The sequence below is a fragment of the Enterobacter sp. CGMCC 5087 genome (genome assembly GCF_003144775.1).
Lineage (GTDB): Bacteria > Pseudomonadota > Gammaproteobacteria > Enterobacterales > Enterobacteriaceae > Enterobacter > Enterobacter cloacae_M.
The window spans coordinates 1-57,133 of record NZ_QFXN01000091.1; the positions used below are offsets into that span (position 1 = coordinate 1).

Here is a 57,133-nt window from a genome sequence, read left to right on the forward strand (position 1 = left end):
GAGGAAACAGGCTATGCCGTCTCAACTGATCCAGTTTCTCCAGAAGCCCCGTGGACCGGCTTTCAATATCCACGACCAGGCGGGCTGAAGGCCACTGCGTTTGAGCGATAAGGGCGTCGTCCAGCGTGGCGTAGTCGCAGCAGCTGCTCAGGGGAAACTGCGCGTTGAGAAAACCGGTGCGCAGGTAGTGATCCTCCGTCACCAGAAGGATAAACGGGGCGTCGCTTTTGCGGGGCTGGCCGATAGACTGGCTCAAAAATTCGAGCCGGTCGAAAAAGGGGGGAGCAAAAGGTGAGCGCGTAAATCCCAGTGCATCACTTCCTGTACGCCGCCGCCGGTAACGGCGCACTGTCATTCGCATGGTCTCCCTCCTGGAAATGGCTTTTTAATCCTCCGGCCATGTCCAGGACGGCCAGTAATATCCCTGGCCGAGGTCTGCGCCTGCCTGCAGTGCCCAGGTACGATCGCGTTCAGTCTCAATACCTTCAATAAGCACTTTCCCGGCAAGCTGAAAGCAAAGGGAAACCAGTTGCCTCAGCGCAGGGGTGTCGCGTAAACGCCAGAATGCTTCCTTATCTATTTTGATGCCGCTTAACGGGAGTCGGCAGGATAAAAACGACTGCACGGTGACGTCATCCACGTCATCAAGCCAGATTGCGTGTCCCTGTCTGCTAAGTTGCCGCAAATTTTGAACGACATGCTGCTTCTCGACGAGGGTCAGCGCTAAAAAGGACGCGAGATCGACAATCTCAATATTGAGCGACACGTCTGTTAACCGGATAAGTCGCTGAAAAGAGGCTGTCTCTGTCAGGACGGTTATCGGCAGATTAATAAAAAGATTATGACCGTGCGGCGCATTTTTTAACGCGGCAAGCTGCGCTTCAAGCAGCGTTATCGACCACTCTGCGGACCGTTCGCAAAAAAAGTCCTCGCTGTGCCGCGTGTCGGACAGAACGCTTAGCACCTCCACGCCAACCTGGCGCAAGGAGGAAAGGGCGACGATGGGCTCAAGCTTAATGCCGACGATGTCCTGAGAAATGTACTGTAACCGGGGGGGCGTATCGATCAGGTTTTGCGCTGCCACTCCATTGTCCTGTTGTCTGCCAGCCTCCAGGCGGCCGGGATACCTGACTCTAGTGTGACGAGCTGACGTTCGGGAAAACAGCAGGCGTTACTTAAATGCAACTAAGCCTTTTCGCAGCGCCAAATTTTACGGTGAAACAGGGCGAAATGTTGAGAAAATAGCCGTATTTACAATCGGCTAGTGGTAATTGCCGTGTAAAGCGGAAAAGGCATTGACTCACTTGCCATTGACCGTATAATTCTTCGCGTTTCACCACCGCGAAGTACACGCATATCAGTGCGCCCTTAGCTCAGTTGGATAGAGCAACGGCCTTCTAAGCCGTAGGTCGTAGGTTCGAATCCTACAGGGCGTGCCATTTCATAGAGTCACGCCTCCTTCACATCCTCCTGATTTCCGTTGTGGGACATATTTGGGACATCGCCCCTAAATTTACCGGTCAAGAAGGACATTTATGTGGTATCTACTCGCAACTTCGCTTGCCGCACTCTCCCTTAATAAAAGCCTGGCTTATCTAATGCTGGGATTAACGGCATTTCTCGGCTGGAAACAGGGTATTCTTGACGCCCCGGCGCTGCTGGTTATTGCGTCAATCGTTGTTGGCTGGTCTGCTGTTGAATGGCTACGTAATAAAAATAATAAATATACATATCTGGTCGAAGGCCTGTGCGTGGTCATCGCCGTTGCCCTGGTTTTGCATGTGATCCCGGGCTTCCATAACCCCAAAGTGCTGGATGCTGTCGTCGTTGGTCCGCAAAGCATACCGTTCAGTATGTACTTTAATATGGACAAGGCAGTGGTGCCGTTCTTTTTAATTACGTGCATGCCAACGTTATTCGTAGCAAAACCCCTCTATAAAGCTGGCAAGGTCGGCTGGGGAATATTGGTTCTTGCGATACCCGCGCTGTTACTTCTGGCTGTTGCGTTGGGCGGACTTAGAATTGAGCCGCATGCACCAGAATGGTTCGCTCAATTTGCCCTTGCGAATATTTTCTTCGTCTCTTTGGCCGAGGAAGCCTTGTTCAGAGGCTACCTGCAGCAACGCTTGTCCCGGATTATTCATCCTGTTGTCGCGATGTTGATTGCCTCAGTCATCTTTGGACTGATGCATTATAGCGGCGGTTTACTGCTTATTATTTTTGCCAGCCTCTCCGGCATTATTTACGGCCTGGCGTGGATGTGGAGCGGTAAGCTCTGGGTTGCAACGTTATTCCATTTTGGCCTGAACTGCGTGCATTTATTGTTCTTCACCTATCCGATGTATGCCCCTCATGCGGCGATGTGATGCTTTTTAAATGAGTAGTCTTATAAACTTAGCTACCTCCAGATAAGCATAAAAAGCCCCGCAATATCGGGGCTTTTATATCTGGCGGGCGCATGAATAACAGATTTACCTTTGCGTCATAATGAATAGAAGGCTAATGAATTTCATTGTAGGCAGGCTTAAGGTTTTCTTAATCTAAAAATTATCTCTCATTAAAATTTGGATTTTTATCATTCTAAAATCTGCTAAAAAGAAATTTTACACTTTTACGCCTAAACTGGATTGATACTAATTATCATTAGCGTTGTTGTATGCTTTAATCCTGTCCCACAAAGCTATGAGTCGTTAATCCCGTTGGTCTATTAAGGATATGTTCATGAATTCTCGCCTGCTGTCCTGCTTCTCGCTTGCCTTGTTGTCTTCATCACTTTTCCTTTCTACACAATCGGTTGCGGCCGATAACAGCGAAGGTATCGTTGTTTATAACGCGCAGCACGAAAACCTGGTGAAGTCGTGGGTGGACGGTTTTACTAAAGAAACCGGCATCAAAGTCACTCTGCGTAATGGCGATGACAGCGAGCTGGGTAACCAACTGGTTCAGGAAGGCAGCGCGTCACCTGCAGACGTGTTCCTGACGGAGAACTCGCCTTCAATGGTGCTGGTGGATAACGCCAACCTGTTTGCGCCGCTGGATGCAGACACCCTGAAGCAGGTACCGGCGGAATATCGTCCTGCGCACGGCCGCTGGATCGGCATTGCCGCCCGCAGCACGGTATTTGTGTATAACCCGGCAAAACTCAGCGAACAGCAGCTGCCTAAGTCGCTGATGGATCTGGCGAAACCCGAGTGGAAAGGCCGCTGGGCGGCATCACCGTCAGGCGCGGATTTCCAGGCCATCGTGAGCGCGATGCTGGCGCTGAAAGGCGAGAAGGCCACCCTGGAATGGCTTAAAGCGATGAAAGCCAATTTCGTTGCCTATAAAGGCAACAGCACCGTGATGAAAGCGGTCAATGCCGGTCAGATTGATGGCGGCGTGATTTATCACTACTACCGTTTTGTCGATCAGTCCAAAACCGGTGAAAACAGCAAAAACACCCAGCTCTACTACTTCAAACACCAGGATCCGGGCGCGTTTGTGAGCCTCTCCGGCGGCGGCGTGCTGGCATCCAGCAAGCATAAAGCGCAGGCGCAGGCCTTCATCAAATACATTACCGGTAAAGAAGGTCAGGAAAGCCTGCGTACCAACAACGCCTTTGAGTATGCGGTGGGCGTGAACGCGGCCTCAAACCCGAAACTGGTCCCGCTAAAAGATCTTGATGCACCGAAAGTTGAACCTTCGACGCTTAACAGTAAAAAAGTTATCGAGCTGATGACGCAAGCCGGCCTGCTGTGATCCTGAGAGTAAAGTGAACGTCTTATGTCTGGTCTGAGTCTCGACATCGGAAAAAACAGAGTGCAGGAGCCTGCCCGCAGGCGTCCTGCACTGCCGATGGTTGCGTTAGCTGTTTTGTTTTCATTAATGGCGCTTCTGCCTTTGGGTTTTATCATTGCCATTGGCATTGAGACCGGCTGGGAAACCATTAAGGCGCTGGTGTTTCGCCCGCGTGTTGCTGAGCTGCTCAGCAACACGCTGTGGCTGACGGCTTTAGCGGTTCCGCTGTGTATCGTGACGGGCGTGGCAATCGCCTGGCTCACGGAGCGCACGCAGCTTGCCGGGCGAGGGATCTGGTCCGCACTGGCGGTCGCCCCGCTGGCGATCCCCGCGTTTGTGCAAAGCTATGCCTGGGTGAGCGCTGTCCCGTCCATGCACGGGCTCTCCGCGGGCGTGTTCCTCTCGGTTCTTGCCTACTATCCGTTTATCTATATGCCGGTTGCGGCGGTGCTGCGTCGCCTTGACCCGACGCTTGAAGATGTCGCCGCTTCGCTGGGTACGCCGCCGTGGAGGGTCTTTTTCCGCGTGGTGCTGCCCCAGCTCAAGCTGGCTATCTGCGGCGGCGCGCTGCTGGTGGCGCTGCACCTGCTGGCGGAATATGGCCTGTACGTGATGATCCGCTTTGATACCTTCACCACGGCAATTTATGACCAGTTCCAGTCTACCTTCAGCGGCCCGGCGGCGAACATGCTGGCGGGCGTGCTGGCCTTGTGCTGTCTGGCTATATTAATGCTGGAGGGCGTGACGCGCGGAAAAGCACGCTACGCGCGCATTGGCGCCGGGGCCGCGCGCGAGCAGAAACGCTGGCCGCTGAAGCCTGCGGCCGCAGCGCTGGGCCAGCTGTTTTTCATCGTGCTGATCGTTCTGGCGCTGGGCGTGCCGCTAGTTGTCCTGTGTCGCTGGATTTGGCTCGGCGGCGTGCAAAACTGGATGAGTGCCGATCTCTGGCATTCGCTGCGCCAGACGCTGATGCTCGGCGTGGGCGGTGCGCTTCTGACGACCGCGTGCGTGATCCCCATCGCGTGGCTGGGTATCCGCTATCCGCACCGCATCTTCCGGATGCTGGAAGGGTGCATCTATATCACCAGCTCGCTGCCGGGCATCGTCACGGCGCTGGCGCTGGTCACCGTCACCATTCATTACGCTCGTCCCATTTACCAGACGGAAATTACCCTGTTCCTTGCCTACCTGCTGATGTTTATGCCCCGCGCGCTCATCAACCTGCGGGCGGGGATTGCGCAGGCGCCGGTTGAGCTGGAAAACGTGGCGCGCAGCCTGGGCAGCACGCCCGCGAAGGCGCTCTGGAGCGTCACGATGCGGCTGGCCGCGCCGGGTGCGGCGGCAGGGGCCGCGCTGGTTTTCCTCGGCGTCAGCAACGAGTTGACCGCCACGCTGCTGCTCTCTCCGCTGGGCACGCGCACGCTCTCCACCGGATTCTGGGCGCTGACCAGTGAAATTGACTATGTTGCCGCCGCGCCTTACGCGATGCTGATGATCCTGATTTCACTCCCGCTGACCGCCATTCTCTATATGCAGTCGAAAAAAATTGCAGGGCTATGACATGCTTGAATTAACCGCCATTTCTAAATCGTTTTCTGATGTGCAGGTGCTCGACAGCTTAAACCTGAGCGTGGCGCCGGGGAGCAGGACGGCGATTGTCGGGCCGTCCGGGTCGGGGAAAACCACGCTGCTGCGTATTCTTGCCGGGTTCGAAACGCCTGACACCGGGCGCATTGTCATGCAGGGGAGAACGCTGTTTGATGAAAACAGTTTTGTTCCCGCCCACCTGCGCCGGATCGGTTTTGTGCCTCAGGAGGGTGCGCTGTTCCCGCACCTCAACGTGGCAGACAACATTGCCTGGGGGCTGGACGGCACCCGCCACGAGAAACGCCAGCGCGTTCAGGCGCTGATGGAGATGGTTTCTCTGGACAGGCAGCTCGCAACGCACTGGCCCCACGAGATTTCCGGCGGACAGCAGCAGCGCGTGGCCCTTGCCCGTGCGCTGGCCCAGCGTCCTTCACTGATGCTGCTGGATGAACCGTTCTCGGCTCTGGATACCGGCCTGCGCGCCACGACGCGTAAGGCAACGGCCGATCTGCTGGCCGAAGCGGGCGTGGCCTCGATTCTGGTCACCCACGATCAGAACGAAGCGTTGTCCTTTGCCACGCAGGTTGCCGTCATGCGCTCCGGGCGCTTCACGCAGGTCGGTACGCCTTATGACGTTTACACCCGTCCCGTTGACGAAGAGACGGCGCTGTTTCTTGGCGATGCCGTGATCCTGCCTGCTCAGCTTGCCGCCGGGTATGCCGTGTGCGCGCTGGGTGAAGTGCCGACGGACAACGCGCATGCGACAGGACAGGGCAGGGTAATGATGCGCCCTGAACAATTACGCGTGACGGCATGTGCAGCGGATGAAAGTCCGATCTCGATTCTCGACGTGGACTTCACCGGCCAGCTGTCGACGCTCACCCTGGGATTGGCCGGACAGCAGCAGCCGGTGATTCTGAAGACCGTAAGCCAGCCAGGATGGAACCCGGGCACGGCGGTACGCGTTGATATTGCTGGCACCGCGCGGGTATTCGAATATTCTTAATATTCGTTAGTAATTTCATGCAACGGGTTGTTATAAAAGATTTTTCCCGAACGAATGGCAATTCCTGAGATTCTCTACCATGCTCATATAACCTCACCACACTGCGTGAGGTTTTTCGTAGTTGCTGATTAATCTCAAGGAAAAAGGTTATGAAAAAGACGACTGCTATTTTGTTGGGAACGGCATTACTGTTTACGACCAATGCTTTTGCTGCACAGCTACTTACTAAAAGCGAGTTCAAAAAAGTTGCATCTCAATATAAAAAAATCGGTACGGTAAACACCTCGAATGAAGTATCGGTGGATGATGCGAAAAAAGAACTGATTGAGAAAGCCGATAAGCAAGGCGCGGATGTCCTGGTGCTCACTTCAGGGAACACCAACAATAAAATTCACGGTACGGCCAATATCTACAAGAAAAAATAACGTTATTGCAGCCACTCCCCAAACGGGGTGGCTGTTCCCCCTCTTTTCGCGCCAAATCTCCTCATGAACGCGGTTACACTTGCCAACGCATGGATAATGCGTATAGTTCTCATTTGCATTGCATTCAATACATTCTAAGGCCCGACAACGGGTCATTTTTTGCGCGCACTTTAAAATGAGTTAACGATGAACAACACCATCATGCACAAAACGCTGCTGGCGCTCGCCGTTGGCGCGGCGACACATTCCGCCTTAGCGGCGGACAATCAAAAAGAGGACACCCTCGTTGTCCAGGCTAAACCTGCCAGCGATTTCAAACCCGGCGGCGACCAGCCGGTACCGGCCTTCCTTGACGGACAGGTGGCGAACGGCGGGCGCATGGGGATGCTGGGCCAGCAGAACGCCATGGACGTGCCGTTCAACATCATCAGCTACACCTCGAAGCTGGTAGAAGATCAGCAGGCGAAAACCATTGCCGATGTCGTCGCGAACGACGCGGGCGTGCAGTTCGTTCAGGGGTATGGCAACAGCGCGGAGACCTACCGCATCCGTGGCCTGAAGTTCGACGGTGACGACATGACCTTTGGCGGCCTGTCCGGCGTGCTGCCGCGCCAGGTTGTGGATACCCAGATGATCGACCGCATCGAGATCTTCAAAGGGGCCAACTCGCTGATGAACGGCGCGGCAAGTTCCGGCGTGGGCGGGATGATCAACCTTGAGCCAAAACACGCGGGCGAGCTCCCGCAGGCGAAGGTCGGCGTGGACTACACCTCGGATTCCCAGATTGGCACCACGCTCGACGCGGGCCGTCGCTACGGTGACAGCGACCAGTTCGGCGCGCGGGTGAACCTGGTCCATCGCGAAGGGGAAACCGGCATACCGAATGACCGCCGCCGCACCACGCTGCTCTCTACCGGCCTGGATTACGCCGGCGACCGCTTCCGCACCTCGCTGGATCTGGGCTATCAGAAGAAAACCTTCCACGGCAGCCCGACCAGCGTCAATATTTCCGCGGTGGATTTCGTTCCCGAGCCGCCGAAAAACGATCGTAACTTCTCGCAGAAGTGGGCCTACAGCAATATCGAAAACGAATTTGGGATGTGGCGCAGCGAGTATGACATCACCGACGGCTGGACGGCCTATACCGGTCTTGGCGCGCAGCACGCGCACGAGGAAGGCATCTACAGCGCGCCGAAGCTGGTGGATAAAAGCGGCAAGGCAACGGTCAGCCGTCTCGACACCAACCGCATCAGCGATTCCGTCAGCGGCATGGCGGGCATTCGCGGTAATTTCAATACAGGCTTCGTCTCGCACAAGGTCAACGTTGGCTATTCGGCGATGACCAAAAACGAAAAAATCGCGTGGAAAATGTCGGCGGCGAAAGATAACCCGACCACCAACATCTACCACAACACCGGCGTCGATATGCCGGACAGCACCAATTTCAACGGTTCCGGCGGAAAGTACAGCGATCCGCTGACCAGCGGGCGCACCCGTACCCAGGGCTGGCTGCTGAGCGATACGCTGGGCGTGCTGGATGACAAGCTGCTGTTCACCGCAGGCGCCCGCCATCAGAAAGTGGTCGTTCGCGGATATAACAAAGTCACCGGTGCGGAAAACGCGGCGGACGGTTTCGACGGCAGCCGCTGGATGCCCACCTACGGCGTGGTCTACAAGCCGTGGGAGGAGATTTCCCTCTATGCAAACCACACCGAAGCGCTGCAGCCGGGCAAAACTGCACCTAACACCGCCACCAACTACGGCCAGAGCACCGGTATCGTTCACTCTAAGCAGAACGAAGTGGGCGTGAAGGCGGACTTCGGCCGCGTGGGCGGATCGCTTGCGCTGTTTGAGATCAAAATGCCGTCGGCGATCCTCGACGACAGCGGCCATTACGGCCTGGATGCCGAGCAGCGAAACCGTGGCGTGGAGCTGAACGTCTTCGGCGAGCCCGCGCTGGGGATGCGCCTGAACGCCAGCGCCACCTGGCTGCAGGCCGAGCTGACCAAAACCAAAAATGGCGTGAATCAGGGTAACGATGCGATCGGGATTCCGAACTTTTACGCCGTGCTGGGTGCAGAGTACGATATCAAGCCGGTTGATGGCCTGACCGCCACCGCCCGCGTGAACCATTCCGGCGCGCAGTACGCTGACCTGGCAAACACCAAAAAGCTGGACAGCTACACCACGCTGGATCTGGGAGTGCGCTATCGCTTCGCGGTGAACCGCAATGAAAACCAGATGACGGTTCGCGCGGGCATCGACAACGTCACCAATGAAAACTACTGGGCCAGCGTGGACGACTCCGGTACCTATATTACGCAGGGCGAACCGCGCACCTTTAAGGTCTCGGTTGGCTACGCGTTTTAAGCGTTCCATCTCGTTATCCGGGGCAGGGATGCCCCAATCCCTTGCTACCTCCAGCATGAAGTGTTAAAACGTGCCCCTTCTAAAAAAGAGACAGGGGTAGGACGTGAAAGACGCGTCATCCGCTTCAGGCCATGGTAGCGCTGAAGCCTCGTCGGATCAGAATCCGACGCTGCAACGTGGTTTGCAAAATCGACATATTCAGCTCATTGCCCTTGGCGGCGCGATCGGTACCGGGCTATTTCTCGGCATCGGCCCCGCTATTCAGATGGCTGGCCCGGCGGTGCTGCTGGGTTACGGTATTGCCGGGATTATCGCCTTCCTGATCATGCGCCAGCTTGGCGAGATGGTCGTAGAAGAGCCGGTTTCAGGCTCCTTCGCGCACTTTGCTTATAAATACTGGGGCCCGTTTGCAGGCTTCCTCTCCGGCTGGAACTACTGGGTGATGTTCGTGCTGGTGGGGATGGCGGAGCTGACCGCCGCAGGCATTTACATGCAGTACTGGCTGCCGGACGTCCCGACGTGGATCTGGGCTGCGGCCTTCTTCATCATTATTAACGCAGTTAACCTCGTCAACGTGCGCCTGTATGGCGAAACCGAGTTCTGGTTTGCGCTGATCAAGGTGCTGGCGATTATAGGGATGATCGGCTTTGGTCTGTGGCTGCTGTTCTCCGGCCACGGCGGCGAGCGCGCCACGATCGATAACCTGTGGCAGCACGGCGGCTTCCTCGCCACCGGCTGGAAAGGGCTGATTCTCTCCCTGGCGGTGATCATGTTCTCCTTCGGAGGATTAGAGCTGATTGGCATTACCGCCGCGGAAGCACGCGACCCGCATAAAAGCATTCCAAAAGCGGTCAACCAGGTGGTGTACCGGATTCTGCTGTTCTACATCGGCTCGCTGGTGGTGCTGCTGGCGCTCTATCCGTGGGTGGAAGTGAAGTCCGACAGCAGCCCGTTCGTGATGATTTTCCACGATCTGAACAGCAACGTGGTGGCCTCGGCGCTGAACTTCGTCATTCTGGTGGCGTCTCTGTCGGTCTATAACAGCGGCGTTTACTCCAACAGCCGCATGCTGTTCGGCCTCTCCGTGCAGGGCAACGCGCCGAAGTTCCTCACCCGCGTCAGCCGTCGCGGCGTGCCGGTGAATTCCTTGTTCCTTTCTGGTGCTATCACCTCGCTGGTGGTGCTGATTAACTATCTGCTGCCGAAAGAGGCCTTTGGCCTGCTGATGGCGCTGGTTGTCGCCACTCTGCTGCTGAACTGGATCATGATTTGCCTGGCGCACCTGCGCTTTCGCGCCGCGATGCGCCGCAAGGGACGCGATACGCAGTTCAAAGCGCTGCTCTATCCGGCGGGGAACTATATCTGTATCGCTTTCCTTGGGCTGATTCTGGTGCTGATGTGCACCATGGATGAGATGCGCCTTTCGGCGATGCTGCTGCCGGTGTGGGTTATCTTCCTGTTTGTGGCGTTTAAGCTTTCCCGCAAAAAGTAGCGCGGTTTTCTCCCTCTTCCTGTGGGAGAGGGCCGGGGTGAGGGCACCAGACTGCACCTGCCTTCACGCCCGGCAACCCACCTTACCGATGCTGTAGGGTCAACGAGCGAATATCGTTCCCGGTCGGGGACTGGTGAATACGCAGCCCAAATTCATCCACCACCGCGAAAATATGGTCAAAGATGTCGGCCTGAATCTCCTCATATTCTGCCCAGACCACCGTGTTGGTGAAGGCGTATATTTCAATCGGCAAACCATTCGCATCAGGCGCTAGCTGGCGCACCATCAGCGTCATATCTTTGCGAATACGCGGATGGTTGCGCAGATATTCATTCAGGTAGGCGCGGAAGGTACCAATATTGGTCATCTTACGCAGATTTAATACCGACTCCCCTTCACCGTTCTTCTGATTCCACAGACTAATTTCCTCATGTCGCGCGGCCAGATAGGGCTTCAGCAGCTTCGCCTGAATGAGTTTCTGCTGCTCCTGCTCGTCCAGGAAATGAATGCTGGTGGTATCAATATTCAGGCTGCGCTTAATGCGTCGCCCGCCGGAGGCCGCCATGCCGCTCCAGTTGATAAAGGCGTCGGAGACCAGCGCCCACGTCGGAATGGTGGTGATGGTGTTATCAAAATTGCGCACTTTAACGGTGGTCAGACCGATGTCCGTTACCGTGCCGTTGGCACCGTATTTGGGCATCTCCAGCCAGTCGCCGAGCTTGAGCATGTCGTTGGCGGAAAGCTGAATCCCCGCCACAAGTCCGAGTATCGGGTCTTTAAACACCAGCATCAGCACGGCGGCCATGGCGCCGAGACCGCTTATCAGAATCGCCGGGGACTGGCCGATCAGCAGGGAGATAATCAAAATCCCCACCAGGATGGCGCTTACCAGCTTGATGCCCTGGAAAATCCCCTTCAGCGGCAGCTGTGATGCGGTGGCCATTTTCTGCGACAGATTAAAAATCACGTCCAGCAGCGAGAAGAAGGAGAGCAGGGCATACACCATGACCCACAGCTTTGCGCATGTCGTGAGAATTTCCGCCGCTTCGCTGCCTTTTTGCAGCCACAGTACCGCCTGGACGTTGACGATTATCCCCTGAAGGGTGAAGGCCAGACGGTGAAATAATTTATTCTGGGTAATGATCTGCAGCCACAAATGGCTGCTGGCCTGCGCGCGTTTTTCGAAAGCGCGAAGCACCACTTTGTGCAGAATAAAATGAACGATGATGGCGGTAAGAAAAATAATACCAAAGATAATCACTAAAGAGGTGGTGTGATTAATTTCAATGCCTAACTCTTCAACCTGAGCAATTAATTCCTGCATAACGTCTCCTGTATTGATGCAGCCCCATAATGGCGGCTGCGGATCTATTATGCAAATTCACGGGCTTATTTGGTGGCCTGGCAGACCTTTACCATTGGCAGGCACAGGCGATGGCGGATGCGCAGCGTCGCCAGGGCAAGCACCACCATCATCGCCGTTTCCACCATCAGGAAGACGTTCACCGCCTGGGTGTAATCCCCGTGATGGTTCTGCAGCGCGTGGAGCAAAATCGCGCCGAAAATGGCCGGGCCAAGCCCCAGAGCGGCCTGCTGCAGCGTGCTGAGAATGGCGCTCGCGGCTCCCGCGTCGTCAGGCTGAATATCGCGCATCCCGATGCGGTAGAAGCTGTTCACGATCAGCGCCTGCCCGTAGCCGACCAGCCCGGTCGCGGGCGCCAGCGTCAGGGCGGTATTCTCCATTCCCCAGACGCGGAACGTGGCGATCAGCGCCAGCAGGCCGGCAATCTGGATCGCCAGACCGGTCAGCAGAATGGTACTGGTGCTGTAGCGAGCAATCAGTCGCGGCGCGAACCACGCCGAAATAAAGTAGGTAACGCCCAGCGCGATAAAACTGTTTCCGGACTGCCACGGTGCCATCCCCAGACCGGTTTGCATGGTCAGCGCCATACAGAACATAAACCCGGACCAGACGCTGAAAAAGAGCATCGCAATCAGAATGCCAAAGCGAACGCTGCGAAGCTGCAGCAGGCGCGGCGGGATCAGCGGATGGGCATTCTCACGCTCCTTTTTGCGCGCATTCAGCGCCGTCAGCCAGCCCAGCGGAATAATGGCGAGAAGCATAACCTTCAGCGGCCACGACCAGTGCCACTGTGGGCCGAGCGCCATCGGGAACAGCAGGCAGCAAAGAATGATCGCCAGCAGCACGGTTCCGGTCCAGTCGATGCGTGACGGCGTCTCGCGACGGGTTTCGGGTACGAAATGGCGACTTAGCGCCAGCACCACCAGACAGATCGGCACGTTGATAAAGAAGGCGTTACGCCAGCCCAGCCCGGCGATATCCGCCGACACCAGCCAGCCGCCGCCCATCTGGCCGACGATAAACGCAATCCCACCGATGCCGCCAAACAGGCTGATGGCCTTAGCGTGCGCCGTACCTTTCAGCGTCACGTGCAGCGTGGCAAGAATTTGCGGCACGATCAGTGCGGCTCCCGCCCCCTGAACGATGCGCGCGGCCAGCAGCTGTTCAATGTTCCCCGCCATCCCGCAGAGCAGCGAGGCCAGGCCAAAGCTCGCGACGCCCCACATGAACAGACGCCGACGGCCAAAGTTATCCCCCAGCTTGCTGCCGAGCGCAAGGCAGACGGCGAAGGCCACGCCGTAGAGGGCGACAATCAGCTCCAGCTCGGTGGCGGTGGCGTTCAGCGAATGGGTGATGGCGTCCAGCGCGACGTTGGTGATTGAGGTATCAATCATCGGCAGCATCTGGCCGGTTAGCAGCAATATCAGGCCAGCGCGGCCCGGTGAAACAACTGACGTATTCATGGTAACTCCATTGCGTCATTCAACAGATGGTCGTAGCATCAACCATCTGATAAACGGGTACCAGTTCTTGCTTATACTGGTACTGGCACTACCATGCAGGGGGATTTATGGCCTTGATGTCTGAACCCGTCGTCTCACTTCAGGATGACACCCGAAAACAGCTGGGGGCATTTTTACGCGCGCGACGTGAAAGCCTCGATCCGCAGCGTCTCGGCCTGCCGCGTAGCGGTCGCCGCCGCACGCCGGGTCTGCGCCGTGAAGAGGTGGCGATGCTCGCTGACGTGGGCGTGACCTGGTACACCTGGCTGGAGCAGGGCAGGGACGTCAATCCGTCCAGCGCGGTGATGGCCGCTGTTGCAAAAGCGCTGCAATGCACTCCGACCGAGGCCCGGCACCTGTTTGTGTTAGCGGGTTTGCCGCCGGGTGAAGCGCCACAGGCGGTCTGCTGCGAGGGTATCAGCGAGGGCACGCGGCGCCTGCTGGATACGCTTATGCCTAAACCCGCCAGCATTCAGAAGCCCAACTTCGATATCGTGGCGTGGAACGACAGCTTTGGGCACCTGATGGGCGTCGACTTCAATGAAATTCCCCCTGAAGACCGCAACTGTATTTACCTGTTCCTCACCCATCCGGCGTGGCGAGCGCGTCTCGGCAGACGCGACGATGTGCTGCCGATATTCGTCTCCTATTTCCGCGCGGCGATGGCCGAACACCGGGGCGACCCGCTGTGGGAGGCCAAACTGGCGCGCTTCTTCGCGGTGTCCGAAGAGTTCAAAACCCTGTGGCACCAGCGCAACGACGTGCGCGGCGTGGAGAATCAGCTCAAGCTGTTTACCCATCCCGAGCTGGGGAATTTTACGTTGCAGCAGATGTACTGGTATTCCGCGCCGCGAAACGGATCGCGGCTGCTGGTGTATCTGCCGGTGGATGAGGCGGGAGAGCGGGCGATGGAGTGGCTGGCGGCGCAGGGAAAGTAAGTTTTTTGCGAGACGGTTTCAGGGAATAAGCGCCGAATCTGCTAAGTGGAGGAGACCGGTGTAATGTTGGGTTTAACGTAAACCCATCGACTGAATCGACATCATTTCGACGAGGTGTTAAGTCGTCTATACTCTCGCCATGAGCAACCACCATGTCGCCACTGATGATTGATTCCGCAGATTTCAGCCAAAAATTAGGCCTTATCTCCCGAAACGTCGAACATACTGAAGCGTTTCTTGCGCGAGGCACGGTGGATTTTCACCTGCCCGGATTTATGCTGCCTGTGGGATATCGCCTGTTAAAATCGCGTTATGGCGATGAATATCGTCTCGTGACTACCGACGACGGAAAACCTTATACGGCGTATGCCGTTAAGTTGACGTTTCATAAAGAAATTACTTTTCCCCACGGGGCTGCGACACAGGTTATGGTCTGGCGTACGCCACGCGCGGTTCATCAGCGTGTCATCAGTGGTTTACCACAATCCTTCTTCCAGTGGGTGCTAAGCGAATACGACATTGTGGTTTCTGACAGCGAGCAAACCGGAGACGGGCAGCGGTTTTGGTTACGTATGATCGACTGGGCGTTCAGTATGAATTATCAGATAAGCGTGGCGGACGGTACGGTAGGCGAAGAGTGGCACTTAACACCGGTGAGTTCATACGCCGAGCTGGAAGAGCGCTGGATTGCGTTTGCCTGGGGATACGATCGCGATGTCCATCCACATCGCAGGTTAGTCATCAGTAAAGCGTAACGGGCCGCATTGCGCGGCCCGTTTTGTTCAGCACTCGGTCACAATCGTGCTCAGCGGCAGGCGAGATTTCGGCAGCGTGGCGTTGAAATCTTCCACGCTGTGGTGCCCAACCGGTACCACCACCAGGCTGGTAAAGCCTTTCTCTTTCAGGCCAAATTCTTCGTCGAGGATCGCGGCGTCGAAACCTTCAATCGGTACCGCGTCCAGGCCCATCGCGCCCACGCCCAGCAGGAAGTTTCCGACGTTAAGGTAAACCTGCTTCGCCATCCACTGATCGTCATCTTTCAGATCCACGCGGTGCATGTCGGCGAAATAGGTGCGGCCCTTGTGGTTTGCGGCTTTGGCTTCCGGCGTGTTGAAACGGCCATCGGCCTCTTCCTGATCCACGACTCGCTCCAGCCAGGCGTCATCCATCGCGGTTTTCGCGCAGAACACCACCACGTGGGAAGCATCCAGCATTTTGCGTTCGTTGAACACATAGGTGCCCGCGGCGGATTTTGCCACGCGCGCTTTTCCTTCCTCGGTGCTGGCTACAATGAAGTGCCACGGCTGGGAGTTGGTGCTGGACGGGCTGTACTGCAGCAGGGTTTTGATTTTTTCCGCTTCTTCCGCGGTCAGTTTTTTGCTTGCGTCGAACGCCTTGGTAGAGTGGCGTTTCAGGGCGACAGAAATGATATCCATAACAACTCCTGGTGATGAAATTCGCCCGCTCGCGGGCGCGAAAGGAAAGCAGATTACAGCGGGACGCGGAAAAAGATAAGTGCAATTCGAGCGCTTAATCTGTTCGTCTCAGACGAACAATCAGACCGGCCGGATCCACTTCTGGTCTTTTTTCGGCAGCTTATCCACCACCAGATTCCAGGAATCCGCTATCAGGTCGGCGACCAGTTCAGGTGTGATGTCGTCAGTGCCGTAAAGCGAAATCCAGTGTTTTTTATTGAGGTGATAGCCCGGTTCAACGCCGCGATAAATTTGCTGATTTAACAAGGATTTTTCTGGGTCTGACTTGAGGCTGACGTGCGGTCGTCCGCGTACGGTGGCCATCAGCATAAAAATTTTCCCGCCCACCTTAAACACGTCGTACTCGGGGCCGAACGGCCAGCAGTGTTCGGTGAACGGCAGCTCCAGCGCCACGCGTTTTGCGTGCTCCTGCAAGGATTTACTGTCCATCGCTCTCTTCCTGGGCAAGCCCGCGCCACATCACCTCAAAGCCGAGCGCTTTAAAATCAACGGCACGGGAAGGGTCGCGAGTGGCAAATTCCATCGTAGATTCGGCCAGCGATAAGAAAAGCGCATCGCCAAACGTTTTAAATTCATCTGACATAAACACCTGACGCACCGAGCGGCGGCACAGTTCATGGAGTTCCGGGAACATCTCTTTCACCGCCTGTTCCGTTTCGGCGCTCAGCTTTTCACTGACGCCGATCTGGCGGATAGCCGCATGAGAAACGGGGTTACGAATACCCCAGTCCACGTAGCTGTTCCAGATATTGCGGGTATGTTCTTTGGGCAGCGTGATGGTGCGATCGAGGTTTGCCAGCATGGCCTGGCAGAGATCCTGCTTCAGGTGCAGATAGAGGGCATTCAGCAGATCGTCTTTAGTGGGAAAGTAGCGAAACAGGGTCCCTTCGGCGACGCCCGCGTTACGGGCGATTAACGACGTTGAGGCGGCAATACCTGACTGTGCGAACGCCACCGTTGCGGCTTCCAGTAAGGCCTGTTTTTTATCTTCACTCTTCGGACGTGCCACTAAATTTTTCCCCCTGTCAATTATAAAAACCCTGATTGAAACACGTGCTTTGACACGCTGCAACGCGGAATGTCAAAGATCGAAAACGTCTTGACGACTTTATCATCACATCTATAATGAGTGCTTACTCACTCATAATCAAGTTTACCCCGCGCAAACTATCGGATGGGGCGCGTTTTCGGGTCTGGATATGAACAAACCTCTCTTCATCTGCGTGGTGTTAATCATGATTATTGCTTCAGCTGCGAGTTTACCGTTTGTACTGAATGCCGGATTCGGCCAGCCGCCGCAGGGTGAGCAGCTCACTGAAGTGGAGGCCTCTCCCCAGTATCGCGACGGGAAATTCCACAATACGCTGCCAACGCCGGGCTATAACGGCGACAAAAACATGCTGGTCGCGACGTGGGATTTTCTGACCAAAAAAACCGAAAACGCGCGCCCGGCCCAGCCGCTGCCGCTGGTGAAAACCGATCTTGCGAGCCTGCCGCTGGAGCAGGACACCCTGGTGTGGCTCGGCCACTCCTCGTGGTACCTGCAGCTCGCGGGCAAACGCATCCTGATTGACCCGGTGCTCAGCAACTATGCCGCGCCGTTCTCGTTTCTGAATAAAGCCTTTGCCGGGGAGTATCCGTGGCGCGCTGAAAGCATGCCGGAAATCGACCTGCTGATTATCTCGCACGATCACTACGATCATCTGGATTACGCTACCATCCGGGCGCTACTGCCGAAGGTGAAGCGCGTGGTGACGCCGCTGGGCGTGGGATCTCATCTGCGCTACTGGGGGATGAAGCCTGAGATTATTGACGAGCGCGACTGGAACCAGTCGGTACGCATCAGCGATGAACTGACGGTGCACGTTCTGCCGGCGCGCCACTTCTCCGGGCGCGGCATCAAGCGCGATCGAACCCTGTGGGGCAGCTTTATGTTCGTCACGCCAGAGCAGAAGGTTTATTACAGCGGGGACTCCGGCTACGGTCCGCACTTTAAGGCCATCGGCGAGCAGTTTGATGGCGTTGATGTCGCCATCATGGAAAACGGCCAGTACGACCAGGACTGGAAGTATATCCACATGCTCCCGGAGGAAACGGCGCAGGCCTCGGTGGATCTGAACGCGAAAGCCGTGGTGCCCGGGCATAACGGACGCTTCGTGCTGGCGAAACATACGTGGAACGATCCGCTGATCCAGCTGGCTAAAGCCAGCAAGGATAAAAATTATCGGCTACTGACGCCGGCGCTGGGCGAGCCCGTCCGGGTGAATGACGCCGCGCAAACCTTTCGCGCGTGGTGGGAATAATGTTTAAGCGAGAAGCAGAGGGGGACAGCAGCATGACCATTTCCGCTCAAGTCATCGACACTATCGTCGAATGGATCGACGACAATCTGCACCAGCCGTTACGTATAGAAGAGATTGCCCGCCACGCGGGCTACTCGAAGTGGCACCTGCAGCGGTTGTTTATGCAGTACAAAGGCGAGAGCCTGGGGCGTTATATCCGTGAGCGCAAGCTGCTGCTGGCGGCGCGCGATCTGCGTGAATCCGACGCTCGGGTCTACGACATCTGCCTGCGTTACGGGTTTGACTCGCAGCAGACGTTTACCCGTATCTTCACCCGGACGTTCAACCAGCCGCCTGGTGCGTACCGCAAGGAGAACCACAGTCAGACGCACTGAGCTGTTTTCCGCCCCGGCGGGTCTGGAAAATTGCCATCACCGGCCGGGTAAGGCGAAGTCGCCACCCGGCTTTTTTATTGGCTTACGACGCCAGTGAAAACCAGCGGCGCCAGACGAAACGCAGGACGAAGAATTCGATGGCACCCAGCAGTAAAAACCACACGCAGAACAGAATGGTGTAAAGCTGGTTCAGATCGACCATGTGAAAGGTCTGAACCAGCTTCTGCGCCAGCACCAGACCCAGCGACGGCGCGGGTAACAGCAGGCAGGAGAGCAGGGCCAGCAATAAAATGCCGCCTGCCGTAAGCAGCGATTCTAACGGGTGTTTCATCGTAATGTTAATCGTCAGTTAAAAATGTCATTGTCCGGCATCCCGGAACGTAAAGCAATATAAACCCGTCCATCCGATTTCAGGAAAATAAACGCCGTTATCTGCGCGTTAATCGCAGAAATAAAATAATATTCTGCAGGCAATTAAATTAATATCGCGTTGTGTCAATAAATGTCTGCGTTACGAAAATAATTTTACAAATGTATAAGTGCTATAACCAATTAACGTGGCAATAACAATGGCTGCGACAATGTATAACGCCAGGCGTCGTCCGCGATAAATACCAAACATGGTTCCCCCTCGTTTAATGTTGGTTTAGAAATATTTTGTAAAAATTAGGTCATCGAAATAGTTTTAAGCAGTTTTGAATAACCGATAAGTCATTATATTGCGGTAGATCAATTTTACCCGCAAGACTTTAAAATGAATTTATTTATGCCCGAAAGGAATTCAGGCTTCTTTTCACCGGATATTGAAGGAAAAATACGATGACCGAGAAAAAATTATCCCCAAACGTGCCGCCTTCCGGCGGGCTGGCATATCAGCAGACCACAGAGCAGGTGCTTGCTCACATGAAGAGCCAGGCCAGCGGTCTGGATCGTGCAGAGGCGCAGGCGCGTCTGCAAAAACATGGCCCCAATGCGCTGCCGGAGAAAAAAGGCAAACCTGCCTGGCTGCGTTTTTTGGCCCATTTTAATGATGTGCTGATTTATGTCCTGCTGGCCGCCGCCGTATTAACGGCAATCATGGGCCACTGGGTGGATACGCTGGTTATTCTGGGCGTGGCGGTAATCAATGCCTTAATTGGCCATATTCAGGAAAGCAACGCGGAAAAATCCCTGAAGAGTATTCGCAATATGCTCTCCAGCGAGGCGCGCGTTATTCGTAACGGCACTCACGAAACTATACCTACAACTGAAATAGTTCCGGGCGATATTATTGTCTTACGCGCCGGAGATCGTATTCCGGCGGATATGCGTTTAATCGAAGCGCATAATTTACGCGTGGAAGAGGCGATTCTGACCGGTGAATCCACCGTGGTGGATAAACACGTTAATCCGCTGAGCGGTGAACTGCCGCTGGGCGACCGCACCAATATGGTCTTCTCCGGGACGACCGTAAGCGCGGGCGGCGGCGTAGGCGTGGTCACCGCGACCGGTAAGGATACGGAGCTTGGCCACATCAACCAGATGATGGCGGGCATCGAAAAGCACCGCACGCCGCTGCTGGTGCAGATGGACAAGCTGGGTAAAGCGATCTTCGCCATTATCCTGGCGATGATGGCCGCGCTGTTTGTCTTCAGCCTGGCGTTCCGCGAGATCCCGATGGGCGAGCTGCTGCTCTCCCTGATTAGCCTGGCGGTGGCCTCCGTGCCGGAAGGCCTGCCGGCGATTATCTCCATCATCCTCTCCCTGGGCGTGCAGGCGATGGCGCGCAAGCGGGCAATTATCCGCAAGCTGCCGACGGTTGAAACCCTGGGCGCGATGACCGTGGTCTGCTCGGATAAAACCGGCACCCTGACCATGAACGAGATGACGGTCAAAGCCATTATCACCGCTGACGCCTGCTACCGCGTGGACGGCAACAGCTACGAGCCGGTAGGCAATATCTACCTGGAAGGCAGCGATGAGCCGGTCCACATCCAGCCGGGCACTGTGCTGGAACAGTACCTGCGCACCATCGACCTGTGTAACGACAGCCAGCTGATCCAGGACGAGCGCGGCCTGTGGGGCATCACCGGTGGGCCGACCGAGGGCGCGCTGAAGGTGCTGGCGGCGAAGGCCAGCCTTGAGCCGGTCATGACCACGCTGGTTAACAAGATCCCGTTCGACTCGCAGTACAAGTACATGAGCACCCACTATCAGATTGGCGGTGAGGAGCAGATCCTGATCACCGGCGCGCCGGACGTCATTTTCGCCCTGTGTGCCGAGCAGCAGACCCGCAACGGTGCGGAAGCCTTCAACCGCGCGTACTGGGAAAGCGAGATGGATCGCTATGCGCGTCAGGGGCTGCGCATGGTCGCCGCGGCGTTCAAGCCGGCTAACGGCGAGCAGACGCTGACGCACGACGACCTGAGCCACGGCCTGATCTTCCTGGGCATCGCCGGGATGATGGATCCGCCGCGTCCGGAAGCCATTGATGCGATTAACGCCTGCCAGCAGGCGGGGATCCGCGTGAAGATGATCACCGGGGATCACCCGCAGACGGCGATGAGCATCGGCCAGATGCTGGGGATCACCAACAGCGAGCAGGCGGTCACCGGCTACGAGCTGGAGAAAATGGACGACGCCGCGCTGGCGGAAGCGGCGGTGAAGTATGACATCTTTGCCCGTACCAGCCCGGAGCATAAGCTGCGCCTGGTGAAAGCGCTGCAGGACAAAGGCGAAATCGTCGGCATGACCGGTGACGGCGTGAACGATGCCCCGGCGCTGCGTCAGGCTGACGTCGGCATCGCGATGGGCATCAAGGGCACGGAAGTGACCAAAGAGGCGGCGGACATGGTCCTGACGGACGATAACTTCGCCACCATCGCCAGCGCGGTGAAAGAGGGGCGTCGCGTTTACGACAACCTGAAGAAGACCATCCTGTTCATCATGCCGACCAACCTCGCGCAGGGTCTGCTGATTGTGATTGCGCTGCTGGCGGGGAACATCATTCCGCTGACGCCGGTGCTGATCCTGTGGATGAACATGGCCACCTCCGCCACGCTCTCCTTCGGCCTGGCCTTCGAAGCCGCCGAGCGCAATATCATGCGTCGTCCGCCGCGTCAGACCGGGCAGCACGTGATGGACGCCTACGCCGTATGGCGCGTGGCCTTCGTCGGCACCATGATTGCCATCGCCGCCTTTGCGCTGGAAGCCTGGCTGGCCCCGCGCGGCCACAGCGCGGAGTTCATCCGCACCGTGCTGCTGCAGATGCTGGTCTGCGCCCAGTGGGTGTACATGATTAACTGCCGCAACACCGAAGGGTTCTCCCTGAACCGCGGCCTGCTGGCGAACAAAGGGATCTGGCTGGTGACGGGCGTGCTGTTCCTGCTCCAGGCGGCGATTATCTACCTGCCGTTTATGCAGATGTTGTTCGGCACCGAAGCCCTGCCGCTGCGCTACTGGTTTGTGACTCTGGCGGTGGCGGGCGTGATGTTCTTCGTCGTCGAAATCGAGAAGCGACTGACCCGCAGGTTCCGTCAGGCTGCATAACCTTTTGCCCTCACCCTAACCCTCTCCCACAGGGAGAGGGGACTCTGACCTCCCTCTCCCTGTGGGAGAGGGCCGGGGTGAGGGGAGAAACAACGCTGAGGTACTCCCATGAAACTCCCACTCCTGTTCGCACTTCTCGCCTGCACCCTGCAACCCGTATTCGCCGCCGCCATCCCCGTTCGCGTCGCCACCGTGGAGCAGACCGCCCACGCCGCCGAGCGCCAGATCCCGGGCCACATCGAAGCTATTCACACCGTTGAGCTGCGCGCGCGTACCGAAGGCGCGATCGCCAAAATCCACTTCCGCGACGGGCAGTACGTGAAAAAAGGCGACCTGCTGTTTGAGCTGGACGACGCCGAGCCGCGCGCCGCCCTGCGCCTGGCGCAGGCCGAGGTAAGAAGCGCCGAAGCCACGCTGCGCCAGGCGCAGCAGCAGCTTTCCCGCTTTGAAAGCCTGGGCAGCAGCAACGCCATCAGCCGTCACGACGTGGACAACGCCCGCATGCAGCGGGACGTGGCGAGCGCCGCGCTGGAGCAGGCAAAAGCCCGGCTCGAAACCCGTAATGTCACCCTGAACTACACCCGCATCACCTCACCGATTGACGGTCGCGTAGGGCACAGCCGGTTCCACGTCGGCAGCCTGGTCAACCCTGCCAGCGGCGTGCTGGTGGAGGTGGTGCAGCTCGATCCCATCCGCATCGCCTTTGCTCTGGAAGAGGGCGCATTTGCCACCAAAGCCGGACAGCATGCGGATATCAGCGCCATGAAGCAGGCCTGGCAGGCGTTCATTGACAGCAACGGCCAGCGCGTCAGCGGCGAGCTCACCTCAGTGGACAACCGCATCGATCCGCGCACCGCCAGCGTGATGCTGCGCGCCGAGTTTGCCAACCCGCGCCACCAGCTGTTGCCCGGCGGCAGCGTGAACGTGACGCTGCGCCCGGCCAGCGAGCTGCCGGTTCTGACCCTACCCGCTGCGGCGGTCCAGCAGAACGGCGACGGGTTCTTTGCCTGGGTGGTTAACGCCGACGGCAAAGCCGAAATGCGGCCGCTGAAGGTCGCCGGACAGATCGGCCAGCAGTTCCGGATTACCTCCGGCGTGAAGTCCGGTGAGCGAGCGATTACTGACGGTGCGCAGCGCGTGCAGCCCGGCGCTGCTGTCCAGATACTGAATTAAGGAGCCATCATGCTGACGTTTTTCATCAAACGCCCGCGCTTCGCGATGGTGATTGCGCTGGTCATCACCCTGCTGGGGGCCATTGCGCTGAGGATTATCCCGGTGGAGCAGTACCCGCAGATCGCGCCGCCGGTAGTGAATGTGTCTGCCAGCTGGCCGGGCGCCAGCTCGGCTGACGTGGCGGAGGCCATCGCCACGCCGCTGGAGACCCAGCTGAACGGCGTGGATCACATGCTCTACATGGAGTCCACCAGCTCGGACGAAGGCACTTACAGCCTGAACATCACCTTCGCGGCGGGTACCGATCCGGACCTCGCCGCCATCGACGTGCAGAACCGCGTGGCGCAGGCCGTGGCGCAGCTCCCGACCGAAGCGCAGCAAAACGGCGTGCAGGTGCGCAAGCGCGCCACCAACCTGATGATGGGGGTGAGTCTTTACTCACCGAACAACACCCATACGCCGCTGTTCGTCAGCAACTACGCCAGCACCCAGGTGCGCGAGGCGCTGTCTCGCCTGCCGGGCGTCGGGCAGGTGCAGATGTTTGGCGCGCGCGACTACAGCATGCGCATCTGGCTGCGCCCGGACCGCATGAACGCCCTGAACGTCACCACCGACGACGTGGCGCAGGCGCTGCGCGAGCAGAACGTGCAGGGGGCGGCAGGCCAGGTCGGTACGCCGCCGGTGTTTAACGGCCAGCAGCAGACCCTGACCATCAACGGCCTGGGACGCTTAAGCCAGGCCGAAGACTTTGCCGACATCATCATCCGCGCGGGCGAGATGGGCCAGCTGGTGCGCCTGAAGGACGTCGCCACCATCGAGCTCGGCTCGCGCAGCTACAGCTCCGGCGCGCAGCTGAACGGACACGACTCCGCCTACCTCGGCATCTACCCGACGCCGTCCGCCAACGCCCTGCGCGTGGCCGGCGCGGTGCGCGCGGAGCTGGATCGCCTCTCGACGCGCTTCCCGGACGACCTGGTCTACGAGGTGAAATTCGACACCACCTCATTTGTTGCGGCCACGATTAAAGAGATCGGCGTCTCGCTGGCGCTCACCCTGCTGGCGGTGGTGGTCGTGGTGTCCCTGTTCCTGCAAAGCTGGCGCGCGACGCTGATTGTCGCGCTCGCCATTCCGGTATCGCTGGTGGGCACCTTCGCTGTGCTCTACACGCTCGGCTACTCCGCCAACACGCTCAGCCTGTTTGCCATTATTCTGGCGCTGACCATGGTGGTGGATGACGCCATCGTGGTGGTGGAGAGCGTCGAAACGCTGATGGCGGAAGGGCAGAGCCGCACGGCGGCGACCGCGCTGGCGCTGCGCCAGATCGCCGGGCCGGTCATCGCCACGACGCTGGTGCTGCTGGCGGTGTTTGTGCCGGTAGCGCTCCTGCCGGGGATCGTCGGCGAGCTGTACCGCCAGTTTGCGGTGACGCTTTCCACTGCGGTGACGCTCTCAAGCCTGGTGGCGCTGACCCTCACCCCTGCGCTCTGTGCCCTGCTGCTGCGCCCGCGCCCGGCGCAGCCCGCGGCAATTTTCCGTGGGTTCAACCGGGGGCTGGAGGCCACGCGTGGCGTCTACACCCGCATCGTGACTATCTTCAACCTTCGCCCGTGGCTGGCGCTGCTGGCCACCGCAGGCGCGGCGGCCGTGGTGGCGTTCAGCTTTACGTCGATGCCTAAAAGCTTCCTGCCGCAGGAGGATCAGGGCTACTTCTTTGCCAGCGTTCAGCTGCCGGAGGCGGCCTCGCTGGAGCGCACCGAAGCGGTGATGAACACGGCACGCGAACTCATCGCTAAAAATCCGGCGGTTGAAGACGTGATTCAGGTCTCCGGATTTAACATTCTCAACGGCACCAGCGCCTCCAACGGCGGGTTTATCTCCATCATGCTCAAAGACTGGAGCGAGCGTCCGCCGCTGGATGAGGTGATGGGTACCCTGCAGCGCCAGCTGCTGGCCCTGCCGGAAGCGACCATCATGACCTTCGCGCCGCCGACGCTGCCGGGGCTGGGCAACGCCTCCGGCTTCGACCTGCGCATACAGGCGCAGGCGGGGCAGAGCCCGGCAGAGCTGGAGCGCGTGACGCGTGAAGTGCTGGCGAAAGCCAGCCAGCATCCGCAGCTGAGCCGCGTGTTCACCACCTGGAGCAGCAACGTGCCGCAGCTGACGCTGACCGTTGACCGCGAGCGCGCCGCGCGCCTCGACGTGCCGGTGTCGCGCATCTTCAGCAGCCTGCAAACTGCCTTTGGCGGCACGCGCGCCGGGGATTTCAGCGTCAACAACCGCGTCTACCACGTAGTGATGCAGAACGAGATGCAGTGGCGCGAGCGCGCCGAGCAGATCGGCGAGCTGTTCGTGCGCAGCAACAGCGGCGAGCGGGTGCGCCTGAGCAATCTCGTCACCATTACGCCGACCGTCGGCGCGCCGTTCCTGCAGCAGTACAACCAGTTCCCGTCCGTGTCGGTGAGCGGCTCGGCGGCGGAAGGAGTGAGCAGCAGCACCGCGATGGCGGCGATGGGCGAGATTCTGACGGAAAACTTGCCAGCCGGGTACGACTATGCCTGGAGCGGCATGTCGTATCAGGAGCAGCAGACCGGCAATCAGGCGATATGGATTGTGCTGGCGGCGGTGGTGATGGCGTGGCTGTTCCTCGTTGCCCAGTACGAGAGCTGGACGCTCCCGGCGAGCGTGATGCTCTCGGTGCTGTTCGCCATCGGCGGGGCGCTGGTCTGGCTGTGGTTGGCGGGCTACGCCAACGACGTGTACGTGCAGATTGGTCTGGTGCTATTGATAGCCCTTGCCGCCAAGAACGCGATCCTGATCGTGGAGTTCGCCCGCGCGCGGCGCATGGACGGAATGGCGATTGTCGATGCCGCGCGGGAAGGGGCATCGCGCCGCTTCCGCGCGGTGATGATGACCGCCGTGTCGTTCATTATCGGCGTATTGCCCATGATGCTGGCGACCGGGGCGGGTGCCCAGAGCCGCCGCATCATCGGCACCACGGTGTTCAGCGGCATGCTGGTGGCGACCGTGGTGGGGATTGTGTTTATCCCCGCGCTGTTCGTGCTGTTCCAGCGCCTGCGCGAGTGGGGCCACGGACTTACGGACTCGTCGCCCACAGCTCGCAGTGCTTCTGAACCAGAGAAATCAGCGAGCCACCGTCGGCGATAAACTCCCGCATGCGCTGCGCCTCGCTCTTGCCCTGCTTTAACAGCAGGGCAATTTCATTGACTGCGCTCGTTGCGCCGAGCTTCTCGGCCGACGGCGCAACCTGCTCCAGCAGCCACGAAATGTCTTCCGCCACGGTTTTGTGCTCGCCGGTGTGCACGTCCGTCAGGATCCCTTCCAACCCGTAGCGACAGGCCTGAAAACGGTTAAAGCGGTACAGCAGAAAATCTTTTTCCTGGTGCTTATACGGCCGCGCGGTCAGCAGCCAGTGGGACGTCGCCTGGATCAGCCCGGCGATGTTAATCGCGTGGCCGAGCGTCAGCGGCGTATCCATCACCCGCACCTCGACGGTGCCGAAGTGCGGGCTGGGGCGGATGTCCCAGTGCAGATCCTTAATGCTGTCGATCATGCTGGTGGAACTCAGGCGGCGGAACAGCCCCTCGAACTCTTGCCAGCTGTTGACCCACGGCATCTGGCCATTATCCGGAAATCCCGAGAAGATGTTGAGCCGCGACGAGGAGAACTTCGTGTCCGTGCCCTGCATATACGGCGAGGCGGCCGCCAGGGCGATAAAGTGCGGCACGAATCGCGACAGGCCGTGCAGCAGGTAAATCGCGTCGTCCCCGGCCCGGCAGCCGACGTGCACGTGCTGGCCGAACACCGTCGCCTGCAAAATCAGGTAGCCAAAGCGCTCCAGCGTGACGTTATAGCGCTCGTCGTCGCACACCTCCTGTCGCTGCCACTTCTGGAACGGGTGCGTCCCGCCGCCGCAGATCTGGATATGCTGCTCCGCCGCCGCGCGCAGGATGCTCTGCTGCATCACCGAGAACTGCGCCGCCGCCTGGTCGATGTTCTGGCATACGCCGGTGGCGATTTCGAGCATGCTTTCGGTGATATCGTGTTTGACCTCGCCGCCTTTGATGTCGTCTTTGACGGCGGCGATGAGCGCGGAGGAGTCCTGGCTCAGATCGTAACCCGGCGGGTTAACCACCTGTAGTTCGAGTTCGATGCCGAGGGTGAAAGGTTCAGAGGACTTAAAATCGGGTAAAGGCATGGCGCACTCCGTTGTCTGTTGTGTGTTGAGTATAGACAACGACGTGGCGCTCACTTTTCAGGATGGTATAACTGTTAGCAGGCTTAGCGAAAAGGGGAGTTAACCATGTCTGAAAATCCAGTGATTGCGCTGATAGGTCCCGGTGCGATTGGGACCACCATTGCCGCAGTGCTGCATGACGCCGGGCGCACGCCGCTGCTGTGCGGGCGCACCGCGCATCCGGAATTACGCCTGCGCCATGACGAGGGGGAAACGGTGGTGCCCGGTCCGGTATTAACCGATCCGGCCGTCATCACGCGCCCCGTCGATCTCGTTTTTGTGGCGGTAAAAACGACGCAAAATGCCGACAGCGCCGGGTGGCTGCGGGCCCTGTGCGATGAACACACCGTGGTCTGCGCGCTGCAAAACGGCGTGGAGCAAAAAGCCCAGCTTGAGCCGTGGGTAAACGGCGCGACGGTGCTGCCGTCGGTGGTGTGGTTCCCGGCCCAGCGCGAGCCGGATGCCTCCGTCTGGCTGCGGGCGAAGCCGCGCCTGACGCTGCCGGACGTGCCGCAGGCGCAGCGGGTGGTGGAGGCGCTTCGCGGTACGCGCTGCGCGGTTGAGCTCTCGGCAGATTTCGCCACCGTCGCCTGGCGCAAGCTTCTGCAAAACGCGGTCGCCGGGCTGATGGTGCTTTCCAACCGCCGCGCCGGGATGTTCAGGCGCGAGGATATCAGCGAGCTTGCGCTGGCCTACCTGCGCGAGGGGCTTGCCGTTGCCCGCGCCGAAGGGGCGAAGCTGGACGATGCAGTGGCGCAGGAGATCCTGGCGAACTTCCAGCGTGCGCCTGAGGACCTGGGCACCTCGATCCAGGCCGACCGTCAGGCCGATCGCCCGATGGAGTGGGATATCCGCAACGGCGTGATCCAGCGCTACGGCCTCAAACACGGTATTGCGGTGCCCATCAGCGACGTGGTGGTGCCGCTGCTGGCGGCGGGGAGCGAGGGGCCGGGCTAACGGCCGCTGTTTTTCCGTTCGGCAAAGTAGTGGGCGGGCGTGCTGCCCATCGCTTTTCGGAACATGGTGATAAACGCATTCACGGATTCGTACCCGAGCGTTGTCGCCACGTTCTGGACGGGCACGCCGCTTGCCAGCTCCCGCAGGGCAATAATCAAATGCAGCTGCTGGCGCCATCGCCCGAAGCTCAGCCCGGTTTCGCGCTGCATCAGGCGGGCAAACGAGCGCTCGCTGAGGGCGAGCCGTTTCGCCCACTCCTTCAGGGTGCTTCTGTCCTCAGGGCGGCTGACCAGCGCGTCCGCCATGGCGCGAATTTTCGGATCGGTTGAGACCGGCAGGCTTAGCTTCTGCTGCGGCATGCTGGCGAGCTCGTCAAGCGTGACCCGGGTCAGCCTGGCGACGTGGCCGTCGGCGGGATAATCCACGCTTTCGCGCGTCAGACGATCGACCAGCTCCTTAATCAGCGGCGAGATCGCCAGCGTGCAGCATTTTTCCGGCAGCGCCGCCGCGCCGGGCTCAATAAACAGATAGTTGAGATGCGCGTTCCAGGTTGCTTTGGCGCTGTGCGGGATCCCGCCTGGGATCCAGACGGCGCAGTCCGGCGGCACAATCCAGATATCATTCTCCGCGTAACAGCTGACCGCACCGTATCGGGCAATAATCAGCTGCCCCTTGCGGTGGGTATGCACCGGCACTTCCGCGGCGTAATCCACGAAGTCCAGATGACGCGCCACCGCCGGGCTGGTGGTAGAGTCGGGGTCATACAGCGTAGTAGCAGGTTGAGGCTTCACGATTATGGCAACATTTAGGTATTTTTTGACAGAATAGAGTATTTAAGCGGGTCTGCAAGCCGGTAATAATCCCGGCATGAAAAACATCCTATCTCATCCCGTTCGTCTCCCCGCCGCGCTGCGAAACGATGCGGGCGCGCTGATCTATTCCGCGAAGAGTTTTGCCGCGGCGATGCTGGCTTATTACCTCGCGCTGTCGATCGGTCTTGAGCGTCCCTCGTGGGCCATTATTACGGTTTACATCGTGTCGCAGACGTCGGTCGGGGCATCGCTGAGCAGAAGCCTCTACCGGCTGGCCGGTACCGTGGCGGGTGCCAGCGCGACCGTTGTGATTGTGCCTGCCTTCGCGAATACGCCAGTCCTGTGCAGCGTGGTGCTGACGGGCTGGATCGTATTCTGCCTGTGGCTATCCCTGCTGGAACGCACGCCCCGGGCGTACGCCTTTGTGCTGGCGGGCTACACCGCGAGCCTGATTGGTTTTCCGGCGGTGTCCGATCCCGGCAGCATTTTTAACGTCGCCATCGTCCGCGTGCAGGAGATCGCGATTGGGATTTTCTGCGCCGCGCTGATTCACCGCTACGTGCTGCCCGCGCGGGTATCGGGCCAGTTCAACGCTAAATTATCCCAGACGCTACAGGCCGCGCGCGCGCGGGTGGCGGATACCTTAGCAGGCAAACCCGACGCGGCTTCCGGCCCACTGCATCTGGCCCTGGCGCTGCAGTTCCTGCAGGGCATAAGCCACCATATTCCCTATGATTTTGCCCTCTCAGCCCCGGTGCGGCAGGCCAGAAAAGCGATCCACGACCGGCTGGCGCGGCTGGTTATCGTCAACTGTGAACTGCGCGATCGCCTGCCAGCGAGCGGAACCCTGCCCGCCGACGTGCAGGCATTGCTGGGCGACGTTCAGGCCTGGCTGGCCGCTGAAGGCGCTGATGCCAGCAGTACGGCAGAGTCGCTGCGGCTCCGCTGTGCGCTTCTCATCGATCGGTATGCCGCGCAGGCGCAGACGTTTGACGACGCGCTGCAGGTCAGCTTTATCCGCTACCTCTCGGAGGCGGTCGCGCTTCTGCAGCAGTGCGAACGTCTTTCCGGGGCCATCCACCATGCAAAACCCGTATTTGGGGAGATGCAAACCCGCGCGGCGAAAGGCTACGTTTTCCATCGCGATCCTCTTACCGCCGCCCGCACGGCGATGGGGGCTTTCGCCATCATCCTGAGCGGCTGTCTGGTCTGGATCTTCTCAGCGTGGCCGGATGGCGGTACGGCGGTGTCTATTCTGGGCGTCTGCTGCACGCTGTTTGGCAGCTTCGATACCCCGGCGCCGCACATCGTGAAATACATCATTGGCTCGTTCTGGGGCGTGGTCATTAGCCTGTTCTACAGCTTTGCGCTGCTGCCGCTGGTGAGTGATTTCCCGGTGCTGGTGGCGGTGCTTGCCCCGGCGTATCTGCTGGCCGGGTCGCTTCAGGCGCGCCCGCCCACCACGTTTATGGCGATGGGGATCACCCTGACGCTGCCCATTTTGTGCGAGCTGGGGGCTCACTACACCGGAGACTTCGCCGTTGCGGCTAACACCGCTATCGCGCTCTTTGCCGCGACCGGTTTTGCCGTCATCAGCATGAGCCTGCTGCAAACCGTGCAGGCGGATGGCGCCATCACGCGTCTGCTGAACCTCTGCCAGCGCGACATTCGGCGCAGCGTGAAGGGCACGCTGCGGGTTGATGAAACGCACTGGATCAACCTGATGATGGACCGAACCGCCCTGTTGCTGCCGCGCCTGCAGCGCAGCGCGCGCGCGCCGGAGCAGGCGCTCAATCGGCTATTACACGCGCTGCGTCTGGGGCTGTCGGTCATGCATTTACGCCGCAGTGACGCGCCGCCCGGCAGGGAGGTTGACGCGCTTTTTCATCGGATAAACGCCGCGGACCGCCACGCCTTGCGCGAACGCATCGCTGCCCTTATCGAACGCAATCTGCCTGCGGCAGATGAGCATACGCGCCAGTTGGTCTTCAGGCTGGTGGATCTGCACTGTGCATTACGGGGGCCAGACCATGGTTAACGATCTCAATATCGGCGGGGTTTTTATTCCGGGGCTGCTGATGGTCGCCCTCGCGGCGCTGGTCTGCACGCTTAGCCTCGTCGCGCTTTTCTCGCTCAGCAGGCTCTACCGGCGCTTGCCGTTTCGCCCGCTGATGGATGTTTCAACCTGGATTGTCACCTTTTTCCTGCTGATGCAGGGTCTGACCGCGTTGGGGTTATTGTCATGAAATCACTGCTCTCTGTACTGGCTCGCTATGCGCTGACCTTAAGCGCGACTGTGGCGGCTACGCTTCTGGCCTTTATGATGTGGAAACACTACGCGCAAACGCCGTGGACCCGCGACGGCCGCATGCGGGCGGACGTGGTGCAGATTGCGCCGGACGTCTCCGGGCCGGTCATCAGCGTAGCCGTGCGGGACAACCAGTGGGTGAACCGGGGCGATGTGCTTTACACCATCGATCCGCGCTGGCTTAAGCTGGCGGTGGTCAGCGCGCAGGCTGATGTGGAATCGAAACGCCATGAGATGCTGATGCGCCAGGACGCGGCCCATCGCCGCACGCTGATTAAAAACGCCATCTCGAGCGAGGATTTGCAGCAAACCGGCAGCGCGGCGAACGTCGCGGCGGCCAATTATCACGGCGCGCTGGCCGCGCTGGATCTGGCAGAGCTGAATCTGGCGCACGCCACCGTGCGCGCGCCGGTTTCGGGGTACGTCACGCACCTGCGGCTTCGCCCCGGAGACTACGCGACGGCGGGGGAGACGAAGGTCGCCATCGTCGATGCGCACAGCTTCTGGGTGGTGGGGTACTTTGAGGAGACCAAGCTGCGCCATATTCGCGTCGGGGATGCCGCGCAGGTTGTGCTGATGGGATACGAGCCGGTCATCGCGGGGCACGTGGAAAGCATTGGGCATGGGATCGGGGACAGCAACGACGAGACGGGCGGGCTGGGTCTGCCCGACGTCGAGCCCACCTTCAGCTGGGTGCGGCTGGCGCAGCGCGTACCGGTGCGCATTCATATCGACAGGTTGCCGGAGGGCGTTGAGCTGGTGGCAGGGCTGTCGGCGAGCGTGGCGGTGGGGCGGTAGATAAGGATTGAAGCGACTATTCCTCGCCTACAAAATTATCGGCTTCAGGAGAGTAATGCTGATAAACGCATGCGAGCTTATGCCCGTCAGGATCGCGCAGATAGGCAACATAAAAGTCGGGGCCGTACGCTCTTCGCTTACCAGGCTCGCCTTCTTCCGTTCCTCCCGCAAGGAGGCCAGCTGCATGGAACCGTCTGACAAGATCCGCGTTATCTGCCCTGAATGCGAACATTGTCCCGTTTCCCGCCGTCGCGGGCTGCTGGTCAAAAGGAGGACAAATACAGAAGCTGAACCCCTCGCCGGGATTATTTTCATCTCCCCACATTGCCCAGCTTTCAGTCCAGGCCTGCAGACGCGAGTAGCCGAGAACGTTAAAAACTGCGTCATAAAAATTCACGGAGCGCTGAAAGTCGTTTGTACCTACTGTGATATAAGCCAGCATCTTATGACTCCCGTCCTTCAATATTCGATTTAACAGCTTTCAGCGTCCTTTTACGGATCCAGCCGCTACCCGCTCGTATTATCAGCCAGTAAGCCGACATTTTTAGCCGAGTGCGTCTGTCAGGACAAAAGATGAATGTTTCCGTAGAGAGCTCATACTTGCCTGGCGCCAGCTCCATTATCTTGTAGCGCAGCAACAGTTTCACGCTGCCCGGCGCGGCTGGGGTCTGAAAAGCACTGGCATCCGGCACGTTTTCCAGACCGAAATCCGAACGCCAGAATTGTCCTCTTAAGCCGTAACAGATTTCTGATGCTGAATTTTTCAAAAGGGTAAAACTGTGCAAACCAAAGTTGCCGATCGACTGTGGCTTCTGGTTGCGCAGTAATTTTTGCGGTATTTGACGCAATGACATTAACCGCCGAATCACGGCATCTTGCCGGACGTCAAAGCTGGCAATCATTGGCAGAATATTTTCAGGGCGGCTAGTGTGAATGACCGTTAGGTGTTTCTCATGAAACTGGAACTGGGGGAGAAAAGCGGGAACTTCCTGCCACTGAGCAAGCGCTTTACGGGTAACGAATCCAGGGTTTAGCATCTCTCTTCCTTGTCATCCCTTGCGTCCTGCCAGAGTAACAGATGGTGTGTCGCAGGCAATTACCAGGAAAAGAGAGGGCAACAGGGAAGTAAGTGTAACGAGCCGGTTGGGTTAATAACGTTCGCTTATTCACGAATGGAGAAGCTCAGCGATTTCTTTGCGCTTTCTTGTTGCCCATTCAGGTTTGATAGAGAGCATTAAACTATATTGCCTTCTAAAATAAACCTCTCTAAATTCTCGTTCAGATGAATGGCTGGCTGCATAGGTTGAGGCCAGCCCCGCCACGGCACTCTCCACAAACCAATACAGAATTTCATCGTCACTGAGCGTTACTTTTCTCTGTATTTCAAGGCCTCTTTCACTGACGATAAAATGAAATTCTTTGCCATGAATTTCAAGATAGGGAGTTGCAGCCCCATCGGGTTGGTCAGGGATAAAGAAGTAATGGTTTGGCCTTGTCCCTCCGCCTAACTGCTCACCTATTTTTAGAAACTCGTTTCGTAGTTCTTCAATGGTTTTCATAAACAGCTCTTTGTTTTTGTATGTAAACGACTCATTACCGCGGATTGGTTACAAAGCGCCTGCTCTCGATCACTTCCCCACAAACGCACTCACCGGCAAACCAAAACGTTTCGCCAACGCACGCATATGAAGCTCCGGAGATTCGTTCACGCGAATGCTTGATTAGGAAATTCTCTGGTTGCCACATTGAAAGACGCTCTTAAGACTATGTGCATCCTTGCCCCTTGTTTCCGGGCTGGAAACATTATAGGTGTGATTGGTGGGTAGACAATGTGGCAACATTTGCGAAGTGCAGTTTTCATATGCTCGTGATGCCGGCACTCATTTAATGAGTGCGAACACTGTATGAGGTGACTGTGAATGATATGTCCGATTTGTGCCAGAAGCGGACGTTGAGGAGAGTGTTATTTTTATGCGAAATATCTGCGTAATATTTTTTCTAATAGAGAGAAAACGACCGCCACCCTTTTGGGCGTAATCAGTTGGTAAGGCCGGTATAAATAAAACTGCCACTTCTCCTGCCGCAGTTCTGGCAGTGGGGGAACAAGTTGACCGCTTGCTAAGTATTCCCTACAAATAAAATCGCTGGATTGTACAACCGTTTTCCCGGCCAAAGCGGCCTGAATTTCGGCGTAGGGGTCTGTAGTATAAAACTCGATATGACGAGGGACAAAAGTATTCGCTGCGTCACTCATAAACTCAAATGATTTCCCCGTCTCAGGATTAATTAAGCCGCTAAATGGATAACGCTGTCGAAGATCTTCTAAATCAGTTGGTGCACCCAGGCGTGCAATGAGTTCAGGGGATGCGACAAAAACATGTTCAACTAGCCCGATATTTTTAATGATAAAATTTGGATTAGGTTCTCTCCCTACGCGTATGCCTATATCGATACGATGCTCGATAGTATCAAGTTTCATCATATCTAAACGCCAGTCGATAAATAATTCAGGATATGGACGTAGTGCAGTCAATAGTTCATACAAGATTTGTTCATGATTTGGGAATCGAAGTAATGTGATACGTACAATACCTCTCATTTCATTATCATCTTTCGCTGTCTGAAATAATTTTTCAGAATCTTCAAGCAGTCGCTTCGCTTGGGGTAAAAATAGCTCGCCGAAAGTGGTAAGAAAGATCGAGCGAGTATTGCGTTTGAAAAGAGGTTCACCAAGCTGTTTCTCCAACTCAGCGACTGTTCGGGTTACTACTGATGGTGAAACCGACAGCTTTATGGCTGCTTCGCGGAAGTTCAGGGTTTCAGAGGCAATGATAAAAAACTTTAGAGCATCAAGTTTGTTCATGATTGTTGTGAAAATTGCAATAATGTATTTTGATAATAGCAATTAATTTGCAACTATTCCAGTCATATAATCGAACAATCAAATAAGCAACCTCTCTTACTTTTCAGAATTCAAAAGAGTAAATTATGTCAATTCAACCAGTAGAATTAAACAAAGCCTATCGTTTATTGCAGGTCGGGCCAACGACGATGATATCGGCTAAAAATGATGGCATTGCAAATGTCATGGCAGCGGCCTGGGTAGGATTAGTAGGCAATAACAAAGTGATGGCTTTTATTGGCCCACAGGCATTTACTCGCGGGCTTGTAGAAAAAAGCGGATATTATGTTGTCCAGATCCCAGTGGTAAATCAGATGGAAATGGTTTTATATGCTGGAGGCCACAGTTATTCTGATACCCCCAATAAAAACAGTAAAATTCCACAGTTTTATCAGAAAGAGTTTGATCTGCCTTTAGTTGAAGGTTGCGCTGGCTGGCTAGTCTGTAAGGTCATACCCAATGAAGAAAATGAAAAGCAGCACAACTTGTTCATGGGGGAAATTGTCGGAGCATGGAGTGATGACCGCGTTTTCAGGAATGGGCACTGGATTTTTGATGATGCGCCTGATGAATTACGTACTGTCCATTACGTAGCGGGCGGACAGTTTTACGCCATTGGTAAAGGTACAAAATTCAATTATGGTCCGGGAAAAGATTAATCCTTATTTCTGTATAAATGTGCCATATAACATAGCTACATAGAGGAAGTAGCATAAAAAATAATCTACTTAAGATGTCCGCTGTTCGCTCACAGCGGATCTTCAGCTCAGTCAGATCGTTCGCTTCGTGCCAGAAGCGGATATTACCTAATACATTGGTAACCTTCTCAGATTAACACGTTCTACATAGTTAGCGTCGCATCTGATGAGTTATAATGTTTTAAAATATCCAACTGATAAATCCACCCGAATACTTCTCACTAATTTGGATTGCAAAAAGATCATGAAGACTTAGAAATAAATCATTATCTTCTTTAAAAATTAACTCCTCATACTCTGCCATTATCAAACTATGCTGCGTTGTTAGTTTAGATATGTTATCCATTTCACTGGCAAGCATGGATTTTTTTGCATTGGTGGATAGATCCATAGCAATAAATTTCCGCATCAATGGCATTAGTTGATTAGGGTCTATGTTTTTTGTATTTTCCTTGGCTTTTTTTTGTCTTTCTGAATAGATAGTGTTAATCGCAATTGTATAATTTTTCGCTAAGCTCCTAAACTCTGGATATGAACCAGTAACTAATGCAAGTTCTTCGTACTTGAGGAATAAATCGGCCTTGCATTTTTTTACTGTCATTTCAAGCTCTTCAACTCCTTTTTTTAACTCTGCATTTGCTTTAATAATAGACATTGGGAGAGCTTCATAATGTTGGCCTAATTTTGAATCAGGAGTCTTTGTCATATGTACTATTTCATTAGACATGAGCTGATAAGAACCAGATAACTCTCCATACTTTAGGAATAGTTCATTATGTGAAGATGAGCAAGAACTTTGTAATTCCATCATTGGCCTGAAGTAATCCTTTATAAGCTCCTCCTGAAGACCTTGATCTTTTTTGTAACTCTCTAGAATCCCAGCAAAAAGAAACGACCCTAAAGATATAGAGATTATGGCAATTAGTAATTGACTAAGAAATGATTGTGCTCCATTACCCATGAATTATCCTTAAAACATAATACTGAAAAAAGTGGTGCCTGATAAGGGAAAACGACGGATCGGAAACAAACTTAACTGATGGGTTAGCCATAGTCCAGAACCTTATTTAAACACTTAGTATGACTGTATGCATCTTAGAAATTCGTGCCAGTAACATTTGAAGCCTCATAATTCATTTAAATCGAGGTCAGTTACTCGCTCTTAACGGACATTCATCAAGCAACGTTGTTCTTTGCATAAGACCGAAATCTTACTTCTTACTCAGCAGCATTCCGGCCTCCTGCTACTTAACTCAGTGCGCCGTGATATACGGCTCCTTCACAAACTCCGCCAGCAACCAGACCATATCATGCAGCAGCCCGGTGAGTTCTTTTTCCACGCTCGCAGGCAGCGTCCCGCCCATCACCGACAGCGTTAACGCCACGGCATAGTCCACCTGTAGCGTCGTCTCCTGCCAGCAATCCGGCACACATGAATTTATCTTTTCACCCGCAATCAGCTGTTCAACCAGATACGCTGGAAGTTCAGCATCACAGCATTCCCGCAGCCGCTTAAGCGCAGCCAGCAATCGCTTGCAGAGTGTGGCAAACGTCACCGTATCGTCAGTGTCCACCAGCACGCTAACATACGCAGTGCATGCGTCAGCCAACTCAAAGAGATCAGCAGAATCGGGAAGTTGCAGGTGAAGAAGGTGATGAACAGCACTTTCCTCAGAAAGCGCGTAAGACAGGGAAGGGATAGTTGTCATGTGATTTTCCTTTTTAAACATTCTCCAGACCACCACATAAGTTCCTACGCTCATGGGTGGTAGCGCTGACGGAGGTAGGAATACCGCACATGACATAACGGCCAACCTTTCGGTTGCTCCGCCAGCGCGACCGTATTTTAACGGGATGAGCGCCGTCTCGACAAAAATAATTGCCGTGTCATGTTGTGCGGGTTCCTACGCCCGGTTACGGATGTGCCGCAACGCAGGCACTTTACGACCGTGAGGAAGGGATGAAAAGGGATGCCCCTGAATTACATAAGTTTGCTTGCAGGTTTGCGAGGCGGCTTCCAGAAGGGCATTGCCGGGTGGCGGCTACGCCTTACCCGGCCTACAAACCAGCAGCGCTGCGCCGTCACCCCTAGCTCATCATCGTCAAAAACCGCTTCACCGTTCGCGAACGTTCAAAACGTCGCCAGCAGAGCGCGATATCGGTATAGAGCTCCGGCGAACTCAGCGCGTGATAGGTGACATTCGGCGGTGAAATGGCCGCCATGGATTTCGGTACCAGCGCGAAGCCGCCGCCCGCGGAAACCATGCTCAGGGAGGAGGACAGCTGCGACGACTGCAGCGCGTGCTGCACGTCAATCCCGGCCCGCTCGCAGCAGCCGTTAACCCGTTCGTACAGCCCCGGCGCGACCTCCTGCGGGAACAGCACCACCGGTGTATCCCGAAGCTGCTCTAACGCCAGCGAATCACCCGCCGCCAGCGGATGCTCGCGATGCAGCGCCACCACCATCGGCTCCCGGTCGAGGATTTTTAACTCGAACGCCTTGCTGCTCTCGCACGGCAGGCGCACGAAGGCGATATCCAGTTCACCCTCCGCCAGCATCGTCGTCAGCGACGACATATTGGCTTCCACCTGATGAACCTGCACCGCCATGTTCTGCACCTGAAACTGGCGGATCAGCGCGAAAATTTTGGGATGAAATGCGTCGGAGCTGGTAATGCCAATCGACAGGTTGCCGTTCAGCCCGCGCGCGATGCCGCGGGCTTTTTCCAGCGCGGCATCGCTCAGCGCCAGAATTTTGCAGGCGTCCTCGTAGAAGGCTTCTCCCGCCTCGGTCAGCTCCACGCCCCGCGTCAGGCGTCTGAACAGCGGCGTGCCAACTTCCTCTTCGAGCCGTTTGATCTGCTGACTCAGAGGAGGCTGTGAAATACCCAGCGCTTCGGCCGCCCTGGTGAAGTGTCGCTCGCGTGCAACCGCGACAAAATACCGCAGATAACGAAGTTCCATATCTAAAACGTCTCAAACCAGCATGGTTTCTATATTGGAACTCTCTGCTGAATCGGGTCAACATTTATTTAACCTTTCTAAATAAAGTTGAAGAGGACGAGCACGATGATGCATTCATCTGCCTGCGACTGTGAGGCAAGCCTGTGCGAGACCCTGCGCGGGTTCTCCGCCCAGCATCCTGACAGCGTGATCTACCAGACATCGCTAATGAGCGCCCTGCTAAGCGGCGTGTACGAAGGAGAGACCACCATCGCCGATCTGCTGGCACACGGTGATTTTGGTCTGGGCACCTTCAACGAGCTGGACGGTGAAATGATTGCCTTCAGCAGCCAGGTGTACCAGCTGCGCGCCGACGGCAGCGCCCGGGCCGCGAAGCCGGAGCAGAAAACGCCGTTCGCGGTGATGACCTGGTTCCAGCCGCAGTACCGTAAAACCTTCGATGCGCCGGTCAGCCGTCAGCAGATCCACGACGTCATCGACCAGCAGATCCCCTCCGATAACCTGTTCTGCGCGCTGCGCATCGACGGCAACTTCCGCCACGCCCACACCCGCACCGTACCGCGCCAGAAGCCGCCGTACCGCGCGATGACCGACGTGCTGGACGACCAGCCGGTGTTCCGCTTTAACCAGCGCGAAGGGGTGCTGGTCGGGTTCCGCACGCCGCAGCACATGCAGGGCATTAACGTGGCCGGCTATCACGAGCATTTCATCACCGACGACCGTCAGGGCGGGGGTCATCTGCTCGACTACCAGCTGGAGAGCGGCGTACTCACCTTCGGCGAAATTCACAAGCTGATGATTGACCTGCCCGCCGACAGCGCGTTCTTACAGGCCAACCTTCACCCCAGCAATCTTGATGCAGCGATCCGTTCCGTCGAAAACTAACAGGAGAACTACCGTGAACAGTGAGAAACAGTCACGTCAGTGGGCGCACGGCGCCGATATGGTTGTCGGCCAGCTGGAAGCGCAGGGCGTGAAGCAGGTGTTTGGGATCCCGGGTGCGAAAATCGACAAGGTCTTTGACTCCCTGCTGGACTCCTCCATCGAGATTATTCCGGTGCGCCACGAAGCGAACGCGGCGTTTATGGCGGCGGCGGTAGGGCGTCTGACCGGCAAGGCCGGGGTAGCGCTGGTCACCTCCGGGCCGGGCTGTTCTAACCTGATCACCGGCATCGCCACCGCCAACAGCGAAGGCGACCCGGTGGTGGCGCTGGGCGGGGCGGTGAAGCGGGCGGATAAAGCCAAGCTGGTACACCAGAGCATGGACACCGTCGCCATGTTCAGCCCGGTCACCAAATACGCCGTGGAGGTCAGTTCACCGGACGCGATTGCCGAGGTGGTTTCCAACGCGTTTCGCGCCGCCGAGCACGGCAGGCCGGGGGGCGCGTTCGTCAGCCTGCCGCAGGATATCGTCGACCAGCCCGCGACGGGGGCCATTTTACCCGCCAGCGGCCCGGCGCTGATGGGCCCGGCACCGGAGTCAGCGATTAACGACGTGGCGAAGCTTATCGAAAACGCCAAAAATCCGGTCATCTTGCTCGGCCTGATGGCCAGCCAGCCCGCGAACAGCGCCGCGCTGCGCAAGCTGCTGGAGAAAAGCCGCATTCCGGTGACCAGCACCTATCAGGCCGCCGGGGCGGTAAACCAGGAACACTTCACCCGCTTCGCCGGCCGCGTCGGCCTGTTCAATAACCAGGCGGGCGATCGGCTGCTGCATCTGGCGGACCTGATTATCTGCATCGGCTACAGCCCGGTGGAGTACGAGCCGTCCATGTGGAACAGCGGCGACGCTACGCTGGTGCACATCGATGTGCTGCCTGCCTATGAAGAGCGTAACTACGTGCCGGATCTGGAGCTGGTGGGGGACATCGCCGAAACGCTGAACCTGCTCGCTAACCGCATCGATCGTAAGCTCGAGCTGAGCCAGCGGGCCTCCGAAATTCTGGTCGATCGCCAGCATCAGCGCGATCTGCTCGACCGCCGCGGCGCCTCGCTTAACCAGTTTGCCCTGCACCCGCTGCGCATCGTGCGCGCCATGCAGGACATCGTGAATAACGACGTGACGCTCACCGTGGATATGGGCAGCTTCCACATCTGGATCGCCCGCTACCTCTATAGCTTCCGGGCGCGTCAGGTGATGATCTCCAACGGTCAGCAGACCATGGGCGTTGCTCTGCCGTGGGCGATTGGCGCGTGGCTGGTGAACCCGGGCCGCAAGGTGGTTTCAGTCTCCGGCGACGGCGGCTTCCTGCAGTCAAGCATGGAGCTGGAAACCGCGGTGCGCCTCAACGCTAACGTGCTGCACATCATCTGGGTGGATAACGGCTACAACATGGTTGCCATTCAGGAAGAGAAAAAATACCAGCGTCTTTCCGGCGTCGAGTTCGGCCCGGTCGATTTCAAAGTCTATGCCGACGCCTTCGGTGCGAAAGGCTTTGCCGTGGAGAGCGCCGAGGCGCTTGAGCCGACGCTGCGTGCGGCGATGGATGTGGATGGCCCGGCCGTGGTGGCCATTCCCGTCGACTACAGCGATAACCCGCTGCTGATGGGCCAGCTCCATCTCAGCCAGATTTTGTGACTCACGATAAGGACAGAGAAATGCAAAAAGTTGCTCTCGTAACCGGCTCAGGCCAGGGGATTGGTAAAGCGATCGCGCTTCGCCTGGTGAAAGACGGTTTTGCCGTCGCCATCGCCGACTATAACCTTGAGACGGCAAGAGCCGTCGCCGATGAAATCATCCGTAACGGCGGCAACGCCGTCGCCGTGAAGGTCGATGTCTCTGACCGCGAACAGGTATTTGCGGCGGTGGAGAAAGCGCGCACCGCGCTGGGCGGCTTTAACGTTATCGTTAATAACGCCGGGATTGCGCCGTCTACCCCCATCGAATCCATCACGCCGGACATTGTCGACAAGGTCTACAACATCAACGTGAAAGGGGTGATCTGGGGGATCCAGGCCGCGATTGACGCCTTCCGCAAAGAGGGGCACGGCGGCAAGATCATCAACGCCTGCTCCCAGGCGGGCCACACCGGCAACCCGGAACTGGCGGTCTACAGTTCCAGCAAGTTCGCGGTGCGCGGCTTAACCCAGACCGCGGCACGGGATCTCGCGCCGCTGGGGATCACCGTTAACGCCTACTGCCCGGGCATCGTCAAAACGCCGATGTGGGCGGAAATCGACCGTCAGGTCTCCGAGGCGGCGGGTAAACCGCTCGGCTACGGGACCGAAACCTTTGCCAAACGCATTACGCTTGGCCGCCTGTCCGAGCCGGAAGATGTTGCCGCCTGCGTTTCATACCTGGCAGGACCGGACTCCGACTACATGACCGGCCAGTCTCTGCTCATCGATGGTGGGATGGTGTTCAACTAAATTCTAATAAGCTCTGACATGAGTTTTCCCCTGCACCCGTGCAGGGGCTTTTTTTTGTCTCCTCCGTCATTGTGCATTACACTGCGCGCTGCAAAACTTTAGTCATTACGATCTGACAGGCGGTAACAGCGATGAACGGTACAATCACAACGTGGTTTAAAGATAAAGGCTTTGGATTTATCAAAGATGAAAACGGCGACAACCGCTATTTTCATGTGATTAAGGTCGCGAACCCCGATCTGATTAAGAAAGATGCCGCGGTGACCTTCGAGCCGACCACCAACAACAAAGGCCTTTCCGCCTATGCGGTGAAGGTGATCCCCGAAAGCAAACATCTCTTTATTGCTGGCGAGCGCGTGAAGCTCACCTCGATCAAATCCTTCGTGGTGTTTAACGAAGAAGAGCCGGCTGATACCAAAATCGACAAAGAGAACGCGGTACTGTCGGTTGGGCTGCTGATGAACAGCATCAAGCCGAAATCAGAGAAAAAGCCGGGCGAAATGCGCACGGTGAAGAAGCTGGCGATCACCACCTTCCAGAACACGACGCTGATCTTCACCGAAGATGAGATCGACATCGATGCCACGGTGAAGCTGCTGAAGTGATTTTTTGCCGGGTAGCGGCGACGCTTACCCGGCCTGTAAAACCCGCGCGGCACTGGCCGCCACGCGGTTTACCCCATCCGGTGCTCGCCCCGCAACATCGCCTCGCGGTCAAATACCCTCTGGATCTCCCCGTGCGCCATAAACGCCGCCCGGTCGGACATGTGGGCAATCACGTCCGCATCGTGGCTCACCAGCAGGTAGGTCATGCCGTGCTCGGCCTTCAGGCGGTTGAGCAGGTTCAGAATCTCCGCCTGCACCGACATATCCAGCGCCGAAGTCGGCTCGTCCAGCAGCAGAAGCTGCGGGCGCAGCAGCAGCGCGCGGGCTATGGCAACGCGCTGACGCTGCCCGCCGGAAAGCTGATGCGGGTAACGCCTGCCCGCATCGGCGGAAAGCCCGACCTGCTGCAGCGCATCCGCCACCTTTTCCGCAACCTGCGTTTCGCCGTGGATGTTTAACGGCTCTGACAGGGTGCGCGCAACGGTGTGGTTTGGGTGCAGCGACGCCCACGGATCCTGAAACACCATCTGCACGTTGCGGCGAAGCTCGCCTTCAAAACGCCGCCCAGGCCGTAGCGCGTCTCCCAGGATCGAAATGCGGCCGTTCCACTCGCGCTGCAGCCCCGCCAGCACGCGCAGAAGAGTCGATTTCCCGCAGCCGGATTCACCGATCAGGCTGAAGGTCTCGCCTTTCTCAATAGCAAAGCTGGCGGCGGAGACCGCCGTTTTCTCCCCGAAGCTCACCTGGAGCTGGTTTACGTCAACGAGAGCCATTGTTCACCTCCTTCCACGGCTGCGAGCGGTCCAGCGTCGGCAGTATCTGTCCATAGGTACTGGCGTTCGGACGGCAGGTCCACAGGGTGCGCGTGTACGGATGCGTCGCCTGCGGGAGCTGGCGTGCCGCCATCTCATCGACCTTGTCGCCCTGATACATCACCAGCACGCGGTCGCAGTGCTCCGCCACCAGCGGCAGATCGTGGCTGATGAGCAGCATCGCCATCTGGCGTTCTTCGCACTGCTGCACCAGCAGCTCGAGGATCTGATTGCGCAGGCGGGCGTCCAGCGCGGAGGTGGGTTCATCGGCAATCAGCACCTGGGGGTTGTTGATCAGCGCCATCGCAATCATCACGCGCTGGCCCATGCCCCCGGAGAGTTCGCCGGGGTAGCGCTGGAGAATATGTTCGTTGAGTCCGACGGCGCGGATGATGTCGTGAATGCGCGCCAGGCGTTCAGCGCGGGGCAGGCGCTGATGCAGGGTCAGCGCCTCATCAAGCTGGGCGGCGACGTTTTTCGCCGGATTCAGCGCGTAGCGCGGGTCCTGCAGGACCATCGCAATCCCGTTGCCGCGCAGCGCCTGCCAGCGGCGGGTGCTCAGGGTCAGCAGGTCGTTGCCGAGCACGTTAAGCCGGTTCGCGCTCACGATGCCGGGCTTACGCACCAGCCCCATCAGGGCGCGGGCGGACATTGATTTGCCCGAGCCGGATTCCCCCACCAGCGCCAGCCGCTCGTTGCCCAGCGTGAAGCTGAGGTTGTTGACCACGCGCGCGGCGGGGTAGTCGATATTCAGCGCATCGACGATGACGCGGTGTTCAGTCATGCTGCGGCTCCAGTACGTCGCGCAGGCCGTCGCCCAGCAGGTTAAAGGCCAGGCTGGCAAACAGAATCGCCCCGCCCGGAATGGCGGCTATCCACCACTGGTCGAAAATGACCTGCATGCCGTCGGCAATCATCGCGCCCCATTCAGCCATCGGCGGACGCGCGCCAAGACCGAGGAAGCCCAGCCCGGCGGCCGCCAGAATAATCCCCGCAAGATCCAGCGCCAGCCGCACAATCGCGGACGGCAGGCACAGGGGCAGAATATGGCCGACCAGCAGGCGCGGGCCGCGAATGCCCATCATCTCGGCGGCGGCGAGGTAGTCGCTGTGGCGCAGACGTTGGATCTCGCTCCGCGCCTGCCGCGCGTAGGCGGGCCAGGTGGTTAAGGCCAGCGCCAGCGCGCCGTTGACCAGCCCCGGGCCAAGCATCGCCACAAACGCGAAGGCGAGGATCAGGCGCGGCATCGACATTACCACGTCGGTAAAACGCATCAGGATGCGCTCCAGCCAGCCGCCGTAGTAGCCGGACAAAATCCCCACCAGCAGCCCGGCGGGCAGGGTGATTACGGTGACTAACGCCACCAGCCCGAGCGCCGGGCGGGTACCGTAAATCAGGCGCGAAAGCAGGTCGCGCCCGTAGCTGTCGGTGCCCAGCCAGTGCTGGTGATTCGGTGCCTGCAGGCGCGCGGCGGCGTCCTGCCAGTTCGGGTCAAGCGGCGCGAGCCACGGCGCGAACAGGGCGATAATCACCAGCAGCGTGATGGCAGCCAGCCCGCAAAACGCAGCAGGGGAGCGGCGCAGGCGGCGTAAGAAAAGATAAAACGGCATCAGCGCACCCTGGGATCGGTCGCCCGCACGAGCAGGTCGGTAAGGTTATTAATGAGTACAAAGCAGACGCCAATCAGCAGCGTGCCGCCCATGACGGCGGTGGTGTCTCCGGCGAACAGGGCGGTGGTGAGGTAGCGCCCGATCCCCGGCCAGGAGAAGACGGTTTCGGTTAATACCGCGCCTTCCAGCATGCTGGTGTAGGCGAGGGCGATTACCGTCAGCAGGGTACCGCGAATGTTCGGCAGCACGTGGCGCAGCAGAATGGTCATCTCCCCGGCGCCCTTGGCGCGGGCAAGCAGGATGTACTCTTTGTTCATTTCGCTCAGGCAGGCGGAACGCGTCAGGCGCGTGATGCTCGCCAGCGAGTAATAGGCCAGCAGCAGCACCGGCAGCACCAGGTGGCTGAGGGCGTTGCGGAACGCCTCGCGATCGCCGGAAAGCCAGGTATCCACCAGCGCAAAGCCGGTGCGCGGCTCGACGGTGAACTGCCAGATATCGTCCAGCCTGCCGGGACCCGCGCTCCACTGCAGCTTCGCGTAGAACAGGGCCAGCATCAGCAGGCCGAGCCAGAAAATCGGTACCGAGTTGCCGAGCAGGGTTAGCGTTCTGATGGCGAGATCGAGCGGCGAACCGGCGTAGCGGGCGCACAGCACTCCGGCAATCACGCCGAGCACGGCGCCGATGATCAAGGCAAGGGTCGCCAGCTCCAGCGTGGCGGGGAAGGCGTGCAGCAGATCCTGCAGCACCGGCTGTCCGGTGGCGCTGGCGGTGCCTAAATCACCGTGGGCGAGGTTTTGCAGATAGTGCCAGAACTGCACGGGCAGGGGCCGATCCAGCCCGAGCTGGTGGCGAACCTGATCGTACGTCGACTGGCTGGCGTGATCGCCGACGATCTGCAGCACGCGATCGACCGGTGAAAACGCCGAGAGCGCAAACGTGACGAGCAGCAGTCCGAAGAGCGTGAGCAGCAGGGTCAGCAGACCCTGAAGCACGCGGGTGGAAAGATGTGGCATGGGAAAACTATTATCCTGAAAATATGCACGGACGACCCCCTCTCCCTTTGGGAGAGGGCGGGGGTGAGGGGAAACAGGCGGCTCTGCTGCGCGATGTTGCCCTCACCCCAACCCTCTCCCACGGGAGAGGGAGAAGGACAAGGGCTACTTCGTAACGCGATCGTACCAGACCATATCCGCGTTCAGCCCCTGCTGATACCCCTTCACGTTATCGCGCACCACGATCTGGGTTTTGCCCTGATCGACGAACACGTACGGCGAGCTCTGCTGCAGCTGTTCCTGCATTTTCTTGTACAGATCCAGACGCTTCGCCGGATCCGGTTCGGCAACCGCCGCCAGCGTGGCCTTGTTCAGCTCCGGGATTTTCCAGCCGTTCAGACCGGCCACGGTGCTGGACTTCCCGTCGTTCCACGCGAAGGCGCTGGCGTTAGAGTGCGCGTCGAAGTAGTCCGGGATCCACAGACGAATCGCCGCCTGATGCTGCTTTGCGCGCACGCGGGCATAGACCTGGCTCCCGGCGGCAGGCAGCAGATCGACCTTCACGCCGCCCTGAGCAAAGCTCGCCTGCATCGACTGGGCGATGGTGATAAACGGCGGCTTGTTCTCCACGTCCAGCGTGAAGTGCGCGTCTTTAATTCCCGCTTTGGCGAGAATGGCTTTCGCTTTTGCCGGGTCAAATTTAAACGGGTTGTCTTCCAGCGCGCCCGGCAGGCCGACCGGCAGGAAGCTTTGATGAACAAAGTACTGGCCTTTCAGCAGATTTTTGGTGATGCCTTCATAATCGACCAGCCAGCGCGAGGCTTCCCAGAACGCCGGGTTGTTCAGCAGCGGGTTGGCGCTGTTGCCGGTGTTAAACACCAGGTAATTTTGCTCGGCGGACGGAATGCTCAGCACCTTCACGCCCGGCTTGCCGTCCAGGGCGCTTATCTGATCTGCACCGAGATCGCGCGCCACGTCGGCATCACCCTGCTGGATCAGCAGGCGGCGTGAGGCCGGATCGGGGACGTTTTTAATGATGATGCTTTTGAGCTTCGGCGCGCCGCCGGGTGCCGATTCGTTAGCTTCCAGCACGATGGCCTGATGCGGCTGATAGACGCGCATTTTGAACGCGCCGCTGCCCGCGGAGTGCATTTTCAGCCACGCGTTGCCGAAGTCGTTATCCTTCACGTTTGCCGCAACCTGCTTTTCATCGACGATGGAGGCAATCGGCGTGGAGAGAATATTCAGCGCCACCGACGGGCTAACGTCCGCCGTCCAGTGAAGCTGGAGGGTATGATCGTCCACCTTTTTCAGCTGGCTGGCGATGTTGCTCGCGTCCCAGCCCAGCACGTTCAGAATAAAGGCCGGGGATTTGTTCAGCGTCACGGCGCGGGTGTAAGAGAAAATCACGTCTTCCGGGCGCAGCGGGTTGCCGGAGGCGAATCTGGCATCGGGCTTAAGTTTGATCGTCAGCGTTTTTGCTGCCGCGTCCGCTTCCCAGCTTTCTGCCAGAATCGGCGTGATTTTTTCCGGGTTATCGCGGTCCGGCTGTACCAGACGCTGATACAGACTCGGCACGGTCTGGATGCTGGAAAGCTCGTTGGCTTCGGCCGGGTCGAGGCTCACGATGTCATCCAGCCCCTGGGCAACAACCAGCGTGTTGGGCGGTGTAGCGGCGTGGACAACGCCTGAGAGCGCAGCCAGCACCAGTAACGGCAACAGTTTTTTCGTCATAGCGATCCCTGAGAAGAATATATTGTGATTGTTTTATGCTCCGCTACGTTAGGTCGACTCTGACATTCCGCAAAGTCGAAATTCAGCTTTGCTTATATCTTCCGGGAATATCGCATGCGCTCGGGCTATTAAAATACGCTGCTTTTCGCCCGCTTTTTAACCTGCTATAACAAACTCCTTACCTTTCAGGGAGTCACCGCCGTGCCCGAAATCAATCAACATGGTCAAACCGTTAACGATATCGTTCCAGACTGGAGAGGCGCACGCGTATTAACCCGCACGCCGCTGTTCGGCCAGTATTGCCGCCTGGAGCCGCTGGATGCCGATCGTCACGCGGCCGATCTCTATGAGGCCTACGCGCTGGGCGACGACAGCGACTGGACGTGGCTTGCCAGCACGCAGCCAGCGAGCGTGGAAGCCACCGCCCACTGGATCGTGGCTAAGGTGATGGACGATGAGCTGGTGCCGTTTGCCGTCATTGATTTACGCACCGAACGCGCGGTGGGGCTGGTGAGCTATATGGCTAACGAGCGGCTGCTGGGGTCGGTGGAAATTGGTCACGTGACCTGGTCGCGCAGGATGAAAGGAACCCGGATGGGCACCGAAACGGTGTGGCTGCTGCTGAAAAATGCGTTTGAGCACGGCTACCGGCGCGTCGAGTGGAAGTGCGATTCCATGAACGTTGCGTCGCGCAGCGCGGCGGAGCGGCTGGGGTTTGTCTGGGAAGGACGCCTGCGCCAGAAGCTGGTGCGCAAAGGGCGCAACCGCGACAGCGATATGCTTTCTATCATTGACGTCGAGTGGCCGCAAAGAGACGCCGAGCTGCGCGCCTGGCTGGCGGCGGAGAATTTTGACGGAGAAGGGCGGCAGATTAAGCGGCTTGAGGCGTTTCGGTTATAAGTGTTTTATGTAGGGTACATCTGAAACGGTCGATCAATCTGCGGAAATGGCAATTTCGATCAAATTGGTTTTTCCGGACTGTAGCCCCTGCGTCACCGCCATGGCGATATCCGCGGCCTGGGTCACCCGGCAGCAGCGGATACCCATCGCGGCGCCCAGCGACTGGAAATCAATTCGCGGGTTAATCAGATCCATCCCGATAAAGCGACCCAGCTTTGTCGAACTGTAGCCCGGCTGTCCCTTCATGAAGTTTTTCAGGATGTTGTACTCCAGGTTATTCATCACGATAAAGGTGACGGGCAGATTTTCGTGCGCCGCCGTCCAGAGCGCCTGCGGCGAGTACAGGGAGGCGCCGTCGCCAACCAGACACACTACCGGCTCGCGCACACGCCCCAGCGAGTGACCTACTGCTGCAGGCATCCCCCAGCCCAGACCGCCGCCGCGCATAAAGTAGTAGCGCGGGTGCTGCTGGTCGGAGATAAACCGGCGAACGTGTCTGGCCGTTGCTATCGCCTCGTCGACAATCGTGGTGCCCGGCGGAACGGACTTTATCACCTCGTAGGCCGCGACCATCGGCGAAATCGCCGGGCGCAGCCGCTCGGCTGCCAGACGCTCTTCCTGCAGTTGCCACTCTTTTTCACGTTCAGCGCGTGCCGCTTTGAGCAGCCGCTGATGCGTCAATTTGCTTGCCACCCGGCGTTGCTCAAGCTTCGGCAGCAGTTCCTTCAGGGAGAGTTTTATATCCCCCATCACCGAGAGGCGGGTGGCGTAGGTGCGGCCAAGTTCGTTCATATCCGCCGAGAGCTGATACACCGCGCAGGTTTCCGGAATGGCCTCGCCCTCGCTATACAAAATGGTAATCAGGCTTCTGCCGCCGATGATAAACACCGCATCGTAGGCATTAACGACGCTGGCGATTTCATTTGCGGTGGTGGGCATATTGCCTCGCCAGAGCGCGTGCTGCGTGGGGAAGGGCAAATTCAACGGCCAGGAGGAGCCGTAGACGTGGGCGCCTAGCGCTTCAGCAAGCTGTACAATCTCCTGCGTCGAGCCGCTGGAGTGAACTTCATCCCCCGCCACAATCATGATCCTGCCGGGCGTAACCTGGCTCAACTCTTCGGCCAGTTCGTCCAGCGAGCCCGCCACGGTGTGGTAGTTCACTTTAGAGGCCGTTTGTATCCCGGCGTCGCTGAGCTCTTCCATCACGTTCATTGGCAGGGATAGCAGCACCGGACCCGCGGGAGGATAGCTGGCGGCATGAAACGCCCGACGCACCAGCACCGGAAGCTGGTCGGCGCTGGTGACCTCCTGCGCCCATTTCACCACCGGCGATCCAATCGAGACAATGTCATCGTACAGGAGCGGGTCGCGCACGTAGTGCCGCGTGTCCTGCTGCCCGACGGTGACAACCAGCGGCGTTTTCATAATCCGCGAATTGATGAGATTCCCCATGCCGTGCCCAAGACCGCTGGCGGTATGCAAATTGATAAAACCGGTCTTGCCGGAGGCTTTCGCGTAGCCGTCGGCAATGGCGACCACGCTGCTCTCCTGGAGTGCCAGAATATAGTGAATATTTTCATGGCGAAGAAGGGCATCAATGAGCGGGAGTTCGGTGGTGCCGGGGTTGCCAAAAATATATTCCACACCTTCACTCTCCAGCACTTCAAGGAGAATGTCGGCACCCGATCGCATATTTAAATCTGATATGGACGTTAATGATTTAATCATAATGACACCTCATTCAGCGTTATTTAACTCATGCTAAAATTCTTCCTGCGTTGGACGGACAATTATTTCATTTACATCAACGTCGCCAGGCTGTTCGATAGCAAATAATACGGCTCTGGCAATCGACTCTGCCGGAATAGCCTGCTTATAAAATTCATGCAGGAACTGTTTGCTCGGGGCATCAGAGCTGCCAAACTGCAGCTCGCTTTCAACGGCGCCGGGGGAAATAAGGGTCGTCCGAACGGTTTTCCCCGCTTCCTGACGTAAGCCTTCACTCAGGGCGCGGACGGCGAATTTCGTGGCGCTGTACACCACGCCGCCGGGGGCAAGGACCTTGATACCCGCCACGGAGGCCACGTTAATAAAGTGTCCGCTCCCCTGGCGCTGGAATACCGGAAATGCCGCTGCGATACCGTACAGCACGCCTTTAATATTGGTATCGATCATCCGGTCCCACTCGTCGGTTTTCAACTCGCTGAGGGGGGCAATCGCCATAAAGCCCGCGTTGTTGATCAGCACGTCGACGCGCTGGTATGCGGCAACGGCAGCGTCAATCGCGCGCTGAACCTCCTCCTGTCGGGTCACGTTTGCCTTCACGGCAATCGCCTGGCCGCCCTGCTGAATAATGCGATCCACCAGGGCGTTAATTCTCTCCAGACGACGGGCAACCAGCACCAGAGAAAAAGGTTTATTTGCCAGATGAAGGGCAATGGCCTCACCAATACCGCTGCTGGCACCGGTGATAACAACAACTTTGTTTGCACTATTATTCATGATCTTATCTCACTGTTGTGTGATTCAAAAAAAATAAAATGCAGAGAAGGATTAAAGAATGATGACGAATTCTTTAACCCTTTTTAAAAATATATTGTATATATCGAATTAAATAGCATTCGATTTAAACTTAATGGAGTTGCAGGGAGAGTGTCAATAAAGTTTCAAATAATAAAATTCATTGCGGTGCTAATATTTAATTCTTATATGTAACAGTCAATATTATGTACAGGATTGAGTATTGAAAAATCTCTCTTTTCTTATCACGCGGGCGTAAATCCGGGGGAAGGCAGATTAAGATGCTCGCGGCCCTGCGAACAAGGCCGGAGGATTAAATCTTGCCGCTGTACAGCACGGGGCCGGTGGGTTGACCGGTGGGTGATCCCCCTTTAGGTTCAAGGCTTATGGCTATCATCGCGTCAGGGGTAAGGGTGTTGTTCCTGAGGGCAACATCAGTCGGTATATCACTTTGCAGCAGCCCAAGGGATATCGGAGCCTTCCCGGCAGGAATAAGCCAAAGCTGCAGGCTGTTTTGCGCCGCAATAGCGTTCGGTCTGAGCGGGGTGATGCTCAGATACTGGCGGCGGCTGTCCGCACTGACGATCCATTGCCCGTGCTGTTGGGCATCGTTGAGTACCATCAGCGGTGCGAGTTCCGGCGTGCGGGTGGAATACCAGGTCACGACGGTAACGGCGGCGAGGCCGGCAGCGACCATCCAGCCGAGATAGGGCCGGCTTTGGCGCAAAGGCTTTTTCGGTGGCAGATCGAGGGCGATCCTCTTCCACACCGTCTCGGGTGGGTGAACGGGCGCGAGATGACTGTCGAGCGTGCTGAACGTCTCCTGCCAGTACGCCACGCGGGCAGCCAGACCGGGCTCAGCGGCAAACCTCTTCTGGAACTGAAGCCGCGCCCCTCCGCGCAGAGTGCCGAGGGCATATTCCGCAGCCAGCATGTCATCGCGTTTTTCGCTGTCATTCATAGGCCCACGCACTCCCGAAGATGATCCATCGCGCGGCGGATCCAGCTTTTTACCGAGCCCACGGGCTGCTGGAGCCAGTCGGCAATGTCGCTGTGGGACATGCCCTGATAGTAGGCGAGCGTAATGCTCTGGCGCTGTTCCTGACTCAGATGATCCAGACAATGCCTGAGTCGTGCTGCCTGCGCGTCATCGTACCAGTTGTTTTGCTCATCGTTTTCGCTCAGCAGACTCTCTTCGGAATACGACTCCTCGCGGGCGGCAGCCCGGGTTTGCCCGCTGCGCAGCCAGTCAATACAGCGGTTGCGAACAATATGCGTAAGCCAGGTCATCGGAGAGCTCAGGGCGGCGTTATAGGTTTCGGCTTTACTCCAGACGGTGACAAAACAGTCGTGAAGGATCTCTTCTGCCCAGGCGCGATGGCGTAACATGCGCAGCGCGACGGCAAACAGATGCGGTGAAGTGAGTCGGTAAAGTTGTTCAAATGCGCGGCGATCGCCGTTTGCGACCGCCTGCATTAATTTCAACTGCTGTTCAGCCAACGCGTTATCCATGTTTTTCCCGGAAGGCAACGTCACACTTCCGAAGTATAGACAACTACTTAGGCATCAGGACGGTATCAATCACATCGATCACGCCATTTTTCTGATGGACGTCATAGGTGCTGATGTTCGCCACGTTACCTTTACCATCCTTGAGCTGAATATTGTGCGGGCCGTTACTCATGATCCACAGCGGTTGACCGTTAACGGTTTTCAGCTCCGCGTGGCCGCCGCCCTGTTTAATTTTCTGCTCCAGCGCTTTCATATCGTAATTACCCGCAACCACGTGGTAGGTCAGGATACTGGTGAGCAGCGCTTTATTTTCCGGCTTCACCAGATTGTCGACCGTACCCGCAGGCAATTTCGCAAATGCCGCATCGGTGGGCGCAAAAACGGTGAAGGGCCCTTTGCTCTGTAGCGTATCCACCAGCCCGGCCGCTTTGACCGCCGCCACTAGCGTGGTGTGATCTTTTGAGTTCACGGCGTTTTCAACAATGTTTTTGCTCGGGAACATTTCTGCTCCGCCCACCATCACGGAGCCTGACGTCATGGCCGCTGATGCGCCTGCACAGAAGAGTAAAGCGCTGGATACGAATGCAACACTGAGTAGCTTTTTCATCATTTATCCTCGGATTAAGGAGCAAAGGCGTTGCTCACATACTCACATACGAGGGCAGGGGGGAAACTGGATGCAGGCAAATGAAAATAAATTTTTGGCGGGGGAGTGAATTCCCTCTCCCCGGCGGGGAGAGGGGAAATGGCTTAGCGTCTTACCGGCGCCCCGTTCGCCACATAATACGCCGCCGTGCTCTTCGCCAGCGGCTCGCGCCCGCAGATTGCGTCGGCAATTTTCTCGCCAATCATAATAGTGGTGGCGTTCAGGTTGCCGGTGATGATCTGCGGCATGATCGACGCATCCACCACGCGCAGCCCTTCCAGCCCGTGAACGCGGCCTTCGCCGTCGACCACCGCCATCTCGTCGTAACCCATCTTGCAGGTGCCGCACGGGTGGAAGGCGGTTTCGGCGTGGTTGCGCACGAACTCGTCGAGCTGCTCGTCGGTCTGGCATTCGATACCCGGGCTGATTTCGCGACCGCGATATTTGTCCAGCGCGGGCTGGTGCATGATCTCACGGGTGATGCGGATAGCGTCGCGGAACTCCTGCCAGTCCTGCTCGTGGGACATATAGTTGAACAGGATCGCCGGATGCTGGTGCGGATCGCGGGACTTGATGCGCACGTGGCCGCGGCTCGGGGAGCGCATGGAGCCAACGTGGCACTGGAAGCCGTGCTCTTTAACCGCGTTCGAGCCGTTGTAGTTAATCGCTACCGGCAGGAAGTGGTACTGAATGTTGGGCCATTCAAACTCTTCGCGGCTGCGGATAAAACCGCCCGCTTCGAAGTGGTTGCTCGCGCCCACGCCGGTGCCGCCAAACAGCCACTCGGCGCCAATCTTCGGCTGGTTCCACCACTGCAGGGCAGGGTAGAGGGAGACCGGCTCTTTGCACTCGTACTGGAGGTACATCTCCAGGTGATCCTGCAGGTTTTCGCCCACGCCGGGCAGGTCGTGCACCAGCGGAATATCGAACTGCTTCAGCAGCTCCGCGCTGCCCACGCCGGAGCGCTGGAGGATCTGCGGGGAGGCAATCGCGCCTGCACACAGCAGCACCTCTTTATTCGCCGTCGCTCTGGACGGGATGGTGCTTTCGCCCTCCAGCCACTCGACGCCCACCGCGCGTTTGCCGTCAAAAATAATATGATCGGTCATGGCGTGAGTGCGGATGGTCAGGTTCGGGCGCTTTTTAGCCTGGTCCAGATAGCCGCGCGCGGTGCTGGCGCGTCGGCCCTGCGGCGTGACCGTACGGTCCATCGGGCCGAAGCCTTCCTGCTGGTAGCCGTTGAGATCGTCGGTGCGCGGATAGCCCGCCTGCACGCCCGCCTCCACCATCGCCTCAAACAGCGGGTTCACGCCCGGTTTCGAGGTGGTAACGCTCACCGGACCGTCGCCGCCGTGATAGTCGTTCGGCCCTACGTCGCGCGTCTCTGCCTTGCGGTAGTAGGGCAGGCAGTTGAGGTAGCTCCAGTGCTCAAGGCCAGATTCTTTGGCCCAGTTGTCGAGATCCATCGCGTTACCGCGGATGTAGCACATGCCGTTGATCAGCGACGAGCCGCCCAGCCCTTTGCCGCGTCCGCACTCCATGCGGCGGTTGTTCATGTAAGGCTCTGGCTCGGTTTCATACGCCCAGTTGTAGCGCTTGCCCTGCAGCGGAAACGCCAGCGCGGCGGGCATTTGGGTGCGGAAGTCAAAGCGGTAGTCCGGCCCGCCCGCCTCAAGCAGCAGGACGGTGGTGTTCGGATCTTCAGTCAGTCGCGTTGCCAGCACGTTGCCGGCAGAGCCGGCCCCGATAATGATGTAGTCAAATTGCAAATAAACCTCCCGGTTAAAATATGGACTGGAATTTACCCATCTCAACCTGGATGGACTTCACCTGGGTGTAGCTCTGCAGCGTCATCACGCCGTTCTCGCGGCCAATGCCGGAGTGTTTGTAGCCGCCGACCGGCATTTCTGCGGCGGATTCACCCCAGGTGTTGATCCAGCAGATGCCCGCTTCGAGCTGATGAATGGCGCCGTGCGCGCGGTTCAGATCGGCCGTGACGATGCCTGCTGCCAGACCGTACTCGGTGTCGTTGGCGCGGCGAATGGCTTCTTCATCGCTTTCATAGGTCAGGATGGACATCACCGGGCCGAAGATCTCTTCGCGCACGATGGTCATCTCGTCGGTGCAGTCGGTGAACACGGTCGGGGCAACCCAAGCGCCGTTGTCGAAGCTTTCGCCCTTCAGCACGTCGCCGCCGCACAGCACGCGCGCACCTTCCTCTTTGCCTTTGGCGATGTAGCGCAGCACGCTGTCGCGATGCGGGAAGCTGACCATCGGGCCGAAGTTGGTGCGTTCATCGAACAGATCGCCCGCGCGGATGCGGCCCACGCGCTCGACGATTTTCTGCTCGAACGCGGCCTTGAATTTCGCGGGCACGAACACGCGGGTGCCGTTGGTGCACACCTGGCCGGAGCTGAAGAAGTTCGCCATCATGGCGATGTCTGCCGCGAGATCCAGATCGGCGTCGTCGAAAATAATCAGCGGGGATTTACCGCCCAGCTCCATCGTCACCTCTTTCAGGGACGAGGCCGCCGAGTTGGCCATCACCTTTTTGCCGCTGGCAACGCCGCCGGTGAAGGAGACTTTCGCGATGCCCGGATGCTCGGTCAGGTACTGGCCGGTCTCCGCGCCCACGCCCGGCAGGACGTTAAACACGCCGTCCGGAACGCCCGCTTCGGTGTAGATTTCTGCGAGCTTCAGGGCGGTGAGCGGCGTCACTTCGCTCGGCTTGAAGATCATTGCGTTGCCCGCCGCCAGCGCCGGGGCGGATTTCCACAGGGCGATCTGGATCGGGTAGTTCCACGCGCCGATACCCGCCACCACGCCCAGCGGCTCGCGGCGGGTGTAGACGAACGAGGTCTCACGCAGCGGGATCTGGCTGCCTTCCAGCGCCGGGATCAGCCCCGCGTAGTACTCCAGCACGTCCGCGCCGGTGACGATATCGACGGTTGAGGTTTCGGAATAAGCTTTACCGGTATCGAGGGTTTCCAGCTTCGCCAGCTCATCGTTGCGCTCGCGCAGGATATCGACGGCGCGACGCAGAACGCGCGAGCGCTCCATGGCGGTCATCGCCGCCCAGATTTTTTGCCCGCGTTTTGCGCTTTCCACGGCGCGATCGACGTCTTCTCTCCCGGCGGCCTGTACGCTCGCCAGAACTTCACCGTTGGCCGGGTTGATGGTCTCGAAGGTGCGACCGCTGGTGGCGGAGGTATAACCACCATTGATATAAAGCTGCTGTTCTGCCATTCGGGACATAAATTCTCCTCGGTTATTCGGTCGGTAAATGCTGGCTGATGAAGTGGCTGGTGAGCGACTGCGCCAGGGTCTTATCCAGCGGCTTGCCGCTCAGCGCGGCGCGTAGCCACAGCCCGTCGATCAGCGCCGCCAGGCCGTAGCCCGCCTCTT

Annotated in this window: 53 protein-coding genes, 1 tRNA gene and 1 pseudogene (1 of these 55 cut by a window edge); 25 read left to right on the plus strand and 30 right to left on the minus strand. The window is 57.8% G+C overall.

Going from position 1 to position 57,133, the window contains the following annotated elements:
* Positions 1-361: pseudogene (locus DEO48_RS08690) on the minus strand (DNA-binding response regulator); the annotation flags it as partial.
* 24 nt (positions 362-385) lie between these two features.
* Positions 386-1,084, minus strand: a complete 699-nt coding sequence (locus DEO48_RS08695) for an EAL domain-containing protein (RefSeq protein WP_109844919.1) — start codon at positions 1,082-1,084, stop codon at positions 386-388.
* Positions 1,085-1,362: 278 nt separating this feature from the next.
* Between DEO48_RS08695 and DEO48_RS08700 the strand changes: the two genes are divergently transcribed.
* The 8 genes from DEO48_RS08700 to pheP all read left to right on the plus strand — a co-directional run bounded on the left by DEO48_RS08700 (position 1,363) and on the right by pheP (position 10,657).
* Positions 1,363-1,439, plus strand: a tRNA-Arg gene (locus DEO48_RS08700).
* A gap of 96 nt (positions 1,440-1,535) precedes the next feature.
* Entirely contained in the window at positions 1,536-2,366 is an 831-nt protein-coding gene (locus DEO48_RS08705; RefSeq protein ID WP_109844920.1) for a CPBP family intramembrane glutamic endopeptidase, read from the plus strand.
* Positions 2,367-2,721: 355 nt separating this feature from the next.
* Positions 2,722-3,738, plus strand: coding sequence for an iron ABC transporter substrate-binding protein (locus tag DEO48_RS08710; protein ID WP_109844921.1), 1,017 nt, complete (start codon positions 2,722-2,724; stop codon positions 3,736-3,738).
* 24 nt (positions 3,739-3,762) lie between these two features.
* Positions 3,763-5,337 (plus strand): iron ABC transporter permease, encoded by a 1,575-nt coding sequence (locus DEO48_RS08715; RefSeq protein ID WP_181366983.1) that lies wholly within the window; start codon positions 3,763-3,765, stop codon positions 5,335-5,337.
* Position 5,338: 1 nt separating this feature from the next.
* Complete coding sequence (locus DEO48_RS08720) at positions 5,339-6,370, plus strand: ABC transporter ATP-binding protein (protein WP_109844923.1); 1,032 nt, start codon at positions 5,339-5,341, stop codon at positions 6,368-6,370.
* 149 nt (positions 6,371-6,519) lie between these two features.
* Positions 6,520-6,795 carry a DUF1471 family periplasmic protein YahO gene (yahO, locus tag DEO48_RS08725; RefSeq protein ID WP_033144835.1) on the plus strand — a complete coding sequence of 92 codons (276 nt, stop codon included), beginning with the start codon at positions 6,520-6,522 and terminating at the stop codon, positions 6,793-6,795.
* 186 nt (positions 6,796-6,981) lie between these two features.
* Complete coding sequence (locus DEO48_RS08730) at positions 6,982-9,165, plus strand: TonB-dependent siderophore receptor (RefSeq protein ID WP_109844924.1); 2,184 nt, start codon at positions 6,982-6,984, stop codon at positions 9,163-9,165.
* A 103-nt stretch (positions 9,166-9,268) separates the two neighbouring features.
* Positions 9,269-10,657 (plus strand): phenylalanine transporter, encoded by a 1,389-nt coding sequence (gene pheP / locus DEO48_RS08735; protein WP_045400812.1) that lies wholly within the window; start codon positions 9,269-9,271, stop codon positions 10,655-10,657.
* A gap of 82 nt (positions 10,658-10,739) precedes the next feature.
* Here the strand turns inward: pheP and DEO48_RS08740 are convergent, their stop codons facing one another.
* Both DEO48_RS08740 and DEO48_RS08745 read right to left on the minus strand, forming a co-directional pair.
* Positions 10,740-11,981 carry a mechanosensitive ion channel family protein gene (locus DEO48_RS08740; RefSeq protein WP_109844925.1) on the minus strand — a complete coding sequence of 414 codons (1,242 nt, stop codon included), beginning with the start codon at positions 11,979-11,981 and terminating at the stop codon, positions 10,740-10,742.
* A 65-nt stretch (positions 11,982-12,046) separates the two neighbouring features.
* Positions 12,047-13,483, minus strand: a complete 1,437-nt coding sequence (locus DEO48_RS08745; RefSeq protein WP_109844926.1) for an MFS transporter — start codon at positions 13,481-13,483, stop codon at positions 12,047-12,049.
* A gap of 107 nt (positions 13,484-13,590) precedes the next feature.
* Here DEO48_RS08745 and DEO48_RS08750 point away from each other — a divergent pair, with 107 nt between their 5' ends.
* Positions 13,591-14,460, plus strand: coding sequence for a helix-turn-helix transcriptional regulator (locus DEO48_RS08750; RefSeq protein WP_109844927.1), 870 nt, complete (start codon positions 13,591-13,593; stop codon positions 14,458-14,460).
* Between the two features lie 152 nt (positions 14,461-14,612).
* Positions 14,613-15,215: a hypothetical protein gene (locus tag DEO48_RS08755; RefSeq protein WP_023310660.1), complete on the plus strand. Its 603-nt coding sequence runs from the start codon at positions 14,613-14,615 to the stop codon at positions 15,213-15,215.
* Between the two features lie 27 nt (positions 15,216-15,242).
* Here DEO48_RS08755 and nfsB read toward each other — a convergent pair whose 3' ends face one another.
* The 3 genes from nfsB to DEO48_RS08770 all read right to left on the minus strand — a co-directional run bounded on the left by nfsB (position 15,243) and on the right by DEO48_RS08770 (position 16,965).
* Positions 15,243-15,896 carry an oxygen-insensitive NAD(P)H nitroreductase gene (gene nfsB, locus DEO48_RS08760; protein ID WP_024906901.1) on the minus strand — a complete coding sequence of 218 codons (654 nt, stop codon included), beginning with the start codon at positions 15,894-15,896 and terminating at the stop codon, positions 15,243-15,245.
* Between the two features lie 120 nt (positions 15,897-16,016).
* Positions 16,017-16,385, minus strand: a complete 369-nt coding sequence (locus DEO48_RS08765; RefSeq protein WP_109844928.1) for an MmcQ/YjbR family DNA-binding protein — start codon at positions 16,383-16,385, stop codon at positions 16,017-16,019.
* The gene (locus DEO48_RS08770; protein ID WP_039264021.1) at positions 16,375-16,965 is read right to left on the minus strand and encodes a TetR/AcrR family transcriptional regulator; all 591 of its coding nucleotides are present in this window, start codon (positions 16,963-16,965) and stop codon (positions 16,375-16,377) included. Before DEO48_RS08770 ends, DEO48_RS08765 begins: the two co-directional genes overlap by 11 nt.
* A 190-nt stretch (positions 16,966-17,155) precedes the next feature.
* Between DEO48_RS08770 and DEO48_RS08775 the strand changes: the two genes are divergently transcribed.
* Both DEO48_RS08775 and DEO48_RS08780 read left to right on the plus strand, forming a co-directional pair.
* Positions 17,156-18,259: an MBL fold metallo-hydrolase gene (locus DEO48_RS08775; protein WP_109844929.1), complete on the plus strand. Its 1,104-nt coding sequence runs from the start codon at positions 17,156-17,158 to the stop codon at positions 18,257-18,259.
* Positions 18,260-18,291: 32 nt separating this feature from the next.
* On the plus strand, positions 18,292-18,633 hold the full coding sequence (locus DEO48_RS08780; protein WP_010428317.1) for a RamA family antibiotic efflux transcriptional regulator: 342 nt from the start codon (positions 18,292-18,294) through the stop codon (positions 18,631-18,633).
* An 82-nt stretch (positions 18,634-18,715) separates the two neighbouring features.
* Here the strand turns inward: DEO48_RS08780 and DEO48_RS08785 are convergent, their stop codons facing one another.
* Positions 18,716-18,964 carry a DUF1158 domain-containing protein gene (locus DEO48_RS08785; RefSeq protein WP_013097677.1) on the minus strand — a complete coding sequence of 83 codons (249 nt, stop codon included), beginning with the start codon at positions 18,962-18,964 and terminating at the stop codon, positions 18,716-18,718.
* Between the two features lie 488 nt (positions 18,965-19,452).
* Here DEO48_RS08785 and DEO48_RS08790 point away from each other — a divergent pair, with 488 nt between their 5' ends.
* The 3 genes from DEO48_RS08790 to DEO48_RS08800 all read left to right on the plus strand — a co-directional run bounded on the left by DEO48_RS08790 (position 19,453) and on the right by DEO48_RS08800 (position 26,499).
* Positions 19,453-22,161, plus strand: coding sequence for a cation-transporting P-type ATPase (locus tag DEO48_RS08790; RefSeq protein WP_109844930.1), 2,709 nt, complete (start codon positions 19,453-19,455; stop codon positions 22,159-22,161).
* 108 nt (positions 22,162-22,269) lie between these two features.
* Positions 22,270-23,334 (plus strand): efflux RND transporter periplasmic adaptor subunit, encoded by a 1,065-nt coding sequence (locus tag DEO48_RS08795; protein ID WP_109844931.1) that lies wholly within the window; start codon positions 22,270-22,272, stop codon positions 23,332-23,334.
* Between the two features lie 9 nt (positions 23,335-23,343).
* Positions 23,344-26,499 carry an efflux RND transporter permease subunit gene (locus DEO48_RS08800; RefSeq protein WP_109844932.1) on the plus strand — a complete coding sequence of 1,052 codons (3,156 nt, stop codon included), beginning with the start codon at positions 23,344-23,346 and terminating at the stop codon, positions 26,497-26,499.
* On the opposite strand, the gene DEO48_RS08805 is transcribed toward DEO48_RS08800, so the two are convergent.
* Entirely contained in the window at positions 26,429-27,550 is a 1,122-nt protein-coding gene (locus DEO48_RS08805) for a YbdK family carboxylate-amine ligase (protein WP_109844933.1), read from the minus strand. The two genes, DEO48_RS08800 and DEO48_RS08805, sit on opposite strands and share 71 nt — an antisense overlap.
* A gap of 105 nt (positions 27,551-27,655) precedes the next feature.
* Between DEO48_RS08805 and DEO48_RS08810 the strand changes: the two genes are divergently transcribed.
* Positions 27,656-28,546 (plus strand): oxidoreductase, encoded by an 891-nt coding sequence (locus DEO48_RS08810; protein WP_109844934.1) that lies wholly within the window; start codon positions 27,656-27,658, stop codon positions 28,544-28,546.
* On the opposite strand, the gene DEO48_RS08815 is transcribed toward DEO48_RS08810, so the two are convergent.
* Positions 28,543-29,337 (minus strand): helix-turn-helix domain-containing protein, encoded by a 795-nt coding sequence (locus tag DEO48_RS08815; RefSeq protein WP_109844935.1) that lies wholly within the window; start codon positions 29,335-29,337, stop codon positions 28,543-28,545. The two genes, DEO48_RS08810 and DEO48_RS08815, sit on opposite strands and share 4 nt — an antisense overlap.
* Before the next feature lie 76 nt (positions 29,338-29,413).
* On the opposite strand from DEO48_RS08815, the gene DEO48_RS08820 reads away from it, so the two are divergent.
* The 3 genes from DEO48_RS08820 to DEO48_RS08830 are packed head-to-tail and all read left to right on the plus strand — an operon-like array spanning position 29,414 to position 32,464.
* A complete protein-coding gene (locus DEO48_RS08820; RefSeq protein ID WP_109844936.1) occupies positions 29,414-31,396 on the plus strand; it encodes an FUSC family protein in 1,983 nt (660 codons plus the stop codon).
* Positions 31,389-31,604 carry a DUF1656 domain-containing protein gene (locus DEO48_RS08825; RefSeq protein ID WP_109844937.1) on the plus strand — a complete coding sequence of 72 codons (216 nt, stop codon included), beginning with the start codon at positions 31,389-31,391 and terminating at the stop codon, positions 31,602-31,604. The genes DEO48_RS08820 and DEO48_RS08825 overlap by 8 nt, the downstream gene beginning before the upstream one ends.
* Positions 31,601-32,464: an HlyD family secretion protein gene (locus DEO48_RS08830; protein ID WP_109844938.1), complete on the plus strand. Its 864-nt coding sequence runs from the start codon at positions 31,601-31,603 to the stop codon at positions 32,462-32,464. Before DEO48_RS08825 ends, DEO48_RS08830 begins: the two co-directional genes overlap by 4 nt.
* 16 nt (positions 32,465-32,480) lie before the next feature.
* On the opposite strand, the gene DEO48_RS08835 is transcribed toward DEO48_RS08830, so the two are convergent.
* The 4 genes from DEO48_RS08835 to DEO48_RS08850 form a co-directional block, all read right to left on the minus strand.
* Positions 32,481-32,906, minus strand: a complete 426-nt coding sequence (locus tag DEO48_RS08835) for a VOC family protein (protein ID WP_059446519.1) — start codon at positions 32,904-32,906, stop codon at positions 32,481-32,483.
* Between the two features lies 1 nt (position 32,907).
* Entirely contained in the window at positions 32,908-33,501 is a 594-nt protein-coding gene (locus tag DEO48_RS08840; RefSeq protein ID WP_109844939.1) for a hypothetical protein, read from the minus strand.
* Between the two features lie 129 nt (positions 33,502-33,630).
* Positions 33,631-34,023 carry an Imm63 family immunity protein gene (locus DEO48_RS08845; protein ID WP_109844940.1) on the minus strand — a complete coding sequence of 131 codons (393 nt, stop codon included), beginning with the start codon at positions 34,021-34,023 and terminating at the stop codon, positions 33,631-33,633.
* Positions 34,024-34,433: 410 nt separating this feature from the next.
* Positions 34,434-35,327 carry a LysR family transcriptional regulator gene (locus tag DEO48_RS08850; protein WP_109844964.1) on the minus strand — a complete coding sequence of 298 codons (894 nt, stop codon included), beginning with the start codon at positions 35,325-35,327 and terminating at the stop codon, positions 34,434-34,436.
* Positions 35,328-35,452: 125 nt separating this feature from the next.
* On the opposite strand from DEO48_RS08850, the gene DEO48_RS08855 reads away from it, so the two are divergent.
* Positions 35,453-36,025 (plus strand): flavin reductase family protein, encoded by a 573-nt coding sequence (locus DEO48_RS08855; RefSeq protein WP_059446517.1) that lies wholly within the window; start codon positions 35,453-35,455, stop codon positions 36,023-36,025.
* 220 nt (positions 36,026-36,245) lie between these two features.
* Here DEO48_RS08855 and DEO48_RS08860 read toward each other — a convergent pair whose 3' ends face one another.
* The 3 genes from DEO48_RS08860 to DEO48_RS08870 form a co-directional block, all read right to left on the minus strand.
* Positions 36,246-37,025 carry a hypothetical protein gene (locus tag DEO48_RS08860; protein ID WP_059446478.1) on the minus strand — a complete coding sequence of 260 codons (780 nt, stop codon included), beginning with the start codon at positions 37,023-37,025 and terminating at the stop codon, positions 36,246-36,248.
* A 292-nt stretch (positions 37,026-37,317) separates the two neighbouring features.
* On the minus strand, positions 37,318-37,773 hold the full coding sequence (locus DEO48_RS08865; RefSeq protein WP_059446477.1) for a hypothetical protein: 456 nt from the start codon (positions 37,771-37,773) through the stop codon (positions 37,318-37,320).
* Positions 37,774-38,152: 379 nt separating this feature from the next.
* The gene (locus DEO48_RS08870) at positions 38,153-39,028 is read right to left on the minus strand and encodes a LysR family transcriptional regulator (RefSeq protein ID WP_109844941.1); all 876 of its coding nucleotides are present in this window, start codon (positions 39,026-39,028) and stop codon (positions 38,153-38,155) included.
* A 105-nt stretch (positions 39,029-39,133) separates the two neighbouring features.
* On the opposite strand from DEO48_RS08870, the gene budA reads away from it, so the two are divergent.
* The 4 genes from budA (at position 39,134) to DEO48_RS08890 (ending at position 43,002) form a co-directional block, all read left to right on the plus strand.
* Positions 39,134-39,913, plus strand: a complete 780-nt coding sequence (budA, locus tag DEO48_RS08875; protein ID WP_023310680.1) for an acetolactate decarboxylase — start codon at positions 39,134-39,136, stop codon at positions 39,911-39,913.
* A complete protein-coding gene (gene alsS, locus DEO48_RS08880) occupies positions 39,885-41,606 on the plus strand; it encodes an acetolactate synthase AlsS (protein WP_205422081.1) in 1,722 nt (573 codons plus the stop codon). Before budA ends, alsS begins: the two co-directional genes overlap by 29 nt.
* A gap of 20 nt (positions 41,607-41,626) precedes the next feature.
* The gene (locus DEO48_RS08885) at positions 41,627-42,397 is read left to right on the plus strand and encodes a (S)-acetoin forming diacetyl reductase (RefSeq protein ID WP_109844942.1); all 771 of its coding nucleotides are present in this window, start codon (positions 41,627-41,629) and stop codon (positions 42,395-42,397) included.
* 131 nt (positions 42,398-42,528) lie between these two features.
* Positions 42,529-43,002 carry a cold-shock protein gene (locus tag DEO48_RS08890; RefSeq protein WP_029741637.1) on the plus strand — a complete coding sequence of 158 codons (474 nt, stop codon included), beginning with the start codon at positions 42,529-42,531 and terminating at the stop codon, positions 43,000-43,002.
* A 68-nt stretch (positions 43,003-43,070) separates the two neighbouring features.
* Here DEO48_RS08890 and DEO48_RS08895 read toward each other — a convergent pair whose 3' ends face one another.
* From DEO48_RS08895 to DEO48_RS08915, 5 genes are all read right to left on the minus strand, one after another.
* Entirely contained in the window at positions 43,071-43,775 is a 705-nt protein-coding gene (locus tag DEO48_RS08895) for an ABC transporter ATP-binding protein (RefSeq protein WP_109844943.1), read from the minus strand.
* Positions 43,762-44,598 (minus strand): ABC transporter ATP-binding protein, encoded by an 837-nt coding sequence (locus DEO48_RS08900; protein ID WP_109844944.1) that lies wholly within the window; start codon positions 44,596-44,598, stop codon positions 43,762-43,764. The genes DEO48_RS08895 and DEO48_RS08900 overlap by 14 nt, the downstream gene beginning before the upstream one ends.
* Positions 44,591-45,424, minus strand: coding sequence for an ABC transporter permease (locus DEO48_RS08905; protein ID WP_109844945.1), 834 nt, complete (start codon positions 45,422-45,424; stop codon positions 44,591-44,593). Before DEO48_RS08905 ends, DEO48_RS08900 begins: the two co-directional genes overlap by 8 nt.
* Positions 45,424-46,437: an ABC transporter permease gene (locus DEO48_RS08910; RefSeq protein ID WP_023310687.1), complete on the minus strand. Its 1,014-nt coding sequence runs from the start codon at positions 46,435-46,437 to the stop codon at positions 45,424-45,426. The genes DEO48_RS08905 and DEO48_RS08910 overlap by 1 nt, the downstream gene beginning before the upstream one ends.
* A gap of 144 nt (positions 46,438-46,581) precedes the next feature.
* Positions 46,582-48,150 carry an ABC transporter substrate-binding protein gene (locus DEO48_RS08915; protein WP_023310688.1) on the minus strand — a complete coding sequence of 523 codons (1,569 nt, stop codon included), beginning with the start codon at positions 48,148-48,150 and terminating at the stop codon, positions 46,582-46,584.
* A gap of 201 nt (positions 48,151-48,351) precedes the next feature.
* Here DEO48_RS08915 and DEO48_RS08920 point away from each other — a divergent pair, with 201 nt between their 5' ends.
* Complete coding sequence (locus DEO48_RS08920; RefSeq protein ID WP_109844946.1) at positions 48,352-49,050, plus strand: GNAT family N-acetyltransferase; 699 nt, start codon at positions 48,352-48,354, stop codon at positions 49,048-49,050.
* Positions 49,051-49,083: 33 nt separating this feature from the next.
* Here DEO48_RS08920 and DEO48_RS08925 read toward each other — a convergent pair whose 3' ends face one another.
* From DEO48_RS08925 to betI, 8 genes are all read right to left on the minus strand, one after another.
* A complete protein-coding gene (locus DEO48_RS08925) occupies positions 49,084-50,778 on the minus strand; it encodes a thiamine pyrophosphate-binding protein (RefSeq protein ID WP_109844947.1) in 1,695 nt (564 codons plus the stop codon).
* 33 nt (positions 50,779-50,811) lie between these two features.
* Positions 50,812-51,552 (minus strand): SDR family oxidoreductase, encoded by a 741-nt coding sequence (locus DEO48_RS08930; RefSeq protein ID WP_094934424.1) that lies wholly within the window; start codon positions 51,550-51,552, stop codon positions 50,812-50,814.
* A gap of 331 nt (positions 51,553-51,883) precedes the next feature.
* On the minus strand, positions 51,884-52,531 hold the full coding sequence (locus DEO48_RS08935; RefSeq protein WP_109844948.1) for an anti-sigma factor domain-containing protein: 648 nt from the start codon (positions 52,529-52,531) through the stop codon (positions 51,884-51,886).
* Complete coding sequence (locus DEO48_RS08940; RefSeq protein ID WP_047061309.1) at positions 52,528-53,082, minus strand: RNA polymerase sigma factor; 555 nt, start codon at positions 53,080-53,082, stop codon at positions 52,528-52,530. Before DEO48_RS08940 ends, DEO48_RS08935 begins: the two co-directional genes overlap by 4 nt.
* A 43-nt stretch (positions 53,083-53,125) precedes the next feature.
* Complete coding sequence (locus tag DEO48_RS08945; protein WP_023334833.1) at positions 53,126-53,689, minus strand: fasciclin domain-containing protein; 564 nt, start codon at positions 53,687-53,689, stop codon at positions 53,126-53,128.
* 143 nt (positions 53,690-53,832) lie between these two features.
* A complete protein-coding gene (betA, locus tag DEO48_RS08950; protein WP_109844949.1) occupies positions 53,833-55,497 on the minus strand; it encodes a choline dehydrogenase in 1,665 nt (554 codons plus the stop codon).
* Positions 55,498-55,510: 13 nt separating this feature from the next.
* Complete coding sequence (betB, locus tag DEO48_RS08955; protein WP_109844950.1) at positions 55,511-56,983, minus strand: betaine-aldehyde dehydrogenase; 1,473 nt, start codon at positions 56,981-56,983, stop codon at positions 55,511-55,513.
* 13 nt (positions 56,984-56,996) lie between these two features.
* Positions 56,997-57,133: the end of a transcriptional regulator BetI gene (betI, locus tag DEO48_RS08960; RefSeq protein WP_032662864.1), read on the minus strand. The gene runs 451 nt beyond the window's last position; the window shows 137 of its 588 coding nt (coding positions 452-588); its start codon lies beyond the right edge, outside the window; its stop codon occupies positions 56,997-56,999.

Coding starts and splice junctions, on each gene's coding strand:
- DEO48_RS08705 (WP_109844920.1), top strand. CDS start 1,536: ATGTGGTATCTACTCGCAACTTCGCTTGCCGCACTCTCCCTTAATAAA.
- DEO48_RS08710 (WP_109844921.1), top strand. CDS start 2,722: ATGAATTCTCGCCTGCTGTCCTGCTTCTCGCTTGCCTTGTTGTCTTCA.
- DEO48_RS08715 (WP_181366983.1), top strand. CDS start 3,763: ATGTCTGGTCTGAGTCTCGACATCGGAAAAAACAGAGTGCAGGAGCCT.
- DEO48_RS08720 (WP_109844923.1), top strand. CDS start 5,339: ATGCTTGAATTAACCGCCATTTCTAAATCGTTTTCTGATGTGCAGGTG.
- yahO (WP_033144835.1), top strand. CDS start 6,520: ATGAAAAAGACGACTGCTATTTTGTTGGGAACGGCATTACTGTTTACG.
- DEO48_RS08730 (WP_109844924.1), top strand. CDS start 6,982: ATGAACAACACCATCATGCACAAAACGCTGCTGGCGCTCGCCGTTGGC.
- DEO48_RS08740 (WP_109844925.1), bottom strand. CDS start 11,981: ATGCAGGAATTAATTGCTCAGGTTGAAGAGTTAGGCATTGAAATTAAT.
- DEO48_RS08745 (WP_109844926.1), bottom strand. CDS start 13,483: ATGAATACGTCAGTTGTTTCACCGGGCCGCGCTGGCCTGATATTGCTG.
- DEO48_RS08750 (WP_109844927.1), top strand. CDS start 13,591: ATGGCCTTGATGTCTGAACCCGTCGTCTCACTTCAGGATGACACCCGA.
- DEO48_RS08755 (WP_023310660.1), top strand. CDS start 14,613: ATGTCGCCACTGATGATTGATTCCGCAGATTTCAGCCAAAAATTAGGC.
- nfsB (WP_024906901.1), bottom strand. CDS start 15,896: ATGGATATCATTTCTGTCGCCCTGAAACGCCACTCTACCAAGGCGTTC.
- DEO48_RS08765 (WP_109844928.1), bottom strand. CDS start 16,385: ATGGACAGTAAATCCTTGCAGGAGCACGCAAAACGCGTGGCGCTGGAG.
- DEO48_RS08775 (WP_109844929.1), top strand. CDS start 17,156: ATGAACAAACCTCTCTTCATCTGCGTGGTGTTAATCATGATTATTGCT.
- DEO48_RS08780 (WP_010428317.1), top strand. CDS start 18,292: ATGACCATTTCCGCTCAAGTCATCGACACTATCGTCGAATGGATCGAC.
- DEO48_RS08785 (WP_013097677.1), bottom strand. CDS start 18,964: ATGAAACACCCGTTAGAATCGCTGCTTACGGCAGGCGGCATTTTATTG.
- DEO48_RS08790 (WP_109844930.1), top strand. CDS start 19,453: ATGACCGAGAAAAAATTATCCCCAAACGTGCCGCCTTCCGGCGGGCTG.
- DEO48_RS08795 (WP_109844931.1), top strand. CDS start 22,270: ATGAAACTCCCACTCCTGTTCGCACTTCTCGCCTGCACCCTGCAACCC.
- DEO48_RS08800 (WP_109844932.1), top strand. CDS start 23,344: ATGCTGACGTTTTTCATCAAACGCCCGCGCTTCGCGATGGTGATTGCG.
- DEO48_RS08805 (WP_109844933.1), bottom strand. CDS start 27,550: ATGCCTTTACCCGATTTTAAGTCCTCTGAACCTTTCACCCTCGGCATC.
- DEO48_RS08810 (WP_109844934.1), top strand. CDS start 27,656: ATGTCTGAAAATCCAGTGATTGCGCTGATAGGTCCCGGTGCGATTGGG.
- DEO48_RS08820 (WP_109844936.1), top strand. CDS start 29,414: ATGAAAAACATCCTATCTCATCCCGTTCGTCTCCCCGCCGCGCTGCGA.
- DEO48_RS08825 (WP_109844937.1), top strand. CDS start 31,389: ATGGTTAACGATCTCAATATCGGCGGGGTTTTTATTCCGGGGCTGCTG.
- DEO48_RS08830 (WP_109844938.1), top strand. CDS start 31,601: ATGAAATCACTGCTCTCTGTACTGGCTCGCTATGCGCTGACCTTAAGC.
- DEO48_RS08835 (WP_059446519.1), bottom strand. CDS start 32,906: ATGCTGGCTTATATCACAGTAGGTACAAACGACTTTCAGCGCTCCGTG.
- DEO48_RS08840 (WP_109844939.1), bottom strand. CDS start 33,501: ATGCTAAACCCTGGATTCGTTACCCGTAAAGCGCTTGCTCAGTGGCAG.
- DEO48_RS08845 (WP_109844940.1), bottom strand. CDS start 34,023: ATGAAAACCATTGAAGAACTACGAAACGAGTTTCTAAAAATAGGTGAG.
- DEO48_RS08850 (WP_109844964.1), bottom strand. CDS start 35,327: ATGAACAAACTTGATGCTCTAAAGTTTTTTATCATTGCCTCTGAAACC.
- DEO48_RS08855 (WP_059446517.1), top strand. CDS start 35,453: ATGTCAATTCAACCAGTAGAATTAAACAAAGCCTATCGTTTATTGCAG.
- DEO48_RS08860 (WP_059446478.1), bottom strand. CDS start 37,025: ATGGGTAATGGAGCACAATCATTTCTTAGTCAATTACTAATTGCCATA.
- DEO48_RS08865 (WP_059446477.1), bottom strand. CDS start 37,773: ATGACAACTATCCCTTCCCTGTCTTACGCGCTTTCTGAGGAAAGTGCT.
- DEO48_RS08870 (WP_109844941.1), bottom strand. CDS start 39,028: ATGGAACTTCGTTATCTGCGGTATTTTGTCGCGGTTGCACGCGAGCGA.
- budA (WP_023310680.1), top strand. CDS start 39,134: ATGATGCATTCATCTGCCTGCGACTGTGAGGCAAGCCTGTGCGAGACC.
- alsS (WP_205422081.1), top strand. CDS start 39,885: ATGCAGCGATCCGTTCCGTCGAAAACTAACAGGAGAACTACCGTGAAC.
- DEO48_RS08885 (WP_109844942.1), top strand. CDS start 41,627: ATGCAAAAAGTTGCTCTCGTAACCGGCTCAGGCCAGGGGATTGGTAAA.
- DEO48_RS08890 (WP_029741637.1), top strand. CDS start 42,529: ATGAACGGTACAATCACAACGTGGTTTAAAGATAAAGGCTTTGGATTT.
- DEO48_RS08895 (WP_109844943.1), bottom strand. CDS start 43,775: ATGGCTCTCGTTGACGTAAACCAGCTCCAGGTGAGCTTCGGGGAGAAA.
- DEO48_RS08900 (WP_109844944.1), bottom strand. CDS start 44,598: ATGACTGAACACCGCGTCATCGTCGATGCGCTGAATATCGACTACCCC.
- DEO48_RS08905 (WP_109844945.1), bottom strand. CDS start 45,424: ATGCCGTTTTATCTTTTCTTACGCCGCCTGCGCCGCTCCCCTGCTGCG.
- DEO48_RS08910 (WP_023310687.1), bottom strand. CDS start 46,437: ATGCCACATCTTTCCACCCGCGTGCTTCAGGGTCTGCTGACCCTGCTG.
- DEO48_RS08915 (WP_023310688.1), bottom strand. CDS start 48,150: ATGACGAAAAAACTGTTGCCGTTACTGGTGCTGGCTGCGCTCTCAGGC.
- DEO48_RS08925 (WP_109844947.1), bottom strand. CDS start 50,778: ATGATTAAATCATTAACGTCCATATCAGATTTAAATATGCGATCGGGT.
- DEO48_RS08930 (WP_094934424.1), bottom strand. CDS start 51,552: ATGAATAATAGTGCAAACAAAGTTGTTGTTATCACCGGTGCCAGCAGC.
- DEO48_RS08935 (WP_109844948.1), bottom strand. CDS start 52,531: ATGAATGACAGCGAAAAACGCGATGACATGCTGGCTGCGGAATATGCC.
- DEO48_RS08940 (WP_047061309.1), bottom strand. CDS start 53,082: ATGGATAACGCGTTGGCTGAACAGCAGTTGAAATTAATGCAGGCGGTC.
- DEO48_RS08945 (WP_023334833.1), bottom strand. CDS start 53,689: ATGAAAAAGCTACTCAGTGTTGCATTCGTATCCAGCGCTTTACTCTTC.
- betB (WP_109844950.1), bottom strand. CDS start 56,983: ATGTCCCGAATGGCAGAACAGCAGCTTTATATCAATGGTGGTTATACC.